Source organism: Cupriavidus basilensis (genome assembly GCF_000832305.1).
Lineage (GTDB): Bacteria > Pseudomonadota > Gammaproteobacteria > Burkholderiales > Burkholderiaceae > Cupriavidus > Cupriavidus basilensis_F.
In genome coordinates this window covers 4,206,441-4,261,668 of sequence record NZ_CP010536.1, presented here as the reverse complement: position 1 = coordinate 4,261,668, position 55,228 = coordinate 4,206,441, and the positions used below count along the sequence as shown (strand labels likewise).

The 55,228-nt window shown below is 66.9% G+C and carries 53 protein-coding genes, 1 tRNA gene and 1 pseudogene (1 of these 55 running past the window's edge); 34 read left to right on the top strand and 21 right to left on the bottom strand.

Features of this window, described 5'->3' with window-relative positions:
• The first annotated feature begins 6 nt into the window (after nt 1–6).
• The 20 genes and pseudogenes from RR42_RS19735 (at nt 7) to RR42_RS38680 (ending at nt 15,358) form a co-directional block, all read left to right on the top strand.
• Entirely contained in the window at nt 7–375 is a 369-nt protein-coding gene (locus tag RR42_RS19735; protein ID WP_043350517.1) for a YraN family protein, read from the top strand.
• 98 nt (nt 376–473) lie between these two features.
• Nucleotides 474–1,061: a phosphoheptose isomerase gene (locus tag RR42_RS19730; RefSeq protein WP_043350515.1), complete on the top strand. Its 588-nt coding sequence runs from the start codon at nt 474–476 to the stop codon at nt 1,059–1,061.
• Between the two features lie 87 nt (nt 1,062–1,148).
• A complete protein-coding gene (locus tag RR42_RS19725; RefSeq protein WP_052494712.1) occupies nt 1,149–1,979 on the top strand; it encodes a BON domain-containing protein in 831 nt (276 codons plus the stop codon).
• 187 nt (nt 1,980–2,166) lie between these two features.
• The gene (locus RR42_RS19720; RefSeq protein ID WP_043350512.1) at nt 2,167–2,505 is read left to right on the top strand and encodes a c-type cytochrome; all 339 of its coding nucleotides are present in this window, start codon (nt 2,167–2,169) and stop codon (nt 2,503–2,505) included.
• 28 nt (nt 2,506–2,533) lie between these two features.
• On the top strand, nt 2,534–3,796 hold the full coding sequence (locus RR42_RS19715; protein WP_043350508.1) for an NAD(P)/FAD-dependent oxidoreductase: 1,263 nt from the start codon (nt 2,534–2,536) through the stop codon (nt 3,794–3,796).
• Nucleotides 3,797–3,899: 103 nt separating this feature from the next.
• Complete coding sequence (locus RR42_RS19710; protein ID WP_043350505.1) at nt 3,900–4,307, top strand: ArsR/SmtB family transcription factor; 408 nt, start codon at nt 3,900–3,902, stop codon at nt 4,305–4,307.
• 143 nt (nt 4,308–4,450) lie between these two features.
• Nucleotides 4,451–5,815 (top strand): sulfite dehydrogenase, encoded by a 1,365-nt coding sequence (gene soxC, locus RR42_RS19705; RefSeq protein ID WP_043350502.1) that lies wholly within the window; start codon nt 4,451–4,453, stop codon nt 5,813–5,815.
• Complete coding sequence (locus RR42_RS19700) at nt 5,799–6,854, top strand: c-type cytochrome (RefSeq protein WP_082054949.1); 1,056 nt, start codon at nt 5,799–5,801, stop codon at nt 6,852–6,854. The genes soxC and RR42_RS19700 overlap by 17 nt, the downstream gene beginning before the upstream one ends.
• Nucleotides 6,855–6,974: 120 nt before the next feature.
• Nucleotides 6,975–7,304, top strand: a complete 330-nt coding sequence (locus RR42_RS19695; protein WP_043350499.1) for a c-type cytochrome — start codon at nt 6,975–6,977, stop codon at nt 7,302–7,304.
• Nucleotides 7,305–7,476: 172 nt separating this feature from the next.
• A complete protein-coding gene (gene soxY, locus RR42_RS19690; RefSeq protein WP_043350495.1) occupies nt 7,477–7,932 on the top strand; it encodes a thiosulfate oxidation carrier protein SoxY in 456 nt (151 codons plus the stop codon).
• 63 nt (nt 7,933–7,995) lie between these two features.
• Complete coding sequence (soxZ, locus tag RR42_RS19685) at nt 7,996–8,307, top strand: thiosulfate oxidation carrier complex protein SoxZ (protein WP_043350492.1); 312 nt, start codon at nt 7,996–7,998, stop codon at nt 8,305–8,307.
• Between the two features lie 130 nt (nt 8,308–8,437).
• Nucleotides 8,438–8,893, top strand: a complete 456-nt coding sequence (locus RR42_RS19680; protein WP_043350490.1) for a DsrE family protein — start codon at nt 8,438–8,440, stop codon at nt 8,891–8,893.
• A gap of 175 nt (nt 8,894–9,068) precedes the next feature.
• Entirely contained in the window at nt 9,069–9,899 is an 831-nt protein-coding gene (soxA, locus tag RR42_RS19675) for a sulfur oxidation c-type cytochrome SoxA (protein ID WP_043350486.1), read from the top strand.
• A 65-nt stretch (nt 9,900–9,964) separates the two neighbouring features.
• The gene (gene soxX / locus RR42_RS19670) at nt 9,965–10,609 is read left to right on the top strand and encodes a sulfur oxidation c-type cytochrome SoxX (RefSeq protein WP_144409908.1); all 645 of its coding nucleotides are present in this window, start codon (nt 9,965–9,967) and stop codon (nt 10,607–10,609) included.
• Between the two features lie 9 nt (nt 10,610–10,618).
• Nucleotides 10,619–11,143, top strand: coding sequence for a TlpA family protein disulfide reductase (locus RR42_RS19665; protein WP_082054948.1), 525 nt, complete (start codon nt 10,619–10,621; stop codon nt 11,141–11,143).
• A gap of 78 nt (nt 11,144–11,221) precedes the next feature.
• Nucleotides 11,222–12,943: a thiosulfohydrolase SoxB gene (gene soxB / locus RR42_RS19660; protein WP_043350483.1), complete on the top strand. Its 1,722-nt coding sequence runs from the start codon at nt 11,222–11,224 to the stop codon at nt 12,941–12,943.
• A 40-nt stretch (nt 12,944–12,983) separates the two neighbouring features.
• Nucleotides 12,984–13,059: transfer RNA gene (locus tag RR42_RS19655), tRNA-Ala, on the top strand.
• 773 nt (nt 13,060–13,832) lie between these two features.
• Nucleotides 13,833–14,270 (top strand): universal stress protein, encoded by a 438-nt coding sequence (locus RR42_RS19650; RefSeq protein ID WP_043350480.1) that lies wholly within the window; start codon nt 13,833–13,835, stop codon nt 14,268–14,270.
• A gap of 94 nt (nt 14,271–14,364) precedes the next feature.
• A pseudogene (locus RR42_RS19645) lies at nt 14,365–14,682 on the top strand (DNA topoisomerase); the annotation flags it as partial.
• A gap of 103 nt (nt 14,683–14,785) precedes the next feature.
• Complete coding sequence (locus tag RR42_RS38680) at nt 14,786–15,358, top strand: cold shock domain-containing protein (protein WP_082054947.1); 573 nt, start codon at nt 14,786–14,788, stop codon at nt 15,356–15,358.
• A gap of 188 nt (nt 15,359–15,546) precedes the next feature.
• Here RR42_RS38680 and RR42_RS19640 read toward each other — a convergent pair whose 3' ends face one another.
• From RR42_RS19640 to RR42_RS19630, 3 genes are all read right to left on the bottom strand, one after another.
• The gene (locus RR42_RS19640; RefSeq protein ID WP_043350477.1) at nt 15,547–16,536 is read right to left on the bottom strand and encodes a tyrosine-type recombinase/integrase; all 990 of its coding nucleotides are present in this window, start codon (nt 16,534–16,536) and stop codon (nt 15,547–15,549) included.
• Between the two features lie 333 nt (nt 16,537–16,869).
• Complete coding sequence (locus RR42_RS40845) at nt 16,870–17,247, bottom strand: hypothetical protein (RefSeq protein ID WP_063778421.1); 378 nt, start codon at nt 17,245–17,247, stop codon at nt 16,870–16,872.
• A gap of 652 nt (nt 17,248–17,899) precedes the next feature.
• The gene (locus RR42_RS19630) at nt 17,900–18,616 is read right to left on the bottom strand and encodes a DNA-3-methyladenine glycosylase I (protein WP_236701938.1); all 717 of its coding nucleotides are present in this window, start codon (nt 18,614–18,616) and stop codon (nt 17,900–17,902) included.
• A 123-nt stretch (nt 18,617–18,739) separates the two neighbouring features.
• Between RR42_RS19630 and RR42_RS19625 the strand changes: the two genes are divergently transcribed.
• From RR42_RS19625 to RR42_RS19615, 3 genes are all read left to right on the top strand, one after another.
• Nucleotides 18,740–19,093, top strand: coding sequence for a hypothetical protein (locus RR42_RS19625; protein ID WP_043350474.1), 354 nt, complete (start codon nt 18,740–18,742; stop codon nt 19,091–19,093).
• A 169-nt stretch (nt 19,094–19,262) separates the two neighbouring features.
• Entirely contained in the window at nt 19,263–22,112 is a 2,850-nt protein-coding gene (locus RR42_RS19620) for a DUF2339 domain-containing protein (RefSeq protein ID WP_043350472.1), read from the top strand.
• Nucleotides 22,112–23,476 carry a DUF3999 domain-containing protein gene (locus tag RR42_RS19615; protein ID WP_082054945.1) on the top strand — a complete coding sequence of 455 codons (1,365 nt, stop codon included), beginning with the start codon at nt 22,112–22,114 and terminating at the stop codon, nt 23,474–23,476. Before RR42_RS19620 ends, RR42_RS19615 begins: the two co-directional genes overlap by 1 nt.
• A gap of 61 nt (nt 23,477–23,537) precedes the next feature.
• Here the strand turns inward: RR42_RS19615 and RR42_RS19610 are convergent, their stop codons facing one another.
• Nucleotides 23,538–24,854, bottom strand: a complete 1,317-nt coding sequence (locus RR42_RS19610; RefSeq protein ID WP_144409859.1) for an MFS transporter — start codon at nt 24,852–24,854, stop codon at nt 23,538–23,540.
• 219 nt (nt 24,855–25,073) lie between these two features.
• The gene (locus tag RR42_RS19605) at nt 25,074–25,319 is read right to left on the bottom strand and encodes a hypothetical protein (protein WP_419188867.1); all 246 of its coding nucleotides are present in this window, start codon (nt 25,317–25,319) and stop codon (nt 25,074–25,076) included.
• A gap of 420 nt (nt 25,320–25,739) precedes the next feature.
• On the opposite strand from RR42_RS19605, the gene RR42_RS19600 reads away from it, so the two are divergent.
• Nucleotides 25,740–26,633, top strand: coding sequence for a DODA-type extradiol aromatic ring-opening family dioxygenase (locus RR42_RS19600; RefSeq protein ID WP_043352421.1), 894 nt, complete (start codon nt 25,740–25,742; stop codon nt 26,631–26,633).
• 23 nt (nt 26,634–26,656) lie between these two features.
• Here RR42_RS19600 and RR42_RS19595 read toward each other — a convergent pair whose 3' ends face one another.
• From RR42_RS19595 to RR42_RS19580, 4 genes are all read right to left on the bottom strand, one after another.
• Nucleotides 26,657–27,778 (bottom strand): MFS transporter, encoded by a 1,122-nt coding sequence (locus RR42_RS19595; RefSeq protein ID WP_043352420.1) that lies wholly within the window; start codon nt 27,776–27,778, stop codon nt 26,657–26,659.
• Nucleotides 27,779–28,030: 252 nt separating this feature from the next.
• Nucleotides 28,031–29,278, bottom strand: coding sequence for an MFS transporter (locus RR42_RS19590; protein WP_043350468.1), 1,248 nt, complete (start codon nt 29,276–29,278; stop codon nt 28,031–28,033).
• Between the two features lie 139 nt (nt 29,279–29,417).
• The gene (locus tag RR42_RS19585; protein WP_043350465.1) at nt 29,418–29,831 is read right to left on the bottom strand and encodes a VOC family protein; all 414 of its coding nucleotides are present in this window, start codon (nt 29,829–29,831) and stop codon (nt 29,418–29,420) included.
• Nucleotides 29,832–29,858: 27 nt separating this feature from the next.
• The gene (locus tag RR42_RS19580) at nt 29,859–30,278 is read right to left on the bottom strand and encodes a GNAT family acetyltransferase (protein WP_043350461.1); all 420 of its coding nucleotides are present in this window, start codon (nt 30,276–30,278) and stop codon (nt 29,859–29,861) included.
• Nucleotides 30,279–30,439: 161 nt separating this feature from the next.
• On the opposite strand from RR42_RS19580, the gene RR42_RS19575 reads away from it, so the two are divergent.
• From RR42_RS19575 to RR42_RS39775, 8 genes are all read left to right on the top strand, one after another.
• Complete coding sequence (locus tag RR42_RS19575) at nt 30,440–31,054, top strand: HD domain-containing protein (protein ID WP_043350459.1); 615 nt, start codon at nt 30,440–30,442, stop codon at nt 31,052–31,054.
• Between the two features lie 79 nt (nt 31,055–31,133).
• A complete protein-coding gene (locus tag RR42_RS19570; RefSeq protein ID WP_043350456.1) occupies nt 31,134–31,682 on the top strand; it encodes a GbsR/MarR family transcriptional regulator in 549 nt (182 codons plus the stop codon).
• A 103-nt stretch (nt 31,683–31,785) separates the two neighbouring features.
• The gene (locus tag RR42_RS19565; protein ID WP_043352419.1) at nt 31,786–33,297 is read left to right on the top strand and encodes a TIGR01777 family oxidoreductase; all 1,512 of its coding nucleotides are present in this window, start codon (nt 31,786–31,788) and stop codon (nt 33,295–33,297) included.
• Nucleotides 33,294–33,905 (top strand): DUF4166 domain-containing protein, encoded by a 612-nt coding sequence (locus RR42_RS19560; protein ID WP_043350453.1) that lies wholly within the window; start codon nt 33,294–33,296, stop codon nt 33,903–33,905. The genes RR42_RS19565 and RR42_RS19560 overlap by 4 nt, the downstream gene beginning before the upstream one ends.
• Nucleotides 33,902–34,336, top strand: coding sequence for a hypothetical protein (locus RR42_RS19555; RefSeq protein WP_082054943.1), 435 nt, complete (start codon nt 33,902–33,904; stop codon nt 34,334–34,336). Before RR42_RS19560 ends, RR42_RS19555 begins: the two co-directional genes overlap by 4 nt.
• A 138-nt stretch (nt 34,337–34,474) precedes the next feature.
• Complete coding sequence (locus RR42_RS19550; RefSeq protein WP_043350450.1) at nt 34,475–35,173, top strand: hypothetical protein; 699 nt, start codon at nt 34,475–34,477, stop codon at nt 35,171–35,173.
• Nucleotides 35,174–35,289: 116 nt separating this feature from the next.
• Entirely contained in the window at nt 35,290–36,249 is a 960-nt protein-coding gene (locus RR42_RS37805) for a hypothetical protein (protein WP_158408291.1), read from the top strand.
• Nucleotides 36,237–36,689: a hypothetical protein gene (locus tag RR42_RS39775; RefSeq protein ID WP_144409858.1), complete on the top strand. Its 453-nt coding sequence runs from the start codon at nt 36,237–36,239 to the stop codon at nt 36,687–36,689. The genes RR42_RS37805 and RR42_RS39775 overlap by 13 nt, the downstream gene beginning before the upstream one ends.
• 172 nt (nt 36,690–36,861) lie before the next feature.
• Here RR42_RS39775 and RR42_RS19540 read toward each other — a convergent pair whose 3' ends face one another.
• Complete coding sequence (locus RR42_RS19540; RefSeq protein ID WP_043350447.1) at nt 36,862–40,455, bottom strand: indolepyruvate ferredoxin oxidoreductase family protein; 3,594 nt, start codon at nt 40,453–40,455, stop codon at nt 36,862–36,864.
• A gap of 327 nt (nt 40,456–40,782) precedes the next feature.
• Between RR42_RS19540 and RR42_RS19535 the strand changes: the two genes are divergently transcribed.
• On the top strand, nt 40,783–42,684 hold the full coding sequence (locus RR42_RS19535) for an NYN domain-containing protein (protein ID WP_043350444.1): 1,902 nt from the start codon (nt 40,783–40,785) through the stop codon (nt 42,682–42,684).
• A gap of 78 nt (nt 42,685–42,762) precedes the next feature.
• Here the strand turns inward: RR42_RS19535 and gspF are convergent, their stop codons facing one another.
• The 11 genes from gspF to gspG form a co-directional block, all read right to left on the bottom strand.
• Entirely contained in the window at nt 42,763–43,980 is a 1,218-nt protein-coding gene (gene gspF, locus RR42_RS19530) for a type II secretion system inner membrane protein GspF (RefSeq protein ID WP_043350441.1), read from the bottom strand.
• A 16-nt stretch (nt 43,981–43,996) separates the two neighbouring features.
• Nucleotides 43,997–45,517, bottom strand: coding sequence for a type II secretion system ATPase GspE (gene gspE / locus RR42_RS19525; protein ID WP_419188889.1), 1,521 nt, complete (start codon nt 45,515–45,517; stop codon nt 43,997–43,999).
• Nucleotides 45,518–45,552: 35 nt separating this feature from the next.
• The gene (gene gspD, locus RR42_RS19520; protein ID WP_043350434.1) at nt 45,553–47,982 is read right to left on the bottom strand and encodes a type II secretion system secretin GspD; all 2,430 of its coding nucleotides are present in this window, start codon (nt 47,980–47,982) and stop codon (nt 45,553–45,555) included.
• Nucleotides 47,983–48,035: 53 nt separating this feature from the next.
• Nucleotides 48,036–48,875 carry a type II secretion system protein N gene (gspN, locus tag RR42_RS19515; RefSeq protein WP_043350430.1) on the bottom strand — a complete coding sequence of 280 codons (840 nt, stop codon included), beginning with the start codon at nt 48,873–48,875 and terminating at the stop codon, nt 48,036–48,038.
• Nucleotides 48,875–49,492 (bottom strand): type II secretion system protein M, encoded by a 618-nt coding sequence (locus RR42_RS19510; RefSeq protein WP_052494708.1) that lies wholly within the window; start codon nt 49,490–49,492, stop codon nt 48,875–48,877. The genes gspN and RR42_RS19510 overlap by 1 nt, the downstream gene beginning before the upstream one ends.
• Before the next feature lie 23 nt (nt 49,493–49,515).
• Nucleotides 49,516–50,925, bottom strand: coding sequence for a type II secretion system protein GspL (gspL, locus tag RR42_RS19505; protein ID WP_043350426.1), 1,410 nt, complete (start codon nt 50,923–50,925; stop codon nt 49,516–49,518).
• Between the two features lie 392 nt (nt 50,926–51,317).
• Nucleotides 51,318–52,337 carry a type II secretion system minor pseudopilin GspK gene (gene gspK, locus RR42_RS19500; protein WP_052494707.1) on the bottom strand — a complete coding sequence of 340 codons (1,020 nt, stop codon included), beginning with the start codon at nt 52,335–52,337 and terminating at the stop codon, nt 51,318–51,320.
• Nucleotides 52,334–53,005: a PulJ/GspJ family protein gene (locus RR42_RS19495; protein ID WP_043350423.1), complete on the bottom strand. Its 672-nt coding sequence runs from the start codon at nt 53,003–53,005 to the stop codon at nt 52,334–52,336. The genes gspK and RR42_RS19495 overlap by 4 nt, the downstream gene beginning before the upstream one ends.
• A gap of 58 nt (nt 53,006–53,063) precedes the next feature.
• On the bottom strand, nt 53,064–53,492 hold the full coding sequence (gspI, locus tag RR42_RS19490; RefSeq protein ID WP_052494706.1) for a type II secretion system minor pseudopilin GspI: 429 nt from the start codon (nt 53,490–53,492) through the stop codon (nt 53,064–53,066).
• Nucleotides 53,489–53,983 (bottom strand): GspH/FimT family pseudopilin, encoded by a 495-nt coding sequence (locus RR42_RS19485; RefSeq protein WP_043352408.1) that lies wholly within the window; start codon nt 53,981–53,983, stop codon nt 53,489–53,491. Before RR42_RS19485 ends, gspI begins: the two co-directional genes overlap by 4 nt.
• A 36-nt stretch (nt 53,984–54,019) precedes the next feature.
• Nucleotides 54,020–54,487 carry a type II secretion system major pseudopilin GspG gene (gene gspG / locus RR42_RS19480; RefSeq protein ID WP_043352406.1) on the bottom strand — a complete coding sequence of 156 codons (468 nt, stop codon included), beginning with the start codon at nt 54,485–54,487 and terminating at the stop codon, nt 54,020–54,022.
• 273 nt (nt 54,488–54,760) lie between these two features.
• Between gspG and RR42_RS19475 the strand changes: the two genes are divergently transcribed.
• On the top strand, nt 54,761–55,228 hold the 5' portion of the coding sequence (locus RR42_RS19475; RefSeq protein WP_236701937.1) for a type II secretion system protein N. Its footprint extends 144 nt past the window's final position; the window shows 468 of its 612 coding nt (coding positions 1–468); it begins with the start codon at nt 54,761–54,763; its stop codon lies off the right edge, out of view.

Genomic DNA, 55,228 nt, shown 5'->3' with positions numbered 1-55,228 from the left:
TCCACGATGTCGCCGACGCAGGCGCGGGGAGCCCGGGCCGAGTCGCGCGCGCTGGACTACCTGGAAAGGCAGGGCCTGGCGCTCGTGGTTCGCAATTATCGCTGCAAAGGCGGCGAGATCGACCTGATCATGCGCGAGGCCGACGGCACGCTGGTGTTTGTCGAGGTGCGCCAGCGCGCCAGCCGTGCCTATGGCGGTGCGGCGGCCAGCGTCACGCCCGCCAAGCAGCGGCGCATCCTGCTGGCGGCGGCGCATTACCTGGCGGCCCAGGCAGGGCAGGGCTTCGAGCCGCGCTGCCGGCTGGATGTGGTCGCGCTGGAGCCGGGCCGTCTCGAATGGATCCGCGATGCGTTCGATGCTGGCGCGGCGCCATGAAGCGGCGGGCAGCCCAGGCGCCTGCGTCATAATGCGCGGTATCTTGCGGCGCATGCCGTATTTGAAAAGCGTTTGAAAACAAGAAGGCCGATCGAGCCATGCATATCGATAGCATCCAGCAGCATTTCTTCGACAGCGCGGAGACCAAGCGCCAGGCCGCCACGGTGATGGCGCCGCACATTGCCGCGGCGATCGAGCGCCTGGTTGGCGCGCTCACCAGCGGCAACAAGATCCTGGCCTGCGGCAACGGTGGTTCCGCCGCCGATGCCCAGCATTTCGCAGCCGACCTGATCGGCCGCTTCGAGCGCGAGCGCCCGGGCCTGGCGGCGATTGCGCTGACCACCGACAGCTCCATCCTCACCGCCATCGGCAATGACTACGATTTCAGCGTGGTGTTCTCCAAGCAGGTGGAGGCGCTTGGCCAGCCGGGCGACGTGCTGCTTGCCATGTCCGCCTCCGGCAACGCCGCCAACGTGATCGCCGCGGTGCTGGCCGCCAAGCAGCGCGACATGAGCGTGGTGGCGCTGACCGGCCAGGGCGGGGGCGAGCTCGCCGGCCTGCTCGACGAATTCGACGTCCACCTGTGCGTGCCCAGCGAGCGCGCGGCGCGCATCCAGGAAGTGCACCTGTTGACCCTGCATTGCCTGTGCGACGGCATCGACGAAGCGTTGCTGGGCGAAGGGTAAGGCCTGCGCCCACCCAAGCCCGCCGCGCGGCGCTGCCGCCTTTTGCCAACACAGTTTTTTTGCCTCACCGCTTTCAGCAAGGACCGCATGACGACTCTGCCCAACCCGCGTGAATCCCGCGCCGCCCGGCTGACCGGGCACCTGCCACGCCTGGCCCGCACCGCCGCCATGATGGCGGCCCTGACCGTCACGGCCACGCAGCTCGCCGGCTGCTTTCCGGTCATCGCTGCCGGCATGGCCAGCGGCGTGACCATGGCCACCGACCGCCGGCCCACCGCTACCCAGACCATCGACCGCGGCCTGCAGCTCGAAGCCGAGAACACCTTGAACTCGCGCTACAACGGCCAGGCCCGCGTGAGCGTGACGGTCTTCAACCGCAAGGTGCTGCTGACCGGCGAAGCCAAGGACAACACGGTCAAGCAGCAGATCGAGCAATACGTAAAGGGCCTGTCCAATGCGCGCGAGGTGGTCAACGAGCTCGAGATCGTCTCGTCGCCGTCGTTTGTCACCCAAAGCCAGGACACCTTCATCACCAGCAAGGTCAAGACCATGCTGGTCACTGCCGATGGCGTGCCCTCGAACTCGATCAAGATCGTCACCGAGAAGGGCGTCGTCTACCTGCTCGGCGTGGTCACGCCGCCCGAGGGCGAGCGTGCCACCGATGTGGCGCGCAATGCCAGCGGCGTGGTCAAGGTGGTCAAGGCATTCGACTATGTGACCGAAGCCGAGGCGGCCAGGCTCGACGCTGCCGCCACCGGGCGGACCGCGCCGGCAGACGCAGCGCCGGGTACGCCAGCACCGGTGCAGTCGGCGCCCGCCCAAGCCGCGCCCGACGCGGCCACCGGCGCCACGACCAGCCCGGTGGCATCGCCCGTTGCCTCGCCGGTGGCATTGCCGCCCGGCCGTAACCTGCCCTGAACGGCCAGGCGCGAAAGGCGGCCCGCCAGGCTCCCGCCTTTCGCGCAACGCCCACCGACTCTGCCGGCCGCAGCCCGCTGCCTGACAGCAGCCGGCGCAGTTCGATCTGCGGATTTCGCATCACATGCGCGCGCTGCGCTGTGCTAGGGTTGGCACGCCCTCGCGGCGCGACCCCGGAGCGAACACCATGAACCAGACCCCCACGCCAGCTGCCCTGACAGCGGCGCTCATAGCGCTGACGCTGCTGGCCTTGCCTGCCTGCGCGCGCGCGCAGGCCCCCGACGCCACCGCGCTACAGGCGCGCAACTGGGCAGCCGCCTGCGCCGGCTGCCACGGCCCGGCCGGCCGCGCGCCTGCGGGCAGCGTGGTGCCGGCACTCGCCGGGCGCAGCCAGTCCGAGCTGGTCCGCCAGATGCAGGACTTCCAGCAAGGCAAGCGCGAAGCCACCGTGATGCAGCAGATCGCCAAGGGCTACAGCGACCAACAGATCGAGGCCATCGCGGGCTGGTTCGCCGCCGTGCGCTGACCCTGCAACCCGGCAAGGAGATTTCCAGATGCAACGACGTGAGTTTCTCGGCGCGCTGGCCGGCACGGCCATGTTCGGCACGCTCGGCGCGCAGGCCGCGACCCGCAAGGCAAAGGTGGTGGTGGTAGGCGGCGGCTACGGCGGCGCCACCGCCGCGCGCTACCTGCGCGAATGGAGCGCCCAGGGCATCGAGGTCACGCTGGTCGAGCCCAACGCCAGCTTTGTGTCCTGCCCGCTATCCAACCTGGTGCTCGCCGGCAGCAAGCGCATCGACGACATCACCTTGTCCTACGATGCGCTGGCAAAGCGCCACGGCGTCAAGGTCGTGCGCGACCACGTCAGCGCGATCGACGCCGCGCGCCGCGAGGTACGCCTGGCAGGTGGCGGCACGCTCGCCTACGACAAGCTGGTGCTCTCACCCGGCGTGGACGTGCTCCGCAGCGAGATCCCGGGCCTCGCCCAGCCCGGCGGCGACCAGATCCTGCACGCCTGGAAGGCCGGCCCGCAAACGGTGGGCCTGCGCCGCCAGCTGGAGGCCATGCGCGACGGCGGCACCTTCGCCATCAGCATTCCGCTGGCGCCGTATCGCTGCCCGCCTGGCCCCTATGAGCGCGCCTGCCTGGTCGCGGACTACTTCACCCGGGCCAAGCCGCGCAGCAAGGTGCTGATCCTTGACGCCAATCCCGACGTCACCTCCAAGGCCGCGCTGTTCAAGCAGGTCTGGGCCACGCGTTACCAGGGCATGGTCGAGTATCGGCCGCAGTACAACGCCGTCGATGTGGACCCTGTCACCCGCGCGCTCAAGTTCGAGGTGCAGGACGACGAGCGCGCCGACGTGCTCAACCTGCTGCCGCCGCAGCGGGCCGGGGCCATCGCCGTTGCAAGCGGGCTGGCCACCGCCAACGGCCGCTGGTGCGAGGTCGATTTCCTCACCTTCGAATCCAAGGCCGCGCCCAATATCCACGTGCTCGGCGATGCCATCCAGATTGCGCCGCTGATGCCCAAGTCGGGCCATATGGCCAACCAGCACGGCAAGGTGGCGGCCGCCGCCATCGTGTCGTTGCTGGCCGGCCACGCGCCCAACCCCGAGCCGCTGTACAACAACACCTGCTACAGCTTCACCTCGGAGCGCGAAGCCATCCATGTCGCCAGCGTGCATCGCTACGATGCGGCGCAGAAGACCATGGTCACGGTGCCCGGGTCAGGCGGGCTGTCGGCAGCGCCGAACGCGCTGGAAGGCACCTATGCGCAGGCGTGGGCGGATGCCATCTGGGCCGACATGCTGGGCTGAAGGCAGTCTCTCCCCCTGAGGGGAGAGGGAGAGATAGCCGTCGTCATGGCGCGCGGCTTTGGCCTGTTCGACGGCTTCGGCTATGCGAAGGGGTAAACACTATATGCGCAATTACGCATATACGAATATATTGAACGGCATGGATGAGATGGATCGCGTGTTCGAGAAAGTGTCGGGGTATTTCAGCCTGCTGGCAGAGCCCACCAGGCTGAAGATACTGCACGCCCTGTGCGATGGCGAGAAGCCGGTGGGCACCGTGGTGGAGACGGTGGGATCGTCGCAGACCAATGTGTCGCGCCATCTCACCGCGATGTACCGCGCGGGCGTGCTGTCGCGCCGCAAGGAGGCCAACCTCGTGTTCTACGCCATCGAGGACGAGAGCGTGATCGAGCTGTGCCGCACGGTCTGCGTGCAGGTCGCCAGCCGGCTGGAAGACAACGCTTTGCCAGCAAGCATGGTCGATCGCTTCATGCCGCAGGCCACCCCGGCACCGCGCCGGCGCAGCCGCTGAGCGATGCGCCGGGCGCCACGCGCCAGGGCCGCAACGCTCGCACCAAGGTTCGACGGCAGCCGTCCGCTTGCGCGGGCGCTGACCCACAACAGGTTCGCCGACGGCGCCTCTGGCGCCGCACGCGCGAGCCGGAGGAGACCGCAGTGCCGCAACAGAGCCGCCCCGGGCGCATCGTGCGTGCGCCGGAACATTTCGTCAGCGCCTCGCTGCAGCAGGACATCACGCAGCATGGCGTAGGTGCGTCCGACAGTCCTCGGCGCGACTTCCTGCGCAAGAGCTTCCTGGGCGCCGCAGCCGCGCTGGCCGCTGGCGTCGCCAGCCGGGCCCGCGCAGCGGATGGCGCTGCCGGCGACGACGCCATCCTCACCCCGCAACCCTGGGCCACCACGCTCGGCCAGCCGGTTGCCGCGCATCCCTACGGCCAGCCGTCACCGTTCGAGAAGAACCTGGTGCGCCGCGAGTCGCCAGGACTGACGCGGGTATCGGCGGCCTCGGTATCCTTTGCCCCGCTGCAAGGCTTCTTCGGCATCATCACGCCCAACGGCCTGCACTTCGAGCGGCATCATCAAGGCTGGCAAGACATCGATCCGGCCCGCCACCGCCTGATGATCAATGGCCTGGTGAAGGCGCCGCGCGTCTACACCATGGACGACCTGATGCGCCTGCCCGCGGTGTCGCGCATGCACTTCATCGAGTGCGGGGCCAATACTGGCATGGAGTGGGGCAACGTGGCGGTGCCCACGGTGCAGTACACCCACGGCATGCTGTCGTGCTGCGAGTTCACCGGCGTGCCGCTCAAGGTCCTGCTCGACGATGCCGGCGCGGACTTCAAGCGCGGGCGCTATCTGCTGGCCGAGGGCGGCGACGGTTCAGGCATGACCCGCACCATCGCGATGGCGCTGGCCGACGAGATCATCGTCGCCTGGGGCATGAACGGCGAGATGCTGCGCCCCGAAAACGGCTACCCGCTGCGGCTGGTGGTGCCCGGGGTGCAGGGCGTGTCGTGGGTCAAGTGGCTGCGCCGGCTGGAGCTCGGCGATCAGCCGTGGAACACCAAGGACGAAACCGTGCACTACGTGGACATGATGCCCGACGGCATGCTGCGCCAGTACACCTCGATCCAGGAGTGCAAGTCCGTTATCACCACGCCCTCCGGCGGGCAGCAGCTGGTGGGGCGTGGCTTCTACAACATCAGCGGGCTGGCGTGGTCCGGGCGCGGGCGCGTGAAGCGCGTCGATGTGTCCGTCGACGGCGGGCGCAACTGGCGCACAGCAAGGCTGGAAACGCCCGTGCTCTCCAAATGCCTGACGCGCTTCAACCTGGACTGGGTGTGGGATGGCTCCCCGGCGATCCTGCAGAGCCGCGCCATCGACGAGACCGGCTACGTGCAGCCCCGCCTGGCGCAGCTGCGCGCGGTGCGGGGCGCGCGCTCGATCTATCACAACAACGCCATCCAGAGCTGGCAGGTGGCGGATGGCGGCGAGGTCTCCAATGTCCACGTTGACTAACTTGCCCGGTGCCGGGCGTGCGGCAATGCTCGCCTGTGCCGCCGCGCTATGCGTGCAGGTGGCGATGGCCGCCGCCCCGGCTGACAGTGCGCGTGCCGCGCTCGGCCGCACTGCCACGCCGGCCGAGGTCAAGGCCTGGGATATCGATGTGCGCCCCGACTTCCAGGGCCTGCCCAAGGGCAGCGGCACTGTGTCGCAGGGACAAAAGATCTGGGACGGAAAATGCGCCTCGTGCCATGGCGACTTCGGTGAGTCCAACGAAGTGTTCTCGCCCATCGTCGGCGGCACCAGCGCCGAGGATATCCGGCGTGGCCGGGTGGCCTCGCTGACCGGCAACCAGCCGTACCGCACCACGCTGATGAAGGTCAGCACGGTCAGCACCCTGTGGGACTACATCCACCGTGCGATGCCGTGGAACGCGCCCCGGAGCCTGTCCGCCGACGACGTCTACGCAGTCACGGCCTACCTGCTCAACCTGGGCGATATCGTGCCGGCGGAATTCACGCTGTCGGATGGCAATATCGCCGAGGTGCAGCAAAAAATGCCGAACCGCAACGGCATGACCCTGCAACATGGCCTGTGGCCCGGGCGGGGCCGGGCGGATACGCGCAATGCGGCGTGCATGAAGGATTGCACGCCCACGGTCAGGATTGTGTCGACCATGCCGGCCTATGCCCGCGATGCCCACGGCGACCTGGCGGCGCAACAGCGCACCGTGGGGCCCACGCGCGGCTGGGCTGGCGGCGGCGCCAGCGCACCCGCGGCCGCCACCCCGGCCACACTCGGCGAGACGGCGGGTGCGAAGCTGGCCAGCCAGTACCAGTGCATGGCCTGCCACGCGACCGATCGCAAGCTGGTCGGCCCGAGCTTTGCCGAGGTCGCGCGCAAGTACCAGGGTCAGGATGCGCAGGACGCGCTCGCCCACAAGATCCGGGCGGGTGGGCAGGGCGCCTGGGGCAGCATGCCGATGCCGCCCCAGGCGCAGATTCCCGATTCCGACCTGCGCACCGTGGTGGGGTGGATTCTTGAGGCAAAATAGCGGACTGGCCGCCCCGTGGCGCGGCCAGCGCGCCGCCGCGCCGGCCGTGCCGACAGGCAATACTGGCAGCGAGCGGGCTTTTCGCCGTCCCCACGGCTCTTCAAAGTTCGGAGCATATCCATGAAGCAGTTTGTCATCGCAACGCTGATGCTGGCTTGCGCCGCCTCGGCCAACGCTGCGGTCGATGCCGCCAAGGCCCAGGAAATCGCCAACAAGAACGCCTGCATGGGCTGCCACCAGGTCGACAAGAAGCTGGTTGGCCCGGCCTACAAGGACGTGGCGGCCAAGTACAAGGGCGACAAGAACGCGCTGGCAACGCTGACCAAGAAGGTCAAGGGCGGCGGTTCTGGCGTCTGGGGCCCGGTGCCGATGCCCGCCAATGCCGCGTTGAGCGATGCCGACCTGAAGACGGTCGTGGAGTGGGTGCTGGCAGGCGCCCCGGCCAAGTAAGCACAGCCAGGGCAAGCCCTGCCCGGACCGGTTACGGCTTCGGGACCAAAGGGGCGCCGATGGCGCCCCTGTGCGAGGGCGGCAATGCACCGCCCGCTGCGGCGCGAAAAAAAGGCGCGGCAGGCCAACAGAAAACCAAGCCGGAACGGAAAACGCAGGAGAAGAGGAAACAATGCATTCAAAACGACGAGACGTATTGCGGGTCACCTCCGTGCTCGCACTGATGGCCGCCACCGGCCTGATCAGCAAGGCGCAGGCGGCGGAGTGGAACAAGACCGCCTTCGACGGCAAGAGCGTGGCCGACGTCATCAAGGCATTTGGCGGCAGCGGCACCGAGAAGAGCACCGCCATTGTCTTTACCGCCCCCGACATCGCCGAGAACGGCGCCGTGGTGCCGGTCGCCGTGACCAGCAACATCCCTGGCACCGAGCAGATCGCCATCCTGGTGGAAAAGAACCCCAACACGCTGGCAGCGGATTTCATCATCCCGGCCGGCACCGAGCCCTTCGTCTCCACGCGGGTGAAGATGGGCCAGACCTCGATGGTGTACGCCGCCGTCAAGGCCGGCGGCAAATGGTACGTGGCGTCCAAGGAAATCAAGGTGACGCTGGGTGGCTGCGGCGGCTGAGGCCACGCTCCCATCCACCCAAGCGGATTTCCCGCCCCACCATTACCTGAAAGAGGAAAGAACATGGCAGACCCGATGCGCGTACGTGCCGCCGAGAGCGGCGGTGTGGTCGACGTCAAGATCCTGATGAAGCATGACATGGAAACCGGCCAGCGCAAGGACGCGTCCGGCAAGATCATTCCCGCCTGGCATATCCAGAGCGTGACGGCACAGTGCAAAGGCAAGGAGGTATTCCAGGCCCAGTTCGGCCCGGCGGTATCCAAGGATCCCTTCCTGAACTTCAAGTTCAAGGGCGGCGCCAAGGGCGACAAGGTCACGGTGACCTGGGTCGACAACCGCGGCGACAAGCGGACCGACGAAGCCACCATTTCCTGATCGAACCGGCTACGGGCCGGTACCGGCCTGGCCGAGCGGGCAGCGGCATCCTCTGCTATGGTTCAGGTCGAATGTCGGGCCCGGGCCGGCGCATGGTGCGCGCGGGGGCGCGACCGGAAGGATAGCAATCATGCGGCGAGCATTTATTCGAGCAACGGCGGCGCTGGCGGCGATGGGCCTGGCCGCCAAGGCGGCGGCGCAAGCGGCGCCGGCGGCTGCGGGCAAGGGCGGGCGCGTCAAGGTGGTCTACCAGCTGTCCGAAGGCACGGACCAGGCAGTGCGCGCCATGGCCAACCTGCGCAACCACCTGAACGCCGCGCCGGATACCAAGATCGTGGTGGTGGCGTTTGGCTACGGCGTGGACTTCATCGTGCAAGGCGCGCGTGACGCGCGCGGCAACACCTTCGAGGCGGCGGTCGGCGCGCTGGCCAGTTCCGGCGTCGAGTTCCGCGTTTGCCGCAATACGCTCATGGCGCGCAAGATTCCGGAGTCCAGCCTGCTGATGGAAGCCAAGGTGGTACAGGCTGGCGTGGTGGAAGTGGCCAAACTGCAGTTCGATGAAGGCTATGCCTATATCAAGCCGTAAATACGCAAGCTGTAGATACGCAAGCCGTAAATAGAGGTTGTTAGAGGTTGCAAGCAGCACCCGCGCAAGAGCCGGCCCGCACCGGGCGCCGATAACGGGAAGACAAGCCATAAGATGGGCACGCACGGACTGACGCCACACGGCGGCAGGCTCCGAGGCCCCGAGGAGAAGCCCCATGAAAACGATCAGACGCCGCCACACCGGCGCCGCGCTGGCGCTGGCGCTGGCCGGCACCGTGGCGCTTGCCGCCGCGGCGGTGCACGCCCAGGGCAGCACCGCCGAGGAAATCGCCAAGTACCGGCAGATGCTCGCCGAGGGCAACCCCGCCGAACTGTGGGAAGCCGCCGGCGAGGAACTCTGGAAAAAGCCCGCCGGCCCCAAGAACGCCTCGCTTGAGCAATGCGACCTGGGCAAGGGCCCCGGCGTGACCAAGGGCGCCTACGCCGAGTTGCCGCGCCTGTTCAAGGACACCGGGCGCGTGATGGACCTGGAGCAACGCCTGGCCTACTGCCGCGTGACGCTGCAGGGCCTGACCCAGGAAGAGGCCATGAAGAATCCCTTCGCCTCCACCGGCAAGCCCTCCGACATCGAGCGCCTGGTGGCCTTCGTGGCCGGCGAATCGCGCGGCATCAAGATGAATGTGGAGCTGAACCATCCCGAAGAAAAGCGCGTGTACGCCCTTGGCCAGAAGATGTTCTTCTACCGTGGCGGCGCCTACGACTTCGCCTGCGCCACCTGCCACGCCGTGGACGGCCAGCGCATCCGCCTGCAAGAGCTGCCCAACCTGCTGACCAAGCAAGGCGCGCAAGCCGCGTACACCACGTGGCCCGCCTACCGCGTCTCGCAGGGCGAGGTACGCTCGATGCAGCACCGCCTCTACGACTGCCTGCGCCAGCAGCGCTTTCCCGAACCCGCCTATGGCTCCGACGTGATCACCGCGCTGAGCCTGTTCCTCGCCAGGAACGCAAACGGCGGCACATACGACGGTCCGGCCATGAAGCGCTGAGGCAAGGGAGAGCAGAGATGAAACAAGCGCACAAATACGCACAAGGCACGCTGGCCACGTTCGCCATGCTGGCCTGCATGGGTGGCGTGGCTCACGCGCAGGACAGCGCCAAGCCAGCCAAGGCCACAAAGCCTGCGAACATCACCGCCAAGGCCGCCGCCGTCAGCGACGCCGACATGAAGACGCTGATCGAAAGCTCCTTTACCTCCAAGGGCCCCGCCACGGTCGAAGGCGTGCTCGATCGCGACGCCATGCAGAAGGCTTGCAGCGACTACCCCGACCGCTCCAAGGTGCCAGCCGCGGTGGCCAGGAAGATCGAGGCCGCCGAGTTCAAGCAGATCAAGTACCCCGCCGACAAGCAATGGCTGGGCGACTGGAAGGAAGGCGAGAAGACCGCCCAGAACGGGCGCGGCATGCAGTTCTCCGATGCGGTCGGCAGCCCCAACGGCGCCAACTGCTATGCCTGCCACCAGATGACCAAGGCCGAGATCTCGTTTGGCAATATCGGCCCGTCGCTGTACCAGTACGGCAAGCTGCGCGGCGACTCCGAGGCGGTGCTCAAGTACACCTGGGGCAAGATCTGGGATTCCAGCGCGTTCGCGGCCTGCTCCAACATGCCACGCTTCGGGCACAAGGGCATCCTCACCGAGCAGCAGATCCGCGACGTGATGGCGCTGCTGCTGGACCCGGCCTCGCCGGTCAACCAGTAAGGCTGCGCGATGACACCCAGCCACATGGCAGGCTCGCTGCGGCGCGCGCGCGTGCTGCTCCTGCTTGCCGCACTGGCCTGGAGCGGCGCGGCCGCCGCGCTGGAGGTAGGCGACACCGTGCGCCTGCCGCCGGTGCAGCTGCTCGACGGCCGGGTCCTGACGCCCGCCGACCTGGCCGGCAGGCCGCTGGTGGTGGAAGTCTGGGCATCGTGGTGCCCCTTCTGCGCACTGCAGAACCCGCGCCTGCAAAAGCTCTTTGAGAGCACCGGCGGCGCGCGCGGCGGGCTGCAGGTGCTGGCGCTCAGCATCGACAAGGACCCTCGCGACGCCACCGCCTACATGGCGAAACACGGCTACACCTTCCCGGCCGCGATGGACACGCCCGCGCTGCGCGCCGCGCTCGGCAAGCGCCGCGGCCTGCCCGAGCTGTACGTGATCGACGCCCACGGCAAGGTCGTGCAGAAGGAGGTTGGCGAGATGCTGGAAGAGGAAGTCGCGGCGCTGGCCAGGTACGCCACGCCAACGCAGAAGTAGCCACATCGGCCACATCGGCCACAAGATGCCGGGTCGCAAGAGCCAGACACCGGCGCATGACATGCACAGGACGAGACAATGAACCGACGCGAGTTCCTGCAGGTGCTGGCTATCGCCGGCGCCGGCGGCATGACCTTTCCCGCCACCGACGCCCAAGCCGCGCAGGCCGCCGGCAAGCTCTACGACGTGCCACGCTTCGGCAATGTGCACCTGCTGCATTTCACCGATTGCCACGCGCAACTGCGCCCGCTGCATTTCCGCGAGCCCAACGTCAACCTCGGCGTGGGCGACTACGCGGGCAAGCCGCCGCACCTCGTCGGGCAGGCCTTCCTGCGCCACTACGGCATCGCCCCCGGCAGCGCGCAGGCCCACGCCTTCACCTATCTCGATTTCACCGAAGCTGCGCGCCGCTACGGCAAGGTTGGCGGCTTCGCCCACCTCGCCACGCTGGTCAAGCAGCTCAAGGCCGGGCGGCCCGGCGCGCTGCTGCTCGACGGCGGCGACACCTGGCAGGGCTCCGCCACCGCGCTGTGGACGCGCGGGCAAGACATGGTCGACGCCGCGCTGGCACTGGGCGTGGACGTGATGACCCCACACTGGGAGATGACGCTCGGCGCCGAGCGCGTCACCGAGATCGTCGAGCGCGACTTCAAGGGCAAGATCGCCTTCCTCGCGCAGAACATCAAGACCAACGACTTCGGCGATCCCGTCTTCGAACCCTACGTGATCCGCGAGATGAACGGCGTGCCGGTGGCCATCATCGGCCAGGCTTTCCCCTACACACCGATCGCCAACCCGCGCTACTTCACGCCCGACTGGACCTTTGGCATCCAGGAAGAAAACCTGCAGCAGGTCATCGACCAGGCGCGCGGCAAGGGCGCGCAGGTGGTCGTGCTGCTGTCGCACAACGGCATGGACGTGGACCTCAAGCTCGCCTCGCGCGTGCGCGGGCTCGACGCCATCCTCGGCGGCCACACGCACGACGGCATGCCCGCGCCGGTGCCAGTCAGCAACGCCGGGGGCACCACACTGGTCACCAACGCCGGGTCCAACGGCAAGTTCCTCGGCGTGCTCGACTTCGACGTCAAGGGCGGCAAGGTCAGCGGCGTGCGCTACCGCCTGCTGCCGGTCTTCGCCAACTACCTCGCCGCCGATCCCGCCATGGACGCGCTCATCGCCAAGGTGCGCGCGCCGTACGAGAAGCAACTCGGCGAAGTGCTGGCGCGCAACAGCGGCCTGCTATATCGCCGCGGCAATTTCAACGGCACGTTCGACCAGTTGATCCTGGACGGCCTGATAGACGTGCAGGGCGCCGAGATCGCCTTCTCGCCCGGCTTTCGCTGGGGCACCACGCTGCTGCCCGGGCAGGCCATCACCATGGAACACCTGATGGACCAGACCGCCATCACGTATCCCCACACCACCGTCACAGCGATGAGCGGCGAGACCATCAAGACCATCCTCGAAGACGTGGCCGACAACCTGTTCAACCCCGATCCCTACTACCAGCAAGGCGGCGACATGGTGCGCGTGGGTGGCCTGCAATACACCATCGACCCCACCGCATCGATGGGAAAACGCATCACCGAGATGCGCCTCAAGGGCCGGCCCATCGACGCCGACAAGACCTACAAGGTAGCCGGCTGGGCACCCGTCTCGGAAGACGCCCGCCAGAGCGGCAGCCCGCCGATCTGGGACCTGATGGCCCAGTGGCTGCGCGCCTCCGGCGAGGTCACCGCCCGCCCGTTGAACCTGCCCACGGTGCGCGGCATGACCGGCAACGCAGGCATGGCAACGTGATTGAACAGCCGCGAAAAACTGAGCTACAATCGTTCGTCACGGGCCGATAGCTCAGCTGGGAGAGCGCTGCGTTCGCAATGCAGAGGTCGGGAGTTCGATCCTCCTTCGGTCCACCAGGATAAAATTAATGAAATCAAGGGCTTGGCATCTCGCCAAGCCCTTTTTCTATTCTGGCTTCCTCAGATTTCTGTCTGGCTTTTCTCCCCGCAGGGTGACATGAGGGTGCCAGGATTGTTGTGCCTGTCGGCCCGAAGAATGCCACACGGCCTGGCATAGGATCAACGGTTTCGTTCAGTTGTGCCGACCATTGACAATCGGTCACAGTCATCGTTGCCACAGTCGAAGACTGTTGCTGCACCATTGCCCCCGCCTATGGGCAATGGTCCTGACCAATGCAGTCCCGTTCAACATTCACAGTGCTGGCTGTAGCCGTTGGGGGCGTGGACCGTGGACCGTTGTGTATGTCCCCAATGGTTGTCACAGTCGCATGACCGCTGGCACCACCATTGTTCCGACGACCATTGGTAGGCACTGGTCCGGTGGAGCAGTGTCACCGTTGGTGCAGATGGCCGCTTCCATTGGCGGACAACAGTTTCCAATACGGCGGTCGCATCTGGCACAAGCAATAGCCTTGGGGACGCTGACTTGATGTTCCGTGGTCATTTGCTGATCGACGGTTCCTCGGATTTCAGCACCTTGGGCGGACCCGCTTTGGACACCGTGTGTATGCCGACCCGGTCACTTATGTCAGCCGCCCTTGGCCTTCATTAACTGGTGCAAGGCGCATGGACGCGACCTATACTGGGTCGAATCTGTTACGCCGGTCATTTGAGAGCCGGCGATGTTGATTCTCAGAATTCCGGGGGCGCATACAAGTGAGGAATCCACTATGTTCCAACATATGTTGCTTGCCGTTGACGGCTCGGATTTGCCAGTGGCGGCTTTGCACAAGGCCATCTCCTTTGCCCACGACTCCCTCGCCCGCGTAACGGCAATCCACGTCATCCCGGACCTCCGCCTTCACGGTTATCAGGTTGTTATGCTGGCCGGTTTGCGAGAGCGGTACGAACAAGAGGCGCGTAAAGCGATTGCTGGCCATCTGAGGACCGTATCCACCGAAGCAGAGGCAGCGAATGTCCGGTGCGATACCGTCTCAGTCATCCACGCGCATCCTTATGAGGCCATTATTCATGTCGCGCAAGAGCGTGCGTGTGACTTGATCGTTATGGCGATGCATGGGCGGCGAGGGATTCAGGGCATCTTGCATGGCAGGGAAACCCAAAAGCTTCTCGCGCACAGCGATATTCCGGTGCTGGTGTACCAGTGATGGCACTGCGTTTGGACGGGGCCGCAGTGATAAGTGTCGGTTCGGTTATGTAGACCAGTCCAACGAAGCGGGGTAACCTCATCGGGCACTTGGTGGGGTCATGCACTCGAAGCAGGTGAAGCGGGGCGTTTTCTGGTCGCTTGCCGGATTTATCGGGAAGCCCGTGCAGGACTACGCTGCCGAAGCCGGTATCCAGTTGCTTGATGGTGCGGGAATTGTCGAGCGCATCCGTGCCTTGGATGCCGAGAAGCAAGCGAGGCTGCTGACACGTGCGTTTGAAGGTGATTACCAGACCCCGACTTGTGCGGCCTGCGGCATCAAGATGGTGGAACGACAAGGGAAGGGCGGTTCCTTCTGGGGTTGTCGCAACTACTCGAAGGGGTGCCGGGTCAGGCTTCCACGTGCCGCCTGATCTCATCGGGGACGGGGCAAGCCATGAGGTCAGCGGGTTGTCAATTCATTAACCACGGCCACGTGATAATCACGTTGCAATAATTGTTGACTCGCCACCATCCATGAATACACGTATCAACGGGACGCTCAAAACTTGGAACGGCGACAAAGGGTTCGGGTTTATCGCCTCGTCAGGTGGTGGTCGGGACATCTTCGTTCATATATCAGCCTACCCCAAGCAGGGTGGTCAGCCGAAGGTTGGTGAGTCGCTGACGTTCCTTGTAATGCTCGATAAAGATGGCAAGAAAAAGGCCATCCTTGTCCAACGGACCGGGGCTAGTCCGTCAGTATCGCGTCGAAGTCGTGCGCAAGCGCCAGTCCGCCAAGGAAGATCAATCGGCCCCCGTCTGGCTGGATTGATCGCTGTTGCCGTTTTCTTTGGTGTCGGATACAAGTACATCGCCCCGAAGTTCGGCGGGCCCGAATCGTTGGCTTCTGACTCGACTCAGGTGCCAGTATCAGTATCGATGGCGTCTAGCCCATTTCAGTGCGATGGACGGAAATATTGTTCTCAGATGACCTCTTGCAAAGAGGCCAAATATTTCCTGAAAAACTGTCCCAACACTGAGATGGACGGTGACCGTGACGGGATTCCTTGTGAGTCCCAGTGGTGTACGAGCATTTTTTCCGAATAGGATGCTTCGAGTTTGATGATCCCGGCAATCCGCTTCGGCGGGATTCTTGTTTGCGCTTCCGAAGGTTGCGGGAGCCAGAATACAGACGTGTGCCGCTTGTCAGTAATTGCCGTATGGTGCAGATCGTGCCGATGGGTGAAGTGGCCCAAGAGAAAGGCGACCTCGCCACCTTGCGACCGGGTCTGAGTCTAGCCGTTGACGGCCAACTTCCTAGCCAGTTCTCTGGCGTCAATTGATACATACCGCTGAAGCATATTCGCGGTGGCGTGCCCCGATATGGCACGCAGTTCAAGCACTGAGAAGCCCTGTCCAGCTAGTCGGGTGAGGGCGTCGTGTCGCAGGTCATGGAACGTGAAGTCATGAATGCCTGCCCTTCCGACTGCTCGTTCATATGCCTGCTTCAGGGCTTCGACTGAGACAGGGAAGACTGGACCGCTGACGCTTCTGGGCAAGGACGCCAACATCGAAGCGCAAGGCGGAGACAGGGGAACGATCCGTGGCTGGCCGGTCCTGGTGATCTTCAGTCCAGCTGTGTTGTGGTTCAAGTCAACATCCTTCCAGTTCAGGGCAAGGATTTCGCCCCGTCGTGCCGCCGTTTCCAAGGCGAAGACCACGACCGGCTTGATCCACGGATTCTGGCACTGTCCGCAACTGCCGACCAGCGCCTCACGTTGTGTCGGCGTCAGCACCCGATCACGCGGCTTACCGGCGCTTGGCTTGCTGACAAGACTTACCGGGTTTGCCGGAAGCGCAATCGCCCATTCTCGGATGGCGACGCTGAAGACATGCCCAAGAAGTTGAAGCTCACGCAGCACCGTGCCGGGCGAAACTTCCTTCAGTCGGGCGTCCCGCCATGATGCGATCATCTGCGGTGTGATGGCCAACAGGGAATACTTGACAAGGTCTTGCTGCTTGAAGCGCCCGATTCTGTAGGCTTCTGACCGACTTCCGCGCTTGGCCGTGCTGATTTCCTCGCCATAGCGGTCCAGAAGCTGCGCGAGTGTGGTTTGCTTGATCTCAGACTTGTCGGTCCAGTCGCCGGTGTCGATCAGTCGATCTTGCTGCTGTGCCCACTTCTCGGCGTCCTTTTTCAGGTCGAAAGTCTTCGTCTGAAGGGGATACCCCTTCCGCTTGATGATTGCCTGCCAGCGGTCATTGCGTTGTCGGATGGTTGCCATCACTGCCCCAAGGGTGACAGCAGGGTGACAAGCCAAACAAATAATCTTGAAGCGAACCCGGAAAGCCGCTCCACAATTGACCAAACGGTCGCCCGACTCTATCCGGGGAGCTGCGTTCGCAATGCAGAGGTCGGGAGTTCGATCCTCCTTCGGTCCACCAGGATTCGCAGTACAAGACAACGCACTACGTTTAACGACGTAGTGCGTTTTTTGTTTTTGGGGTGCGGCATTCCCTGAAGCGCAAGCCGACGCTGCGGCGGACATGACGGTATTACGGCGTGATTGCACGATGCGCCCCCCGGGGGCGCACGTCGTTCTCACGGCTCACCGCGGTTATTCGCGGCGCGTCTTTTGCGAAACCGGGACTACCGACGGATTTGCGGCCGTGGGTGCCGGTACGGACGGCGCCGGGGACGGCCTGAACTGCGGGGCGGGCGAATGCGGCAGCCGCACGGGTGCCATGCCCTCGGATCCCAGCAGCGCCTGGCCGTTGTCATAGCCGGTGGAGACGGCTTCGAGGTAACCCTGCGCAAACGTCTGCTCTGGCGTGACCAATGACTGGGCCGGTGCGGGGGGCTGGGCATAGGCGATGCTGTTCGCGCATAGCGCGAGCACACGCACCAACAGGACACCTCGGCGCAGCGTTCGCATCGCTGCCTGCATGCGCGAGCAGGGCAGGCTCTCTCGTGGTTCATGGCAGTTGATCTTCATGAGGGTTCTCCAAAGGAGCGATGGCTCCAGGCGGAAAGGTGGCAACGTGGAAGGAAACGAGCATCGGCGCCGCGCTCTGAACCCTTAACCGCATGGACCATGCCATCCGCCTGGCAGCGCCAATAGCGAATGCGTCGCCACTTTTCCGGGTAATCCTGTTGGAGAACGACAGACACGCATGCTGCCCGTGGTTGGGCAGGACACGACATGCGATCGATGAAAGCGAGAGGCGACTGCCCCGTCCCGGCTGTGGATAACCAGGCAAAAACCTGGGGACAAGCAGGCAGGAAAGCTGTGCCCCGGTTGGGGGTGGGTTGTGAAGCGTATACGAACAACTTCGAGGCGGTTTTTTTTCGCCACGTATACGTCCAGTAGATATCCCGCGAGATCAGGGTATTCCCTAGAGCTTATCCTGTTCGCAAGTCATTGAGCGGAAAGGGAAAAACCGGCTTATCCACGGGAAAACGGGCCGTTTACCTACTACTACTATATTGGTATACGTAAACAATAAAGAAAGACACAAGGCAACCATTGCGCCGGACGTATACGTTGCCCGCATTTGTCGCAGCGCTTAGTACGTATACCTGAGCGGACATCCTCGCCAGTGGGGTCAGTGGGTATACGTGCCGCCGTCGCCCGCCCGACGTTTACCTCACCTTCGCGGCACCTTGAACGCTTGCCTTGCGAGCAAGGCCTCCTGTCGCGTCTCGCAGCCTTCCCGGTGATCGTTGACCAGGCCCATCGCCTGCATCAGCGCGTACATCGTGGTGGGGCCGACAAAGCGCCAGCCGCGTTTCTTCAGGTCCTTGGACAGCGCGGTGGATTCCGGCGAGATGGCCATGGTGCGAAGCACTTCTGGCGTCAGCCGCTTGGGGCGGCTGGCCGGATCGGGCTCGAAGCGCCAGAAGTACGCGGCCAGCGACGGCTCCGTCTCCAGCAGTTCCAGGGCGCGCTGCGCGTTGTTGATCGCCGCCTCGATCTTGCCGCGGTGCCGCACGATGCCGGCGTCGCCCAGCAGCCGCTGGATATCGCGTTCGCCGAAGCGGGCCACCTTTTCAATCTCGAAGTTGGCGAAGGCGCGGCGAAACGCCTCGCGCTTGCGCAGGATGGTGAGCCAGCTCAGGCCGGCCTGGAAACCTTCCAGGCATAGCTTCTCGAACAGGCGCCGGTCGTCGTCAACGGGAAAGCCCCATTCGTTGTCGTGATAGTGGCAGTAGTCTTCCAGCGTGCCACACCAGCCGCAGCGCTGGCGCTCCGTGTCCGCCACGATGTTTGTCGCCGGTAGCGCCGCTTTCTTCGACACCTTTGTCGGCACCGTCTTCGGCCCCTTCGTCGCCACTTTTTTTGTCACGTCGCTATCTGCTGCCATGGGTGCGTTCTCCTTCGATCTGCCATCTTAAAGCGACTCGCGCGGCATGTCCCGCCCGCGCGGCCTCGGGGCGCATTTGCTACGATGCCGCCAGTAAAGGACGAATTCATCAAGAGGACTGACATGGAAAAACGACTGGCGACCATCGAAGAAGACGGCTGGCAGCTCGACGACGGCGAGGTCATCGGCGAGGCGCACCCCGAGACGTTCTGGGTGCCGGCACTGGCAGAGCGCCAGGCCTTGCAGGCCGGCCAGCTGGTGAAGCTGATCTTTCGCATCGTCACCGCCGACGAGCAGGACCGCGAGGAGCAGCACGTGGAACGCATGTGGGTGGTCGTGACCGGGCGCGAAGGCGATCTCTACAGTGGCGAGCTGGACAACCAGCCCTATTGCACGGAGGAAATGGCGCCCGGCATGCCGCTCTGGTTCGAGGCGCGGCATGTGATCAATATCCATAAAGAGGGCGAAGAAGAATAACCCCCCGGTTAAGCGCCCAGCCGGTGCGTATCGCCTGGAATCGCCTGGAAATGTCGGCCTGGCGTTACACTGGGCACGCATGATGCGGGCGGTTGCGCGCGCCGGCAAACGCTATGTCCGCGCCAACGGCCACCGCCTTCCCCAACCTTCTTAGGCGAAACCTCATCTGATGCGCTGGATATTCGGGGTGATTGGCTTGGTGCTCGGCATGGTGGCGGCCGGGTATGGCGGTGCGCTGACGGGCGCGGTCCTGGGCTTCGGTTTTGGCTGGATGGTCAGCGACCGGCCCACCCGGCCTGCTGGTGAGGGCGAAGCGCAGGGCGTGGCGGCGGCTCCGCTCGAAGCCCGCGTGCTGCGGCTCGAGCAGGAGCTGTCCACGCTCAAGCGCGAGCTGGCGAGCCTGCGCGGCGAGAGCGCGGGCACCCCATCGGCCCTTGGCGCAGCGCCGGGTACGGTTGTAGCCAGCGAATTCCCGTCCTTCGAGCCGGCCGCCAGCGTCGCCGTGCCAGCGCCGCTCCCTCCGGCGGCGATCCCGATCCCGATCCCGATCCCGATCGCGGCGGCACCCGCGCCGATCTCCACGCCAGCTCCGGCACCGGCACCGGCTCCCGCAGCTGCAAGCGCGCGCCACATTGAACCACCGCTTTCGTCCACGCTCGGTCCGGGTGAGCCCGATTTCGTCGAGCGCGCGATATCCGCCGCGCGCGGCTGGCTGCTTGGCGGCAACAGCGTGGTGCGGGTGGGCATCCTGATCCTGTTCTTCGGCGTGGCGTTCCTGCTCAAATACGCCGCCGACAATGCCATGCTGCCGGCCGAGTTCCGGCTGGCGGGCGTGGCAGCCGGCGCGGTGGTCCTGCTGCTGGCGGGCTGGCGCCTGCGCGAGCGGCGCGCCGCCTATGCGCTGGTGTTGCAGGGCGGTGGCGTGGGTGTGCTGTATCTCACCGTCTTCGCTGCCACCAAGCTCTATGGCCTGCTGCCGGCGGCGGCCGCGTTCCCGCTGATGGTGGCCATCTGCGCGCTCGCCGGTGGCCTCGCGGTGCTGCAGAACGCCCCGGCGCTGGCCTTCACCGGCAGCGCCGGCGGCTTCCTGGCCCCGGTGCTGATTTCGACGGGCGGCGGCAGCCATGTGATGCTGTTCAGCTACTACGCGTTGCTCAATGCCGGCATCTTTGCCATTGCCTGGTTCCGGGCCTGGCGCCAGCTCAACCTGCTCGGCTTTGCGTTTACCTTCGGCATCGGCACGGCCTGGGGCGCGCTGAACTACCGGCCCGAGCTGCTCGCCACCACGGAGCCGTTCCTGATTCTGTTTTTCCTGATGTATACGGGCATCGCGCTGCGCTATGCGCTGCGCCGGCAGGTCAGCCTGAAGGACTATGTGGACGGCACGCTGGTGTTCGGCACGCCGCTGCTGGCCATGGGGCTGCAGGCCGCACTGGTGCGCAATATTCCTTTTGCCATGGCATGGAGCGCGGTGGCGCTCGCGGCCTTCTATCTCGGCCTGGCGGCCTGGCTGGCGGCGCGCCGCGATCGCCTGGGGCTGCTGTTTGAAGCCGTGCTGGCGCTGGGCGTCATCTTTGCGTCGCTGGCGGTGCCGCTGGCGTTCGACGGGCGCACCACAAGCGCCGTATGGGCCGTGGAAGGCGCTGCCGTGGTGTGGGTGGGGGTGCGCCAGCAGCGGCGCCTTGCGCTGGCCAGCGGGCTGCTGCTGCAGCTGGCGGCCGGCGCGGCGTTTGCCGCGGGCAGCTTGTTCGATGCCACGCAACTGGCGTGGCCGGTGCTGAACAGCCGCTACGTGGGCACGCTGCTGCTGGCGGTGGCCGGTGTCTTCAGCGGCTGGCGCCTGCACGGGCGGCCCGAGGCGCGCGCCTGGTCCGCGCCATGCGCGCCGCTCGGCCTGGCGGCGGCGTTGTGGGGGCTGCTGTGGTGGCTGGGCGGCGGCGTGATCGAAATCCAGCACTGGCACGGCGTGCGGGGCTGGCAGGTGCGCACGCTGCTCGACATGCTGGCGATGTTCATGGTGCTGAGCGCGTGGCTGGCACACCTGGCGCGGCGCATCCTGGCGTGGCCGCTGGCCGGCGTGCCGGCGCGGGGCATGGCGCCGCTGCTGGCGGTCCTGGCCGTGCTTAGCTGCATCGTGCCGTCGGCGTCGCCCTTGCTCGGCTTTGGCGCGCTCGCCTGGCTGATCGTGTTTGGCGCGGCCTGGCTGCTGCTGTGGCGGCAGCAGGACGATGAACGCGATGCCTTGCTGGCGCCCATGCATGCCCTGTTGTTCTGGACCGTGTGCGTGCTGCTGTCCACCGAGGCTTACTGGCGGCTGCGCGCCTATGTGCCGGAGGGCGCCTGGAGCTGGAGCGCCTGGGCCTATGGCTACGGCGGGCTGCTGGCGCTGCTCTCGGCCTGGGGCTGGCGCCTGCCTTGGCCGGTGGGGCGTTTCCAGCGCGCTTACCTGCTCTATGGCGCGCTGCCGCTGGTGGCGCTGCTGTGGCTGTGGAGCCTTGCCAGCGTGTCCAGCGACGGCGACGCCGCGCCGCTCTTCTATCTGCCACTGCTCAACCCGCTCGATGTTGCCCAGCTGCTTGCCATGCTGGCGGTGGCGCTGTGGCAGCACCGGCTTGCCGCCGCGGGCCTGGCCACGCGGCCGCGCGTGCTCGGGTACGCCGCGATCGCCACGGTGCTGCTGTGGCTGAACGCTGTGCTCCTGCGTGCCCTGCACCACTGGGCCGGCGTGCCCTACACGCTGGAGGGCCTGGCCGGCTCAACGCTGGTACAGGCGTCGCTGTCGATGTTCTGGACCGTGCTGGCGCTAATCGCCATGGTGGCAGCCACCCGCCGCGGCTCGCGCGCGCTGTGGTTTGTCGGGGGCGCGCTGCTGGGGGTGACGGTGGTCAAGCTGTTCCTGTTCGACCTGTCCTTCGTCAAGGGCATCGAGCGGATCATCTCGTTTATCGGTGTGGGCGTGCTGCTGCTGTTGATCGGCTACTTCTCGCCCCTGCCGCCGAAGCCAGAGGAGGCGACGTGATGGCGGCTTTCCGAACCGCGGCCGGGCGGGCGCTGCCGATGCTGATGGCCGCGCTGTTGCCATCGCTGCTGTCATCGCTGCTGCTGCCTCTGCCCGCGCGGGCTGAGCGGTTCGCGCTGGCGACCGACCGCGACGCGGCGTACTACGCGGTGACCCTGGATGCAGATGTCTACGCCCATAGCACGCGCCCCGGGCTGGCTGACCTGCGCGTGCGCAACGGCACGGGCGAATTGCTGCCCTACGCGCTGGATCTGCCGCCCGAGCCGGCGGCCGAGGTACGCACGCTGCGCGATGTGCCGTGGTTCGCGCTGCCGGCCGCGCAGTCGCGGCAGTCCGCGCCCATGGGCGTGGTGATCGGGGCCGACGGCGCGCTGCGCGCCGCCACCGCCCCGCCCGCAGCCGGCACTGCCGGGGCATGGCTGCTGGACCTGAGCCAGTTGCGCGACGACGCCGGCGCGGTGGTGATCGGCCTGCCGGATGGCGATTACCAGGGCAGGGTGGACGTTGCCAGCAGCGACGACCTGCAGCACTGGCAAGCCGCGGGCGGCGCGCAACTGCTGCGGCTGAGCCGCGAGGGCAGCACGCTGAGCCAGGACCGCATTGCGCTGGGGCGCCTGCGGGTGCGCTACCTGCGGCTGCAGTGGCAGGGCGCGCCGCCCGTGCCGGCGCGCGTGCAGGTGGAGACCGTGGCGGCCAGCCTGCCCTCACCGCTGGCGCTGCAATGGCGCGACGGCATCGTCGCCTCGCAGGCCCAGCCTGGGGGCGATTACCTGTTCGACAGCGGCGGACGCTTTCCGGCCGAGCGCGTGCGCATTCGGCTGCCGCAGGCCAACACGGTGGTGCAAGCCACGCTGTGGTCGCGGCCCGATGCGCAGGCAGCCTGGCGCATGGTCAGCAGCGCACAGCTCTACCGTCTTTCCGGCACGGCGGGCACCGAGCAGGAAAGCGCGCAGCTGGCGATCGGACGCAACACGGATCGCCTGTGGCGCCTGAGCGTGGATGCCCGCGCTGGTGGGCTTGGCGCTGGCATGCCGGTGCTGGCGCTTGGCTGGCGCCCCGCCGTGGTGACCTTTGTCGCGCGCGGCGCGCGGCCCTTCTCGCTGGCGGTGGGGGAGCCGGCGGGCGCGGTGCAAGAACCCGGGGCGGTCGCGCGGGCCGAGTTGCTGGCCGGGCCGGCACCGGCGATCGCCGACGCCCGGATTGCAGGCATGACGGCATCGCCGCCGGCGTCCGTGCCTTCGGATACTCAGCGCAACCGGCGCTTGATCCTGTGGGGTGCGCTGCTGCTGGCGGTCGGCGTGCTGGGCTTGATGGCCTGGCGGCTGCTGCGGGTGCTGGGCGCGCCGCAGGCGCCGCCGGACTGAGCAAAGAAAAAGGCCAACCTTGCGGTTGGCCTTTTCCATTCCAAAGCGACGTAGGGCGGAATTACTGCAAGGGCTTGCCGGTACGGTCGTGCATGAACAGCAGTGCGACAAAGCTGATCGCGGCCGCGGCAATCACGTAATAGGCCGGCGCCAGCTTGCTGCCGCTCGATGCGATCAGCCAGGTCACGATCAGCGGGGCAAAGCCGCCGAAGATGGTCACGGCGAAGTTGTAGGCCAGCGACAGGCCGGTGGAGCGGACCTCGGTGGGGAACTGCTCGGCCAGCACGGCCGGCGCCGGGCCGGTGAAGGCCGCCAGCAGGATGCCCAGGATCACCTGGACCATCAGCAGGGTCTGGGTGGTTGGCGAGACGTTGAGCCAGTGGAACAGCGGATAGGCCAGCACGCCGATGATCAGCGCCACGGTGCCCAGCATGCGCTTGCGGCCCACGCGGTCGGACAGCATGCCCATCAGCGGGCACAGCACCAGGATGATGGCCCCGCACAGTGCGGTCGACTGGAAGGTGGCGCCCAGCGGCAGGCCGAGCTGCTGCTTGGCGTACGACGGCATGTAGAACACCAGCACATAGGTGCAGACCGTCCACAGGATGGTCACGCCCAGGCCGGCCAGCACTTCGCGCGGATGGTCGCGCAGTACCTGCGTGAGCGGCGAGAACTTGACCTTGCTGGCAGCGCGTTCGGCACGGCGGGCCTCAAAGGCGGGCGGCTCTTCCAGGTGCGAGCGGATATACATCCCGACCGGGCCGATCAGCAGGCCGAACAGGAACGGGATACGCCAGCCCCAGGCATCGATCTGCTCCGGCTCCAGGCCGTTGATCACCAGTGCGCCCATGGCAGCGCCCAGCATGAAGGAAATGCCCTGGCTGGCCTGCTGCCAGCTCGCATAGGCGCCGCGCTCCTCGTCGGGAGCGTGCTCGATCAGGAAGGCGGTGGCGCCGCCAACCTCGCCGCCGGCCGAGAAGCCCTGGATCAGCCGGGCCAGCACGATCAGCGCCGGTGCCCACAGGCCGATCGACGAATAGGTGGGCGCCAGGCCGATGATGGCGGTGCCGAGTGCCATCATCAGGATGGTCAGGGTCAGCGCTGCCTTGCGGCCGACGCGGTCGGCGTAGACGCCGAGCACGATGGCGCCGACCGGGCGCATGAAAAAGCCCACGCCGAAGGTGGCGACGGTCAGCAGGAAAGACGTGAGGTCATTGCCGGTGGGGAAGAACAGCTTGGCAATGATCAGCGCAAAGAAGCTGTAGACAGTGAAGTCGAACCACTCCAGGCCGTTGCCGATGGTGGCGGCGAGGATGGCCTTTCGTCGTTGGGCTTTGGATATTTCGTGGACTTGAGGTATTGCAGCGTTGGCTTGCATGTGGCGTTTGATGCGGTGAGAAATCGACGGGAGGCCTGCCCCGAAAACGGGCATGCGCTCCGAAAGGCAGAATAGTAAGCGATTCTTTAATTACCCAGCAGGATGGCAGCGTGTGGAGTCAGATCCGCATGGCCGGCTGTGCGGCCAGCGCCCGGTGGAATGTTCCACGTGAAGCACGCATGTCCGTGCCCGCCGTCCAGGGCGCGCGACGGCCGGGATTCAGGGCTGGCTGGCGTGATGCTGGCGCGCGCCGCGGGCGTCGGGCGCCTCGCCCGGGCCGGCTTCTTGTTGCGGCTCCGGTGTATCCGGCCGCTGGCGCGTGAGCCACAGCCACAGGGCGCTGCCGACCCACCCGGCCACGAAGACGGAATCGCCCACGTGGTTGAGCAGCGCCGGGGCGCCAGGCGCATTGAATACATCGACCAGCAAGGGGGCAGGAAGGCGGGCGGCAATCCATAGGAGCACAGCCGGTCCGCTTGCATACACGCCTGGCTGCCACCAGTTTGCATGGGGCAGCAAGGGCCTGTGGGCTGTGCGCTTGACCACGGTGTTCTCCAACCTGACACGCTTTCGGGGCGCGTCGTATCCAGTCATGCGGGGTTTGCCAGGGTCCGCGCGGACGACGCATTGCGCCGCGCGAAGCTGGGCCGGACCCCGTGCTGGAATCATAAGCCGATTGCCCGCTGCGTGTCCGAATCTTTAAAGCGTTGTGTGGTGCACCCCACGCTCGCAGGGTGGGCTGGGCGCGCATATGGTGGTGGGAAGTGCGGTGGCGCCGCGTGAATTCAAGTTTTTTGATGGAGGTGTCCGCAAATAGGTGGCGCTGGGGCTGGGCAGTTTTGTCAAACTGAACACCGCTATCAAAAGGACTTGAAGGCCGCCATCATGCTTCCCGCCATCTACATCTCCCACGGTTCGCCCATGCTTGCCCTTGAGCCGGGCTCGAGCGGCGCCGCCTTCGACGCCCTTGGCCAAGTGCTGAGGGCGCGCAAGCCGCGCGCCGTACTGGTCGTCTCGGCGCACTGGATCTACAGCACCCTGGTGGTCGGCACCCGCGAGCGGCAGGAGGCTTGGCACGACTTCGGCGGCTTTCCGCGCGCGCTGTACGAACTGCGCTACGACGCCCCGGGCTCGCCGGCGCTGGCCGCTCGCGTCAAGGCGCTGGTCGAGGCCGCGCAAGTCCCCGGCGCCGCGGTAGTGCTGCAGGACGATGAGCGCCCGCTGGACCACGGCGCCTGGATGCCGATGCGGCATTTCTTCCCGGATGCGGACGTCCCGGTGGTGCAGCTGGCCTTGAACCCCTATCTCCCCCCCGCAGCCCAGATCGAGATCGGCCGGGCGCTGGCACCGCTGCGCGACGAGGGCGTGCTGGTGCTGGGTTCGGGCAGCTTTACCCACAACCTGCAGGAAGTCTTCGGTGCCGGAGGCCGGCGCGAGCAGCACGGCTCGCCCGTCGAGCCCTATGTGGAGGCATTCCGCGGCTGGATGATCCAGGCGCTGGACGATGCGCTCGCCACCGGCGACACCACGCGCATCGCGGACTATCGCGCGCAGGCGCCGTATGCGCGCCGCGCCCATCCCGCCGACGAGCATTTGCTGCCGTTCTTCGTGGCGCTGGGCGCGGCGCTAGGCCCGCACGAAGGCGTGCCCGCCGGGCAGGCGCCGGCCGGCGTGGCACGCGTGGCCGATGAGGTCACTTATGGCGTGCTGGCGATGGATACCTTCGTGTTCGAAGGGGCTGGCACGCACCATGCCCCGGCATGGAGCGAGGCTGCCTGAGCCTGTCTGAGCCTGCCCGGGCATCATGCCTTGCGGGCCAGGAGGTAAGGGCGCGCCAGGCGCGCGCCCGCCACCGCGATCCAGCCCATGGTGAGGGCAACCACCCCCAGGCCGTATCGCAGGCTGGTGACATGGGCCACGCCGCCAATCATCACCGGTCCCATCAGCAAGCCGATATAGGCAAAGCGCGCCACGCGCGAGATGGCTTCGGCCGGCGTCACACCGGGCAGGCGCGAAGCCGCCACGAAGAAGATCGGCACCATGTTCGCCGCGCCCAGGCCCATCAGCGCGAAACCGACCAGGCTCGCCGCCGGCGCGGGCCACAACAGCGCCAGCAGGATTCCCGCGAACGCCACCCAGGCGCTGGCGCCGAGCGTGCGCGCGTCCGACCAGCGCGCGCGCAGGCGGTCGCCGCTAAAACGGCCGCAGGCCATGCCACCGGAGAACGCGGCATAGCCGGCGCTGATCCAGGCGTGCGGCGCCAGCGCCACCTCGCGCATGTAGACGCTGGACCAGTCATACATCGCACCCTCGCCAACCAGGCCGAGGAACGCCATCAGGCTTAGCAGCCAGAGCGCGCGCACCGCATGCGCGCGGTGATGCGCGGAAGGTGGCAGCACGGGATGGTCGTCCAGCAGCCAGGGCGCCACGCCCGCCGTGACCGCCGCGGTCAGCACCGCCATGCCGAGGGCGTGCGCCAGCGGCGGCACGCCCAGGCCCAGCAGCACACCGCCAACCGCCGCACCCGCCATGCCGCCCAGGCTGAACATGCCGTGCAGCGCGGACATGATAGGCCGCGTGCGGCTGGCCTCCACCGTGGCGGCCTGCGCGTTCATGCCCACGTCGAAGGCTGCGTTGGCCGTGCCGAAGGCGATCAGCGCCAGGATCAGCAAGGCAAACTCCGGCATGGCCAGGATGGCCACGGTAGCCAGGGCGTAGACCAGGCCGCTGCGCCGACAAGCGGCCGCGCTGCCCACGCGCCCCACCCAGCGTCCCACCGGCCCCATCGCCGCGATGGCGCCCCCGGCCACGGCCAGCATGGCCAGCGACAGCACCGCATCCGACAAGCCGAAGCGCGCCTTGATAGTCGGGATGTGCACGCCCCAGGTGGCAAAGGTGGCGCCGTTGACAAAAAACAGCGCCATGGTGGCGCGCGCGGCATGCTCCACGCGCCGCGCGCTGACTGGCGCGGCGGCAGGCGTTGCGCAGGAGGGGGCGGGCGGCTGGGTCAGGTTGGGGGAAGCGGAATCGGGCATACGGGCGGCAGGCACAGCCGGCCCCGCCGGATGGCGCGGAAGGAGTGGCCTGGCGGGCGCGGCAGGGTAATCGAGCCCAGCATCGTCGCACATTGGTGCGTCGGGCGCATGACCGGCGGCGTAGCCGGCCAGCGTGGCCGGCTACGCCGCCGCCGTGTGGCTGGCCGTGCGCAGCAGCCCGCGCCGGTGCAGGGCAAAGCTGAAAGCCGCCAGCGCCGTCAGCGCCAGCGCCACCATCACCCACAGCATCAGCCAGTAGCCGCCCGCGGCGCGCCACAGCAATGCGCCCAGCCAGGGCGCGGCGGCCTGCATCAGCAGCACAGGCGTCATCATCAGGCCGTTGAGGGTGGCGTAATGGTGGCGCGAGATCAGTTCCGGCATGGCCATGGCGCGCAGCATGGTGTTGATGCCGTTGGCGCAGCCGTACAGCACCGCCGCCAGCATCAGCCATTTGCCATAGCCGAGCGCAAAGCACAGCAGGCCCAGACACATCACCAGATAGACCGGCAGCGACAGCCGCAGCGGGTGACGCACGGGAAAACGCATCATCACCAGGCGGCCGACCACCTGCGCCGGGCCGATCAGCGCCGCCACCACCAGTTGCTCGCCCAGCGGCAAGCCCTTTTCGGTCAGCATCGGGATCAGGTGGGCACCCAGCAACGAGGCAATCACCGCCAGCGCGGTGAAGGCCAGCACCACGGCCCAGAACACCGGCTGGCGCAGTGCGATGCCGGCGATGCCCGGTTGCGCGGCATCCGCCAGCGGGGCCGGCGCCGGCGCGGCCGCGTAAGTGGCATGCGCCGCATAGCGCAGGCGGGCGTGCAAGGGCGCGCAAACGAAGAGGTTGAGCCCGGCGAAGCACAGCAGCGTCTCGCGCCAGCCCAGGTGCAGCACCAGCCATTGCGCCAGCGGCACGAAGATGGTGCTGGCAAAGCCCGCCATCAGCGTCACGGTGACGATGGACTTCTGGTAGCCATCGCCAAAGGCCTGGCGCAGCACGACGAAGGCGGGCTCGTACAGCGTGGTCGCCATGGCCAGCCCCATCGGTATCCACATCAGCAAGAAGGCCGTCTGGTTCGGGCTCCACGCCCACAGCAGCAGGCCGGTGCCGGCGAGCACGGAACCCGTGCACATCACGGCGCGCGCCGGCACGCGGTCGAGCAGGCGGCCCACCGCGAACGAGCACATCGCCCAGACCAGCAGCCCGAGCGAATAGCCGCCGGCAAGGAAGGGCTTGGAGTAGCCCAGCGCCGCGCTCATCGGCCCGATGAACACGGTGAAGGCGAAATACAGCGTGCCCCAGGAGATCGTTTCGGTGATGCCGAGGGTCCAGACCAGCTGGCGTGGCGAGATGGCGCGTGGGCCGGGTGGGGCGTCTTGTCGTGTCATGGCGCGCCTGGACGCGGTATGTACCGCCGCGCGGTGGCCGCCGTGAGGAGGCGGATGGCGCGCTGGGCGGCGAGGGGGGAGCGGGAATTGTAGCGGGCATCCAGGCGCAATGCCCGCCTTGCGTCACATGGCCCGGCGGCTATTGCTTGCCCGTGGGCGGCCCTTTGAGCTCCACCATGTTGCCGTCCGGGTCGTGCACGTAGATCGACGGGCCTTTGCCTTCGGCGCCGAAGCGCATCTCCACCGGACCCGGTTCCACGCCGTGCGCGCGCAAGTGGGCGCCGATCGCATCGGCATCGAACGGATCGAGGCGCAGGCAGAAGTGGTCGAGGTTGCGGCCTTGCCTGCCCGGCCCGGCGCCGCCGGCACGGCCCAGCGGGCCGTCCAACGCTACCAGGTCGATCAGCCCGCCGCCCGCGCGTAACTGGATCAGGCCGAATTCCGCCTGCACACGTTCGACGCTGCAGCCAAGCACATCCACATAGAAGCGCATGAGCGCCGTCACGTCGCCGGTACGCAGGACAAGGTGATCGATGCCGAGGATGCGGAACATGGCCAAAACTCCCTGCGTGCCCAGCGCTCAGATATCCGGAATCAGCCGCTTGCCCAGGCTGACCGCCTCGTCCTGCGCGTACCCGAGACTGCGGTAGAAGTCGATGACCTTGCTGTTGCCAGTGCGCACCAGCAGGTTGATCTTGGGGCAGCCGCGCTCGATCAGCAACTGCTCGGCGTGCGCCATCAGGCGGCGGCCGTAGTCGCGGCGCTGGTGATCCGGGTGTACCGCCAGGTAGTAGACCCAGCCGCGATGGCCGTCAAAGCCGACCATGGCCGATGCCACCGGATGGCCCTCCACTTCGCCCACCAGGAACAGCTCGGGCTGCTCGGTCAGCTTGCGGGCAATGTCTTTCTTCGGCTCGTTCCACGGCCGGGTCAGGCCGCAGGCTTGCCAGAGATCGATGATGGCGGCTTCGTCGGCGGTCAGGTAAGGGCGGATCTGCATGCGGATTGATGCGCCGCGGCATGCGGCGGCAATGTTAAGTCCTTGACAGTGTAGCCGCCAAACCTGTGCCAGAATCGTTGCTCAATGTTTGTTCAATCGTTGTTCAATCGTTGTTCATCACAAACAAAACAAGCAGGATCAGCCTGCACGGAGACCCCACAATGAGCGAAACGACCACGCACGCCCGCGCCACCTTCAGCCACATGGAACAAGGCACGCGCGAGGACTGGGCGGCGATATCCGCCGAGTTCATGCCCTTTGCGCAGGCGCTGGCCGACCGCGTGCTCGATCACCTGCGACTGCTCGACGGCGACTGCGGCGGCTTTCCCATCGACCGCCTGACCCACTGTCTGCAGACCGCCACCCTGGCTCACCGCGACGGGCGCGACGAGGAGTACGTGGTATGCGCGCTGCTGCACGATATCGGCGACACGCTCGGCAGCTTCAACCATCCCGACATCGCCGCCGCCATCCTCAAGCCCTTCGTCAGCCCGGAGAACCTGTGGATGGTGGAGAAGCACGGTGTGTTCCAGGGCTACTACTTCTTCCATCACCTGGGTCTGGACCGCAACCTGCGCGAGCAATTCCGCGACCAGCCCGCGCTGTTCGAGCGCACCGCGGAGTTCTGCGCCAAGTACGACGGCGCGGCCTTCATGCAGGACTACGACACGCTGCCGCTGTCCTTCTTCGAGCCCATGGTGCGGCGCGTGTTCGCGCGTCCGCGCAACTCGATGTACGTGAAGGAGAACGAGAGTACGCTGGCGCAGCCGGCCTGAACCTGGCCGCCATAGGTTGACTGCAAGGAAGTTGAATTTCTGTCTTGACGGAAATTTCCGAACAGATAAACTGTGAGGCATGGAACTTCAACCAGTCGCACAACGCTTCGTCCTGCACTGGGGCGAAATGGGCTCCAGGTGGGGCGTCAATCGCACTGTCGCGCAGATTCACGCCCTGCTGTTCCTTGCCGAGCATCCGCTGCCGGCCGAGGAAATCGCCGACACGCTCAACGTCGCACGCTCCAACGTCAGCAACAGCCTGAAGGAGTTGCAGAACTGGAAGCTGATCCGCACCGTGCACATGATGGGCGACCGGCGCGATCACTTCGAGACCATCACCGATGTGTGGGACCTGTTCCGCACCGTGGTACGCGAGCGCAAGCAGCGCGAGTTCGATCCCACCATCGATGCCTTGCACGAATGCGTGAACAATCCCGCGTTCGCCAGGGAGAGCAAGGAAGTGCAAAAGCGCATCATCGCCACCTTGCAGCTGATGGAAACGCTGGGCAGCTGGGGCGACGAAATGCTGCGCCTGTCGCCCGATACCCTGGTCAAGGTGATGAAGCTCGGCGCGCGTATCCAGAAACTGGTACGTGGCGACCAGCGCGCCCGCGAAGCCGGCAAGTAACACAGGCATGCACAGGCATGAAAAGCAGGCCGCCGCAGTGGCCGCTTTTTTTGACCGGATATTTCTCTTAAGACAGAAATTAATGTAAATAAGGATGCTTGAGATGGACCCCACCAGCGGCACGCTCTACACCGTCATCCTCAACCTGCTGATCGTGCAGGGATTGATGGGTGCCTTCGATACCGTCTGGCATCACGAACTGCGCTGCGCCTTGCCCCAGCAGCACAACGCCGCGCCGGAGCTGCGCCTGCACGCGATCCGGGCGGTGCTGTACGGCGTGCTGTTTGGCGGCCTGGCCTGGTTTGCCTGGGGTGGCGCCTGGCTGGTGCCGCTATGGGCCATCGTTGCCATCGAGATCCTGCTCACGCTGCGTGACTTCGTGGTGGAAGACCAGACCCGCAGCCTGCCGCCGAGCGAGCGGGTGACGCATACCGTGCTGGCCATCAACGGTGGTGTGATCTTCGGCCTGCTGGCCTGGCATTCGCAAGCCTGGTGGAAACTGCCCTCGGGCCTGCACTTCCATCCGCAAGGCTGGCAAAGCTGGGTGCTGAGCGTGTTCGCGCTCGGCGTGGCCGCCTCTGGCGTGCGCGATGCGTTCGCAAGCCGCTCGCTGGCGGCCCGCGCTGGTGCTACGCCGTCGTTCGATTTCGCCGGCGCTGATCCCTCGCGGCGCGCGCAGTCGTTCCTGCTGACCGGCGGCACCGGCTTTATCGGGCAGGCGCTGGTGCGCTCGCTGCTGGCCGATGGCCATCGGGTGACGATCTGGGCGCGCAACCCGCGCGTGGCTGCCCAGTTGTTCGACGGCCGCGCCGCATGCGTCGGCTCGCTGGCGCAGATCGATCCGGCCGTGCGCTTCGACGTGGTGATCAACCTTGCCGGCGCGCCCATCCTTGGCCCGCGCTGGTCCGCCGCACGCAAGCGCAGCCTGGTGAAAAGCCGCGTGGGCACCACGCGCGCGCTGGCAGCGTGGCTGGCCGCCGCAGCGTACCGGCCGCGCCTGATGATCAATGGCTCGGCGGTGGGCTTCTACGGCATCCAGGGTGACGACGACCTGAGCCAGCGGACGGAGGCCAGCGCGCCGCAAGACATCTTTGCCTCGCAGTTGTGCCAGCAGTGGGAGGACGCGGCCCGCGCGGTGACGCCGCTCGGCATCCCGCTAGCCATCCTGCGCCTCGGCGTGGTCTATGGCCATCAAGGCGCGCTGCCCGCCATGCTGATGCCGGTGTGGCTCGGCGTTGGCGGTCCGATGGGCAGCGGCCGGCAAGCGCAGAGCTGGGTACACATCCACGACGTGCTCGGCGTGATCGCCTGGCTCTGCCGGGGCGACGCCGCGCAAGCCGCCCCGGCGGCTGTCGCCACCTATAACCTGGTCGCGCCAGATAACCCGAGCCAGGCCGGGTTTGTGCGCGCGGCTGCTGCGCTGCTGCGCCGGCCCGCCTTCATGCCCACGCCCGCATGGCCGATGCGGCTGGCGCTGGGCGAGCAGGCCACGCTGCTGCTCGACGGGCTGCGCGTGGCGCCGGCGCGCCTGCAGCACGAGGGCTATGCCTTTCGCTTCCCGACCCTGCAACTGGCGCTGGAGGACCTGCTCGGCAACGGGCGGGCACGTCGATGAACACGTTAGCCGCGCAGGGCACGCACGCCGGCCCGCAAAGCCTGTACGGGACCATGCTGGGTGCCGCCCTTGCCAGCCTGCCGCCGGTGCTGCAGCGCGTGCATCGTGCCGAGGGCGTGCACCTGCGCGGCACGCTGAGAGTGCGCTGGTGCGCGCGGCGCTGGCTGCGCGCGCTGATGCGGCTGTCGGCGTTGCCCCGGCCCACGGTGGCGGCGGCGACCCTTGTGACCATCTCACCGGAGCCCGCCGGCGAGCGCTGGCACCGCAGCATCGGCGGGCACACCGTGGCGAGCCGCATGCGGCTCGCGCGGGCCGGGCAGGTGACGGAACGCATGGGGCCGCTGGCAATCGTGCTGGCAACGCGTGTCGATGGCACCGGCCGGCTGTGGCAGGCCAGCCGTGGCGTCAGCCTGTTCGGCCTGACCGTGCCGTGGCTGCACGTGCTGGCCAGCGAACGCGCACGGGATGCGCACAGCTATCGCTGCGATGTGCGCATTTGGGCGCCGCGCCTGGGCTACCTGCTGCGCTACGACGGCGTGCTGACCATCCGCGAACCTGAATCCGAACCTGAATCTGAACCCGAGACTTACCTGGAGAATGCGGCATGAGGTCCAACCCTACCATCGGGCACAGCGCGTGCGCCAGCCTGCCCCGCGTACCGGCGTGGATGCCTGCCGTACTGCGGCTGGCAGCTGTCTATAACCTGCTCTATGCGATTGCGCTGAGCCTGTGGCCGTCGCAGATCTTCGACTGGCTGGGCATGCCGGCCACGCCCGATGCCATGATCCGCTGCATTGGCATGATGGTGGGCGTCTACGCGCTGGGCTACTGGATCGCGGCGCAGGACATGCTGCGCTACTGGCCTCTGGTGGTGGTGGGACTCGTCGGCAAGACGCTGGGGCCGCTGGGTTTCCTGCATGGCGCACTGACCGGCGTGTTCGCATGGCGCAGCGGCTTGTTCGTGCTGTGCAGCGACCTGATCTGGTGGGTGCCGTTCTGGGGGATGACGCTGTTCGCGTTGAAGCATCGGGACCGCTGATATCGCTGCGTCAGCAGTGTCTTTACCCCTGCCTTCGCGCAATCCCCAAGCAAAAGCAGAAATTTCCTACTCTTTTATCGCTCCATGTTGGGTATAGATTGAGGCACCCCGAATGTAACCTATAGGAGGTGCACTGATATGGCGCTGCCCAACACGCCCTTTCGCCCATGCGGGCACGTTCTGCACACCCGGCCAGCGCTGTTCGTGCTGATCAACTACGCGCCAGGCGAAGGCCAGCCGGACTGGTGCAACGCCTCATGCGAGTTCGTGGAGGAGGGCAATGCCGATGCCGGCTCGGCACTGGCCGTCCATATCTCGCCCTTTGACGCACTGCTGAACGCGGCGTTCGTGTCTAGCCCGGGCAAGCCATATCACGTCGTGCATGCGGCGGTATTCGATCCCCGGACCTTGATCCGGGACAGCGGCGGAAAGCTCCATATCAACCTGCACTGCGGCTGGGCTGCAAGCGACGGCCGGATCGTGGTCCGGCGCAAAGGGGCGCTCGCCAGCGTTTGCATGGTGCAGACCGACGAGATCCCGCCAGCGCAGCACGATGCCATCGAACTCGAGATCGACCAGCAAGGCATTGCCAGGTACGAACGCCTGCGCGAACACGCCGGGCTGTTCGCGCACGCGGATTCGCATAGCCTGATCGAAACGTGGACGGAACAGCAACGGCATCAGGCGGTGGCGCTGGCCATACAGCGCATGCCGGAAACGGTCTGCGTGGGCGCGCAGATCAACCAGGTCGCCCTCTACGACCCCGAAGCCGCGCAATGGCACTTCGTGCCCATCGAGGTTTTCTTCGACAAGCCGGATCGCAAGGCGGTTGCCTGAAAGGTTGGCTTCAGGCCGGTTATCGAGTTTCAGCAAGAACACGCCATCAGAGAGGTCTTCTTATGATGCATTTGCGATGTGCGCTTCGCGATGGGGATCGCACCAGTAACAACGGCATGCTGATGGGCACCGGGGAGATGACGCACGACGGCGCGCGGGTTGGCGTCGAAGGGGACTTTGCCACCTGCCCGGTGTGCAAGAGCGGTGGCACCGTCACCAATGACTGCTACCCCGCGTTCAGCCTGACGGACAAGCAGATCCTGGTGGAAGGCGCCCGCGTCAACTGCAAATGTGCCGTCAAGCCGATTGTCATTGCCTCGCAGAACACCTTCACCATTGAGGTGACCCGTGGCGGTCACACGCATTTGCCGGCGGATAGCGCTGCCGCCGCGCCGGTGGAGGCATCGAACAAACTGGTGGCGGGGGTGCCCAGGGAAACGTCTGAAAACGATCCCACGCTGATCTGCCAGAACATGAGCAACGCGGAGTTCCACGCCACGATGAACCGGCTGCGCGACAAGGCTGTGCGGCTGCTGGCTGACCGTCTGGTCGAACTGGACCGGTGGAATCGGGCGGATCAGGACAAGGTCAGGCTTTGGTTTGGCAATGCAAGGGACGATACGCGCGAGACATTGCGTGATGGGTTGACCCGGATGCGGGAGATCATGCGCGGGCTGACCGGTGGGAACTATGAGCGCTGTACGATGGAAGGGCTTGCGCGGGTTGGGTGCGTGCCGCGGGCGAAGGATGGGGAGATTCCGAACGCCGCATCAGTCTGTAAGCCGGACGGTAGTTATACTATTTTCATTAACATGCCATTCTGCTATCTAGAGGCTGAGATCAATACCTTGGACGGGATACCAATAAACAAGGATTCGATGCTTCTGGTGCTCGTTCACGAAATATCCCATTTCCCAGGTGCGATGGATGCAAGAGATGACTGGAGTTCTGTTTTTAATTCTCAGAATAGGGCAAAAGAGGGAAATGAGTTGTGCATTGCAATGGCCAATAACATAGCGAGCTACGTTCTTGACATCCCAAATTGGAGGGGAGATTTCCCTGTATGGAAACCTTGAGAAGGGCGTTGTTTTTCATAATTTGGTTTGTCTGGTCTGTCCCCGCCGTCGCTTGTAGTCTGGGCTTTCTCGGGTATTCACCGGTCTTCGATGACGAGAAGCCTACACTCTCCGCGAATGAAGTCTTGCGACTGGCGGACTGGCGGGCGCGCTTAAGAATCTGGCTGCCAAATGGCGGCAAGTATCACATCACAGTCAACCGCAATGAGAAGGCGGGAGTCTCCGCAGGGCTCGCCGAGCAACGTCGGCAGAGCCTCACTTCGCTGCTGCTGGCACTCGGCATCGAACCAACGGACATAGAAGAGTCTGTTGTAAAAGGCTACCGTTTAGACATTGCGGGGCCATGGATACGGCCGGATCTTAACCGGGCATCCATTGAAATTACAGAACCGCGCTGCCCACATGGCTGCTGCCCAGGGCCGCAGCCAATGGTGAGGTAAAACGGAACACAAGTCCTCTGCCGCCATTTGGTTGGACTCAACTGCCAGCCTGGGCGAAATCGTGACGCCAGCAGCCACGCCGGAAACAAAAAAACCCCACATTTCAGAGAAATGTGGGGTCCGTCCGCAACCGGAGCGCCCCTTCGCGGCGGCGCTCCGTTCAAGCTAAAACTCAAGCCACCCGCTGCGCCGTCTCCGGATGCCGGAACTGCTCAAGCAGCGCCGTCCAGCGCGTACGCACCTTCGCCAGGTTGTCGTCCTTGACGTGCCCGAAGCCGCGAATGTCGTCGGGCAGGCTGGCCAGGGTGATCGCGGTCGCGTGATTGGCTGCGCTCAAACCACGCGTCAGCTCCTCCAGCAACGCACGATACTCGCCGATCAGGGCGCGCTCGGTGCGGCGCTCGGCGGTCTTGCCGAACACATCGAACACGCCGCCGCGCAGGCCTTTGAGCTTGGCCAGCACGCCGAAGAGCTTCATGGTGGAGGGACCGAAGCGGCGCTTCACAAGATGCCCCTTCTCGTCGCGCTTGGCCATCAGCGGTGGCGCCAGCCAGAAATTGAGCTGGTAGTCGCGCCCGGGCTCGCCTTCGAACTGGTTGCGCAGCTTGTCGAGGAAGATCGGATCGGTATAAAGGCGCGCGACTTCATACTCGTCCTTGTAGGCCATCAGCTTGGACAGGTTGCGTGCCGCCGCTTCGGTCAGCGGCAGCGGCTTGCCATTGCCAACCAGTGCGCTTTCCGCCGCGCGCACACGGCTCACCGTGTCGCGGAAGGTTTGCGCGTAAGCGGCATCCTGATAAGCAGTCAGGTGCTCGGCGCGGTGCGCGATCAGCTTTTCCAGCAGGGCGCCGGAGGAGGTGGGCAGCTTGACCACTTCCGCGCCTTCGGCGGTGTTGCGCAGCTTGCCGGTGAGCGACAGCACATGCTCCGGGTCGTGCGCCATGTGGCGGCCCCAGTCGAAGGCGGCCTTGTTTTTTTCCACCGCCGTGCCGTTGAGCTCGATGGCGCGCACCAGCGCGTCCAGCGATAGCGGCAGCCAGCCCTTTTGCCAGGCGTAGCCCAGCACCAGCGGGTTGGTGAAGATGGCGTCGCCGATCAGCGCCACGGCCAGGCCGCTGGCGTTGATGAAGTCGCATGCCTCGCCCACGGCATTGCGCACATCCTGTTCCGCCGACAGGCCGGGGAACTGCCACTTGGGATTCTTGATGAACTCGGCGGTGGGCGTCTGTGCCGTGTTGACGATGGCGCGCGTGCGTCCTACCTGGGTCTTGGAGATGACATCGTCGATGGCGCTGACGATGGCGTCGCAGCCAATCACCAGGTCCGCTTCGCCCATGGCGATGCGGGTGGCGTGGAGCTGGTCCGGGTGCGCGGCAATCTGCACGTGCGAGAGCACCGCGCCGCCCTTTTGCGCCAGGCCGGCCATGTCGAGCACGGTTACGCCCTTGTTTTCCAGGTGCGCGGCCATGCCGAGCAGGCCGCCGATGGTGACCACGCCGGTGCCGCCCACGCCCGTGACCAGCACGCCGTAGGGATGCTCAAGGCCGGGCAGCGCCGGTTGCGGCAAGGCGGGCAGGTTGTCCATCGACACGCCGTGGCGCTCGGGCTTCTTCACCTGCGCGCCTTCGGCCGTGACGAAGCTCGGGCAGAAGCCGTTGACGCACGAGAAGTCCTTGTTGCAGGACGACTGGTTGATCTGCCGCTTGGTGCCAAGCTCCGTTTCCAGTGGCTCCACCGACAGGCAGTTCGACTTCACCGAGCAGTCGCCGCAGCCTTCGCAGACCGCGTCGTTGATGAAGGCGCGCTTGGCCGGATCGGGGTAGGTGCCGCGCTTGCGGCGCCGGCGCTTTTCGGTGGCGCAGGTCTGGTCGTAGATCAGGATGGTGGCGCCGGGCACCTCGCGCAGCTCGCGCTGGATCCTGTCGAGCTCGTCGCGGTGGTGCACTTCCACGCCTTGCGGCAGCTTGATGGCGGCGCTGTATTTCTCCGGCTCGTCGGTGACGACGACGATTTTCCTGGCGCCCTCGGCCGCAACCTGGTTGGCCACGTCCTGCACCGACAGCTTGCCGTCGATCGGCTGGCCGCCGGTCATGGCGACTGCGTCGTTGTAGAGGATCTTGTAGGTGATGTTGACGCCTGCCGCGATCGATGCGCGAATCGCCAGCAGGCCGGAGTGGAAATAGGTGCCGTCGCCCAGGTTGGCGAACACATGCTTGTCGCCGGCGAAGGGCGCCTGCCCGATCCATGCCACGCCTTCGCCGCCCATCTGGCTGAAGGTGCTGGTGCTGCGGTCCATCCACACCGTCATGTAGTGGCAGCCGATGCCGGCCAGCGCGCGCGAGCCTTCGGGCACGTTGGTGGAGGTGTTGTGCGGGCAGCCCGAACAGAACCAGGGCTTGCGCTCGGCCGCCACGCGCGGCACGGCCATGGCTTTTTCCTTGGCCTCGATCACCGCGATGCGCGCGGCGATGCGCGCGCGCACGTCGGCGGGCAACTCGAACTTGTCGAGCCGCGTGGCGATGGCGCGGGCAATGATGGCGGGCGACAGTTCATAGTGCGCCGGCAGCAGCCAGTTGCTCTGCGGGATCGACCATTCGCCGCCTGCGTTGTCTTTTTCGTCGAACTTGCCGTAGACCTTGGGGCGCACGTCGTCGCGCCAGTTGTAGAGCTCTTCCTTGAGCGCGTACTCCATGATCTGGCGCTTTTCTTCGACCACCAGGATTTCCTGCAGGCCTTCGGCAAAGGCGCGCGCGCCGTGCGCTTCCAGCGGCCACACGCAGCCCACCTTGTACAGGCGGATGCCGATGCGTGCGCAGGTCTCATCGTCCAGGCCCAGGTTGGCCAGCGCCTGGCGCGTGTCGAGATAAGCCTTGCCGCCGGTCATGATGCCGAAGCGCGCATGCGGCGAATCGATCTCGATGCGGTCGATCTTGTTGGCGCGCACATAGGCCAGGCCGGCGTACCACTTGTAGTCGAGCAGGCGCGCTTCCTGTTCCAGCGGCGGATCGGGCCAGCGGATGTTCAGGCCGCCCGGCGGCAGGATGAAATCCTGCGGCAGCACGATCTCCACGCGATGCGGATCCAGCTCCACCGATGCCGATGACTCCACCACATCGGTCACGCATTTCATCGACACCCACAGGCCGGAGTAGCGGCTCATGGCCCAGGCATGCAAGCCGTAGTCGAGATACTCCTGCACGTTCGAGGGATAGAGCACCGGCAGGCCGCAGGCCTTGAAGATGTGCTCGGACTGGTGCGCCAGCGTGGACGATTTGGCGGCGTGGTCGTCGCCCGCCAGCACCAGCACGCCGCCGTGCCTGGAGGAGCCGGCCGAGTTGGCGTGCTTGAAGACGTCGCTCGTGCGGTCCACGCCCGGGCCCTTGCCGTACCACATGCCGAACACGCCTTCGAACCTGGCGTCCGGATACATGTTCACCTGCTGCGAGCCCCATACCGAGGTGGCAGCCAGGTCTTCATTCAATCCCGCCTGGAACACGATGTCGTGCGCGGCCAGATGCTGCTTGGCCTTCCATAGCGACTGGTCCAGCGCGCCTAGCGGCGAGCCGCGGTAGCCAGAGATAAAGCCGGCCGTGTTCAGGCCGGCGGCGCGGTCGCGCTCGCGCTGCAGCATCGGCAGGCGTACCAGCGCCTGCGTGCCGCTGATATAAACGCGGCCACGCTCCAGCGTGTATTTGTCTTCCAGGGAAACGTTTGCGAGCGCGCGGCGGATGGCGTCGCTGACCGGAGGGGTCAGGGGGGCATTCATAGGTGCTCCTCTATGGGACATGCAGTCGGGATCACCGACTCACTTCAGTTGTGGGTGACCGCGCGCCGCCTCTTGTGAAGGCGGAGAACGGCCGTGTCTCGTTGCCGCATGGTAGCACCGCCCCCAAGGGGGCGGCACCTTGCGACGCAGCAAAAAGCGCGCCCGCCACAGGCGTGCTTTCCCGAATGGACACGCTTCGCGTGTACACTGCGTTGCAAACAGGTTTACGCAACAAACGGGCAGATGCGGACCGTGCGCCATATCTTCAGGGATTGTGCCCCGGTGCAACCCGCCCCATCCGAGGCCGACCGGCCTCCAGGACCCAACATGACTATTTCCTCCCGCCAGGGCACCGCGACCCTGGCTGTGCTGATCGACGCCGACAATGCGGCGCCCGCCATCGTCGAAGGCCTGCTGGCCGAAGTCGCCAAGTACGGCGTAGCCGCCGTCAAGCGCATCTACGGCGACTGGACCAAGCCCAACCTGGCTGGCTGGAAGGAGCGCCTGCTGTCGCACTCCATCCAGCCGATCCAGCAGTTCCGCTACACGGTCGGCAAGAACGCCACCGACAGCGCGATGATCATCGACGCGATGGACCTGCTGTACACGGGCCGCTTCGACGGCTTCTGCATCGTCTCCAGCGACAGCGATTTCACCCGCCTGGCCTCGCGCATCCGCGAGCAGGGCCTGACCGTGTACGGCTTTGGCGAACGCAAGACGCCCAAGCCCTTCGTCACGGCCTGCGACAAGTTCATCTTTGCCGACGTGCTGCGCAGCGACGCCGACACCGACACCGATACGGAAGCCGACGGCGCCGCCGCGCCCGCGCGCAAGCGCAACAGCGGCGAGCTGCGACAGGATTCGCGCCTGGTGCGCCTGCTGCAAAGCGCCTCGCAAGCGGTCTCCGACGAAGACGGCTGGGCCACGCTCGGCGGCATGGGCAACCACATCGCCAAGCAGGCACCCGAGTTCGACTCGCGCAACTACGGCTACGGCAAGCTCTCCGAGCTGGTAGCTGCGACGGGCCTGTTCGAAGTCGAGACCCGCAACGGCAACAACAACAAGACGCTGTGGGTGCGCCTGAAGCGCCGTTCGAAGTCTGGCGAAGGCGAGCCCCGCCAAGGCGACGAGCGCCAGCCCGAGAACCGCCAGGGCGAGAATCGCCAGCCCGAGAACCGCCAGCCCGAGAACCGCCAGCCCGAGAACCGCCAGGGCGAAAATCGCCAGCCCGAGAACCGCCAGGGCGAGAGCCGCCAGGGCGAGAGCCGCCAGGGCGAGAATCGTCAGCCCGAGAACCGTCAGGGCGAGAACCGTCAGGGCGAGAACCGCCAGGGCGAGAACCGCCAGGGCGAGAACCGCCAGGGCGAGAACGCCCAGGCAGAAAGCCCTCAGGCTGAGAACCGCGAGAACCGTGACAACCGCGAGCGGCGCGAGAATCGCCGCAACAAGCGGCGTGGTGGCGATCGCCAGCCTTTCCCGCAGCAACAAGGCTCGCGGCCGGAGCGTGCGCAGCAGGCCGCACTGCCTGTGCAGCCCGCGCCGGTGCCCGAATTTGCAGCTCCCGCCCCCGCTCCCGTCAGCGAAACCGCCCCGTCGTTCGTGGTCGATCCGATGGACGTGCTGGAGCGCGTGGAGCAGGCTTACAACGGCGCCGAGTCCGAGGACGAGCGGGACGACGCCGATGCTGGCGAAAACGGCGAATCGAACGGTGGCCGCCGCCGCAAGCCGCCCAAGCCCGAGGTCACGCTGAGCGAGATTCCGTGGCCGATCGACAGCTCGATCTTTGTGGCACCGTCGTCCACCGTGGTGGCGGCGGTCGTCGAAGCCGTCGAAGTCATCGAGATTGTCGAGGTGGCGCCGGTCGTGGAAGCGGTCGAGGTTGCCGAGGTCGTCGAAGCCGCTCCGGTTGTGGAAATCGCCGAGGTGGTCGAGGTTGCCGAGCCGGTCGAGCCCGTGGTTGAGGTCAAGGCGAAAGCCAAGGCCCCGGCCCGTGCGAAAAAGACGGCTGCACCCGCCAAGAAGGCTGCCGCACCTGCCAAAAAGGCAGACGCACCCGCCAAGAAAGCGGAAGCACCAGCCAAAAAGACCGCTGTAGCCGCCAAGAAGGCTGCTGCGCCGGCCAAGAAGGCCGCCGCTCCCGCCAAAAAGGCTGCGCCTGCAGCCAAGAAGGCAGCCGCCGCCGCGCCGGCCAAGCGCGCACCGAAGAAGACGGCGAAGGCTGCTGAATAAGCCACACTCGCCAGAACGTAAAACGGCGCCGCAAGGCGCCGTTTTGCATTTCAGCAGCTTGTGCCGCCAGCCGCATGATTAGCGTACCAGCTGGTTGATCTCGATGATCGGCATCAGCACCGCCAGCACGATCAGCAGCACCACCACGCCCATGCTGAGGATCAGCAGCGGCTCGAGCAGGCTGGTGAGGAACAGCGTGCGGCGCTCCAGCTCCGCGCCTTCGCCCTGCGCCGCGCGCTCCAGCATGATCGGCAGGTTGCCGGTGGCTTCGCCGGAGCGTATCAAATGCACCAGCACGGAAGGAAACTGGTTCTGCGCGGCCAGTGCGCGCGCCAGCGAGGCGCCTTCGCGCACCCGCGTGGTGGCGTCATCCACATTGGCCTTGAGCGCTTCGTTGGTCAGTGTTTCCCCGGCTGCCTGCAGGCTGCGCAGGATGGGCACGCCAGCGGAAACCAGGATGGCGAGCGTGCTGGCGAAGCGTGCGGTGTTATAGCCCCGGATCAGCTTGCCGACCAGCGGCGCGGTCAGCAGCCAGCGGTGCCATTCCAGGCGCACACCGGGCTGGCGCAGCAGGCTGCGTATGCCCAGGCTCACCGCCACGATGAACGCCAGCGCGGCCCACCACCAGTTGCGCACGAAATCCGACAGCGCCAGCATGATGATGGTCAGCGTCGGCAGCTTCTGCTTGGTGTTGGCGAAGACGCTCACCACCTGCGGCACCACATAGGACAGCAGGAAGATCACGATGGCGAACGCCACCACGGTGACGATGGCGGGGTAGGTAAAGGCCAGCCGGATCTTGGCGGTGAGCGAATTGCGCGTCTCGATATAGTCCGCCAGCTTTTCCAGCACCAGGCCGAGGTGGCCCGAGTGCTCGCCGGCTGAAACCAGCGCGCGGTAGATATCCGGAAAATCGCGCGGATGGTGCAACAGCGCCACCGATAGCGAGCTGCCGCCGACGACATCCGCACGGATGCCGGCCAGCAGCTCGTGCACATAGCTGCGCTCGGCCTGGTCGGCCAGCGCCGCCAGTGCTTCGTCCAGTGGCAGGCCAGCCACGATCAGGCTGGCGAGCTGGCGCGTGAACAGCGCCTGCTCTTGCGTGGAGAGCCGGCGCACGAAGGCAGCGGTGCTGCTTTTCTGCACGCCGCCGACGCCTGCCAGCGGATCCACATTGAGCGGTGTCAGGCCGCGCGCGCGTAACTGGCCGCGGGCCTGCTTGGGGCTGTCGGCTTCGATGACGCCGCGATCGGTCTTGCCGGCGGCGTCGACGGCCTCGTAACGATAGGCTGGCATGTCTGCGGGCTCGCCCTTAGTCGCGCGTGACGCGCAAGACTTCTTCCAGCGCGGTCGCGCCCGAGTCGATCCAGCGCTGCGCATCGCGGCGCATGGTGTGCATGCCGCGCTCCAGGGCCACCTTCTTGATCTCGGATTCGGCCGACTGGCGGTGGATCATCGTGCGGATTTCGTCATCCACGCTGAGCAGCTCGTATACGCCCATGCGCCCCTGGTAGCCCGAGTGGCCGCATTTGTCGCAGCCCACCGCATGCCACACGCGTTGCAGCGGTTTGCCTTGCGCCAGCAGCACGTCGGCTTCGTCGGGTGTGACTTCGATCACTTCCTCGCGCTTGCAGTGCTGGCACAGCCGGCGTACCAGCCGCTGCGCCAGCACGCCGAGCAGCGACGAGGACAGCAGGAAGGGCTCGATGCCCATGTCGACCAGCCGCGTCACCGCCGAAGCCGAGTCATTGGTGTGCAGCGTGGCCAGCACCAGGTGGCCCGTCAGCGAGGCTTGCACCGCGATCTGCGCGGTTTCCAGGTCGCGGATTTCGCCGATCATCACCACGTCCGGATCCTGGCGCAGGATGGCCCGCAGCGCCTTGCCGAAAGTCATGTCGATGCGCGGGTTGACCTGGGTCTGGCCAATGCCGTCGAGGTCGTACTCGATCGGGTCTTCCACCGTCATGATGTTGGTGGTGCGCGCATCGAGCCGCGACAGCGCGGCGTACAGCGTGGTGGTTTTGCCCGAGCCGGTCGGCCCGGTCACCAGCACGATGCCGTGCGGCTGGCGGATCAGGTGATCGAAGCCGCCCAGCGTGCCCGGCGCCATGCCGAGCTTGGCGAGATCGAGGCGGCCGGCCTCCTTGTCGAGCAGGCGCAGCACCGCGCGCTCGCCGTGGCCGGTGGGCAGCGTGGAGACGCGCACGTCCACGGGACGCCCGCCCACGCGCAGCGTGATGCGGCCGTCCTGCGGCAGGCGTTTTTCCGCGATGTCGAGCTGCGCCATGATCTTGATGCGCGAGATCAGCGCGCCGTGCAGCGCCTTCTTCGGGCGCACCACGTCGCGCAGCGTGCCGTCCACGCGAAAGCGCACTACCGAGGATGACTCGAACGGCTCGATGTGGATATCGGAGGCGCCTTCGCGCGCGGCCTGGGTGAGCAGCGCGTTGATCATGCGGATGATGGGGGCGTCGTCCTCGGACTCCAGCAGGTCTTCCACGGCGGGAATGTCCTGCATCAGCCGCGACAGGTCGACTTCGCCCTCGACCTCGCCAACCACCTGCGCGGCGCTGCCGCTGTCCTGGCGGTTGTAGGCCTCGGACATGGCGAGCTCCAGCGCCTCGGGCTCCAGCACGCGCAGGCGCAGCGGCCCGTGCACGCGCGCCACTTCGGCCAGCGCTGCGGGCGAGGTGGCGCGGCTGACCCACACCTCCAGGCCGTCGGCGTGCTGGTGCGCGATCAGCAGGCGGGCCTCGCGCGCGAAGCCGTAGGTGACGAGGCGCGCGGCGATGGTCGACGGCGGGTCCAGTGGCTCGAGCGGCTCGTCGGGCATGGCGGCGGGGGCGATGCTTGTGGCCATGGCGAGTCTCAGTTCACCGGGCGCACGGCGTCCACCGTGGCGTTGCCGAGATTGACGCCCGGCGGCAGCGGCGTGCCGTTGGCCGCGGGCGCCTGGGCTTGCGGCTGCCTTTGCTGCTGCTGCTGCTGCTGCTGCTGCTGCGATTGCGGCAGCGTCTGCTCCAGCGGCAGCGGACCCGGCACCGGCCCGCGCGAGCGCGGGTCGACGAACGGTGCCATGGGCGCGTCCGCCGGCGGCAGGATCGGCGTATTGCCGTCGCGCACCATGATATTGGGCGAGGCGAAGCCCTGCTGCAGGCCGCGCATATAGTCGTAGCGGTCCTGCGTCAGGCGATCGGTGGCGCCGGCGGTGCGCATCACGTACGGGCGCAGGAACACCAGCAGGTTGGTCTTGCCGCGGTTCTTGTTTTCGTAGCGGAACAGCCCGCCGATCCATGGCAGGTCGCCCAGCCCCGGCACCTTCTGCACGCCGTCGCCGTAAGTGTCCTCGATCAGGCCGCCCAGCACGATGATCTGGCCGTCGTCCACCAGCACGTTGGTCTCGATCGAGCGCACATTGGTGGTCGGGCCCTGGGTCAGGGCAGCAGTGCCCTGCACCACGGATGACGATTCCTGGTAGATCTGCATCTTCACCAGGCCGCCATCGGTGATCTGCGGCTTGACCCGCAGCGTGATGCCGACGTCCTTGCGGTCGAAGGTCTGGAATGGCGTGACCGACGCTGAACTGCCGGTCTGCGCGTAGGAGCCGGTGGTGACCGGGATATTCTGCCCGATCAGGATCTTGGCTTCCTCGTTCTCCAGCGTGATCAGGTTGGGCGTGGACAGCAGGTTGACGCTGCCGTCGGCGCCCAGCGCGTGCAGCAGCGCGCCCAGGCCCATCGCCCGGTTGACGATGCCCAGGTTCAGGCCGGCCAGGTCGGGCACCAGGCCCGAGACGGACGGAATGGCGGCGGAGCCGTTCGCGTTGATCGCGGCGGCAGCGCCCGTCAGGTTGATGATGTTCTGTCCGCCCGTACCGAAGTTGGTACCGGCAAAGACGTTGGTGTTGCTGTTGCGCGAGTTGAGCAGGCCCTGCCACTGGATGCCCAGCTGGCCGGTCTGGGTGGAAGAGACTTCCACGATCATCGACTCGATATAGACCTGCGCGCGGCGGGCGTCCAGATCTTCGATCACCGCGCGCAGGTTGCGGTAGACCGGCTCGCTGGCCGTGATGATCAGCGAGTTGGTGGCCGGGTCGGCCTGGATGATGCCGCCGGTGGTCGGCAACGTGTTGGTGGCGAACGAGTTCGCGAAGGCCGAGCTGCCGCCACCGGATCCCGAGCCGCTGCGCGAGCTGCCGGTGCTGCCACCCGTGTATTGGCCGGTATTGGGCGTCGAGGTGTTGAGCAGGCCTGTGCCGCCGGCCACGCCTGCCGCACCGGTTGCGCCTTGCGTGCCGGACTGGCTGGTGTTGAAGGAGCTGTCGGCCGCGACGATGGCGCGCAGCGTCTGCGCCAGCTTGGTGGCTTCCGCGTTCTTCAGGGGCACCACCCAGATATTGCCGGGGCGCGCATAGGGCTGGTCGAGCTTCTCGATCAACTGGCGCGCTTGCTGCAGCCGTGCCCGGCTGGAGGCACGGATCATCAGCGAATTGCTGCGCGGCTCCGCCACCACCGAGGTGCGCAGGCTGGCGTCGGCGCCTGCCACCGCCCCGCCAGCAGCGCCGGCGGAACCCGGGTCCAGCAGTTTTTGCAGCACCAGCGCGGTATCGCTGGCGATGGCATTCTTGAGCGGCACGAGCTCGACCTCGCCCGAGGCCGGCGCGTCGATGGCAGCGATGATGCGGCCCAGGCGCTGCAGATTCTCGGCATAGTCGGTAATGACCAGCGTGTTGTTGGCCGGGTAGGCGGTGATGGTGTTGTTCGGCGCGATCATCGGGCGCAGCACCGGCACCAGGTTGTTGGCCGACTCATAGTTGAGGCGGAACACCTGGGTCACCACCTGGTCGCCGCGAGACCTGCCGCCGCCGACCACGATAGGCGAGCCCTGCAGCTTGGCGTCGGCTTCCGGCACTACCTTGGTGAAGCCGTTGCTCTCGACCATCGCATAGCCTTGCATGCGCAGCACCGAGCCCAGCGTTTCCAGCGCCTGCGAGCGCGACACCGGCTGCTCGGTCACCAGGTTCACCGAGCCTTTCACGCGCGGGTCGATGACGAAGTTCTTGCCGGTCGCCTGCCCCACCGCCTTCACCACCGATTCCAGGTCGGCATTGACGAAGTTGAGCACGACCTGGTCGCGGTTGCGCGGGGTCAGATCGGGCGGCTGGCCTGGCTGGGCCGCCGGCTGGCTCGGTTGCTGGGCCCACAGCGGCGCGGGTGCCAGCAGGGAGAGGCCGCATAGCAGCGCGGTGGCGCGGGCGCAGCGGGTCTTGAGCGAAGGTCGAAGGGCTTGGGTTTTCATATTCGGTTCCGGGCTGCGGGCATCGGCGCGAAGGTTTCGCGCCGATGCCGGGGTCAGAAGCGCAGCCGTGTCACATTGTCCTCACGTCGTCCCAGCAGGCTTAACAGGCCCACCAATTGCGTGGCGGCGTCGGGGTCGGCATCGGCCGTGCCCTCGAAGCGCGCCTGGCGGCCCAGGGTGCCGCTGCCCTGCAGGTGCAGTGGCCCGGCGAGGGTAGTCAGTTGCAGCTTGCCGTCGGCGCCCGACCAGTCGATCTCGGCGCGGTAGCTGCCAAGCGGGCGCACCCGGCTGACGGCCGATGATACTTGGTCAAGGCGTACGGTCAGGTGGCCGGCCATGCCACCCGCGCCACCTGCGCTGCCCGGCTCGCCGGCACGGGCAAAGAACCGGCCTTGCAGGCCGGACCAGTCAATGCGCATCAGCCCGTCGGGGCGCAGGGTATTGAATGGGGCGCCGATGCCTTCGAGCAGCGCCGCCGGCATGCGAATGGCGCCAGCCTGGGCGGTCCAGCCCAGCGGGGTCACCGCCACGGCGACCGGGCCGCTCATGGCCTCGGTATGGCTGACCACCATGCGCAGCGTGCCGGTCAGCAACGGCCAGAAGGCCACTGACCATTGCAGCCGCCCGGGCAGCACCGTGGCGGTCTCGCTGCCAGCGCCGGCCGACAGGGCCAGGGTGGCGCTGCCGTTCCACAGCGAGCCATCGGCATCGGCCAGCAGCACGCGGCGCTGGCTCTGGCTGGCGACGGCCTCGGCGATCCATGCCGCGGGAAATGCCGCCAGCACGGTCAGCGCGACGGTGACGCAGCCAAGCGCCAGCCAGCCCGCGCGTTGCCAGCCACGGGGGCTGGCAACGCGGCGGCGGGCGAGCCTCAGGGCCTCCAGGCGCGCCATCAGCCGCGCCCGCCCGGATTTGCCGCGGGGCCTTGCAGGGTGGCGGTGACGTTCACCAAGGCGGTGGCGCCCACGTAGACGATGCGGGTATCGATCACCTTGAGGCGCTGTTGCTGGCGCACGTCCTGCAGCCAGCTCGCCACGGAGCCGAAGGGCACCTTGTCGAGCTGCACCTGCACGCTGTTGTCGCCGGTGCCATTGAGGCGGGTGGCCTTGAGGCCGTGCTGGGCAAGGCTCTCCTGCAAGGCCTGGTTGAGCGCCTCGCCGCGCAGCGACGGGGCCGGGCTGGCTGCCAGGCCGCGCGCTTCCTGCGCCAGCGTTTCCATCTCCGCCGAGTCGCTGCGCAGTTGCGGCAGGCTGCGCAGCAGCTTGTCGCGGCCATCGGCGGCAGGTTCCCAGAGGACGGTGTAGCCGATCACCAGCGCCAGCACGGCGCTGCCGCCGGCCAGGATGGCTTGCTCACGCGGGTTGCGCGCCGACCAGAAGGTGTCGAATTGTTCCTGCCAGCGCTGCGGCACGCGCGGGCGCAGGCGCGCCAGCCGGTCCGCGGCGCGCGCGCGGCCAGCCGGGCTGCGCTGGGTGGCGCGGGGGCCGGGCTTGGATGCGGTGTCTTTCATCGGGTTCACTTGGCGCTCCGCGCTCACAGGCTGGGCTTGATCGACCAGCGCGTGCCGGCCGGTGCGTTGGCGCGCGCGGCGTCGGGCGGGCTATTGTCGGCTTCCATGGCCAGCCCGGACTGGCGCGCCGCGCTGCGCAGCGCATTGGTGTCGGTGCCAGGCTTGAGCGTGGCGAACAAGGTGTGCCCGCGGTATTCGAGCGCCAGCAGCGCGTCCGGCGCAAGCTGGCGTGCTGCCTGGCCGAAGCGGTCGGCCAGCGGCAGGAAATCGTCGGGCGTGCTGCGCCCGCTCGCCAGGCGCAGTTGCTCCACCTGGCGGCGCATCTGCAGCGGCGGATCGATGACCACGGGGATCTGCGCAAAGGCGCTGCGCAATGTCTGTTCCTGGCCGGCCGCGAGGCGCTGCGCCTCCTGGCGCAGCAGCAGCCAATGCACGTTCATGCCGATCAACTGGACCAGCACCAGGCCGGCAGCCAGCGCCAGCGGCAGGCGCCAGGCCTTGAGGTTCCAGCGGTCGGCACGGCCCTGGGCGAATTCGAACTGGGCCAGGTCGAGCGCGGGCTCGCGCAGGCTGGCCTGCGCCCCTTCGATCCATACCCGCCAGTCCAGCGGCTGCGCGCCCGGCGGCGCCACCTGCGCCAAGGCGTCCTTTGACGCGTACCAGTCACCAGCGGGGGCGAGTCCCTGCCAGGCGGCGAGCGCTTCGGAGCCCAGCAGCAGGCCATAGCCGGCGTACTCACTGCTGCGCACGGTCAGTTGCCAGTAGCGCAAAAGCTCGGCTGGCGCGGGCACGCCCTGCGTTTCAAACAACGGCGACGCGCTGGTCAGCGAGGCGGCTTCGAGCGCCAGCGTGGCGGGGGTCGCGCTGGCCGTGCTGGGGTGCCCGACGGAATCCGCGCCGGGCTCGGCGGGCTGCGCCACGGGCTGCCGGGGCAGGCACAACTGCGCCGGCAACACGTGGCGGCGGCGGTGGCGATGGTCGGCAAAGGCGTCCAGCACGGCGCGCAGCCAGGCGCGGTCCGTCACCATCAGCAAGCGCCGGCGCGAGCCGCTGGCCGCCTTGCTCTTGCCCTGCAGCGCATCGAGGGCCGGGCCCACGGCGATATGGCAAGGCTGGGCGTCGGTGGCCAGCACCTCCTCGACCAGGTTCGGCAGCGCCAGCTTGAGCCGCGCCGGCGCGAGCGGCGGCACCGTGGCTTCGGTAAGCAGCACATCGCTGGCCGCCATGATCAGGACCAGGCGTTCGGCGGGGGGTAGTTCGGCGACGGCGGCGTGGCCTTCGCGCAACAGCTGCCCTGCCGCCTGGGGGCCTTGCCGGTGGCTACGGTCGGCGATGGCCGTGCGGACCAGGGCAAACGGCAAGGCACCGAAGTGCCAGGGTTGCGGCTGGTCGTGCGGCCGATGCGGCAGGCGGACGTACAGGGTGGTGCTCAAGATATCCTTGCTACAGCGCCGGTCGTGGCGTCAATGAACGATAGCGGGGGCATGCGGCCCATGCAGCGCACGGCGCTGCTTGCATGGCTGATGCCGGCTGCGATACTGCCGGCGGCACAGGACACAGCGGGCGCCAGGAGCCGTGGACTACCGCTTCCGCCGGGCCGGAGCATACCTTGCCTGTGTGACGAATTGGCGTCAATACGTATCTGTCTGATGCTGCTGGCCAAGTGCCCGGGAAGGGCACCGGCAGGCGTTTCGCGGGGCGCCTGGGAGGCCCGGGCCTGCCCCTTGTGGCCACCTACGGTAACCCTTTTCGCCCCGCGCGATCCGACAGCATGATCCCAAAATCCGCCAGCCACGACGGCCACACGGACGAGGGGTTGCGCGCATCAGCGCTGCTCCGGCATCCGGTCGATATCGCGCACCCACACCACCCGGGTGGTGTTGGCATTGCCCAGCACTTCGCCGCGGTAGACCAGCGAGACCTGCATGCGGCTGGCGCGCTCGTGGCGGATCAGCCCGTAGATCAGGAAATAGTGGGTGCGTACGTCGAGCGTGCCGGTGGCGGTGTTGGGGTCGGCCTGCGGCGCCAGTGTGCGCAATTGCGTTTGCAGGTCGCTAACGTTGTTGAAATAGGCGCGGTCGCGCTGGCGCACCACTTCGCGGGCGCGGTCGAGTGGCAGCTTGTCGATCACGGCGGCCAGCACTTCGGCCTCGGCGGTATTGGCATTGACGAGCGTGCGCTCGGGCAGCACGTCGACGAAGGGCGCCAGCGCGGCCACGATCTCCGGCGTGTAGCCCGCAATGGCGAGCAGGTCGTTGACGTCGTCGGGCGCGCGCAGCCCGCGCTGGCTGTCGCTGCTGCCGCCGGCGGCGCTTACCAGGTAGCGGGCGGTCGGCTCGGCCAGCGAGGCGTTCAGGCCCAGCGTCTGCAGCAGGCGGCGATAGATCGCCAGGCTGGGGGCGTCGATGGTGGCGATCCGGCCTTGGGACTCGCTGGCGGTCCACAGCACGAGGTTGGAGAGGTTGAAGCGGGCCTGGGCGTCGAGGATGCGGCCCGACAGGAAGGAGGTTTCGCCTTCCTGGTCGGTGCGCAGGCCGGCTCCGAGGAAGTCCGACAGGCGGGTCTCGGCGATCGGCACCGCCCAGGGCTCGCCGAGCTGGTCCACGCTGGTGCGGCGCTGGTCGTCACGCAGGATCAGGCGGGCCCAGTCGACAGCCGCGCGCTCGATCCAGCTGGCCTGGGCCAACAGGCGCTGGTTCTCGATGGAGCGGATCTGTACCTGCTGGCGCCAGAGCATGCCGGATACCACCACGACCGCCAGCGTGACCACCAGCAGGGCCGTGACCACGGCGGCGCCGCGCTGGCGGCGGCCGGCCGGCACAAGGGGAGCGATGCGCTTGCTCATAGGCCGGTCATGCAGATTTTCTGGAAGCGCCGCGGCGTGTCGCCGTCGCCCATGCGCGCCGTGAGGTTGAGCTCGATCGCACGCACCGCCGTGGTGGCTACCCCCAGGCTGGCGCTCACGCCCGAGGCGGCCACCGCGCTGGCGCTGGCGTTGCCGCTGAGCAGCGCGGCGGCGATACGGCCGTTCTCGGCCTGCCAGCCACCGGGTTCGACCCAGACGCGCGCCGACAGGCTGTCGGCATCGCCGACCAGCGGCCGCGCCAGGTTGCCGCCGCCGCCCGCCTGGCGCAGCGTGATCATCGCGGCCTGCACGGCGCTGCGGTTGTCCGCCGGCGGGCTGGCCGCGCGCACCACGGTGTTGCCGTTGAGGCGATAGGCGACGACCTGCCACTGGCCGGGGCGACCCTCGTCGCGGCGGTCTCGCACCATCAACAACTGACCGTTGCCGAGCTCTACGGGGCTGCCCTGCAGCAGGGTCGGGCTGCTCAGGTGCTCGCAGTCGGACTGGAACTGTCCGTATAGCAGCTTGAGCGAATTGAGGCGGTTGTCGTGGTCGGTCAGGCGCTCGCGGCCGCGCGTCATCGCGTCCAGGCCGCGCCAGGCGATCACGGCGATCACTGCCAGCAAGGTGATCGCCACCAGCATTTCCAGCAGCGTGAAGCCGCGCATGGCCAAGGCCGGGCGTGGCCGCCCAAGGCACTTAAGGCACTTAAAGCGCTTAACGCGTTTAGAGCAGGTTGCGCGTTTCATTGGGAACGATGGTGACCAGCCAGGCCAGGCGCACGGATTTGTCGGCGCCGGACGGGTAGACCGCGATCTCGACGCGGCGGAAAGAGGGGTTGGGCGTGCCCGAGATGGTTTCTTCGCAGTACAGCTCCACGCCGCCTTGCGGGCAGGCGTACCCGCGCGTGCCGGGCTCGGGCCAGGTCTTGGACAGGCGCAGGGTGGCGAGGTGGTTCTCGGCACTCCACTCGGCCAGCATGCGGGTCTGCAAGGCGGCGCCCGCCTCGATCATCGATCCCATCGCGCGCATGGCGGCGGTCAGCGCCACGGCCAGGATGGTCAGGGCGACCAGCACTTCGATCAGGGTGAAGCCGCGCGCCGGCAAGCGCCGGGAGGTACGCGCGCAGGCGAGGGATTTCGGGCGGCGCGTCATGGCGTGCTGGCAAAGTAGCGGCCGGCGCCGTCGCTGGCCACGTCGACGCGGATGCCGCCGCGCACCAGCACCACATGCTGGGGATCTTCGATCAGCTCGCGCCCGAACACCAGGCGCGCGCCGCCGTTGCCGCGCCCGCCCTCGGTGACGGCCACGCCGTCGAGCTGCAGGCGCCATTTGGTCGGCGCGAACACGTCCCCGGCGAGCGGGGCCCATCCGGCCGGCGTGGCTTGCAGGAAACGCCAGCCGACCGTATCGGCCTCCCAGGCAATCGGCCGGGCGCGCAACTGGGCTTCTTCCTGGGCGAGCTCGAACAACCGCGCAATGCGCTGTCCGTCGTCGAGCACGCGGCCGCGCTCATTGGGCGCGGCATTGACGGCTACCAGCGAGATCACGATGCCGGCGATGACCATCACCACCAGCAGTTCCAGCAAGGTGAAGCCGCGGCTGCGATGGCCGCGAAGTCGCCCTGCCTGTGGCCAGGTGCTCATGGCTGCGCGCCTGGCCCGGATCATGGCAGTGGTTCCTTATTCCCAGTTGCCGATATCGGCGTCGTTGCCGCTGCCGCCAGCCTGGCCGTCGGCGCCGAAGCTGAACACGTCGATCTCGCCGCGCACGCCCGGGTTCAGGTACTGGTACGGATGGCCCCAGGGATCCTTGGGCAGCTTTTCCAGGTAGCCGCCACCCTTCCAGTTATTGGGCACGGGCTCGGTGGTGGGCTTGGCCACCAGTGCCGCGAGGCCTTGCTCGGTGGTGGGATAGCGGCTGTTGTCCAGGCGGTACAGCTTGAGTGCTTGCATGATCGAGGAAATGTCTTGGCGCGCGGCGACGATACGGGCTTCGTCGGGGCGGCTCATGATCTTCGGGACCACCAGCGCGGCCAGCACGCCGAGGATCACGATCACGACCATGATTTCGATCAGGGTAAAGCCGCGGGCACGGCGGCGGCCCAGGCGGGGCGAAGAGTCGGGAAGGGTGGCAACGTTCCTGCGCATCATGGTTAGCCTTATGGAATATCTGGCGGAGCGCCTGCTTATATCCGCGTTGCATCCGCGTGGCGGCGATCCAGTGGTCGAACAGTATAACCGCCACTTCATGACGATTTTGCGAGCGAGTGCTTGCATGTTCACCCGCGGCGCAACGGCGCGGGATGCGCGGAATGCACCGTCTTGCCTTGGCGCGCCGATGCGTTGCGGGCCTGACGGAGGCAGACAGCAGTCATGCGGCTCTGGTAGGCTTGGCGTTTTGATGCCTACCAGCCCACTTCCGTGCAACTCTCCTTGCGGCCCGCCCTTCGCTTCAACCCCTCCAGCCTCTGGCTGCCGAGACTGGCCGCGCTCGTGCTGTTCGTCGCGCTATGCGCCCTGGCTACCCGCTGGGCGCTGACCTTCAGCGCGATGCAGACCATTGCCGTGCCGAACGCGGCCCGCGTGGCGCAGACCGAGGCGGTGGAGACCGGCGCGGCCGGCACGCTGTTTGGCGGCAACGCGCAGTCCGGCGTGCGCGATGTGCAGTTGATCGGGGTGGTAGCCGACATTGGCAGCGGCGCCGGGGCAGCCATTGTCTCGCTGGATGGTGGCCCGGCCAAGGCGGTGCGCGCGGGCACCGCGCTGTCGCCGCAGATCCGGCTGACGGAAGTCCGTGATCGCGGGGTTGTGATCGAGCGCAATGGCGTGCGCCAGGAGATCGCGCTGCCGGTCCCGGCCATCGTCACGCGCGGCCCCGCGGCGGCCACG

What these genes read in the sequence shown, in the direction of transcription:
- RR42_RS19735 (WP_043350517.1), top strand. Translation starts at nt 7, where the DNA reads ATGTCGCCGACGCAGGCGCGGGGAGCCCGGGCCGAGTCGCGCGCGCTG.
- RR42_RS19730 (WP_043350515.1), top strand. Translation starts at nt 474, where the DNA reads ATGCATATCGATAGCATCCAGCAGCATTTCTTCGACAGCGCGGAGACC.
- RR42_RS19725 (WP_052494712.1), top strand. Translation starts at nt 1,149, where the DNA reads ATGACGACTCTGCCCAACCCGCGTGAATCCCGCGCCGCCCGGCTGACC.
- RR42_RS19720 (WP_043350512.1), top strand. Translation starts at nt 2,167, where the DNA reads ATGAACCAGACCCCCACGCCAGCTGCCCTGACAGCGGCGCTCATAGCG.
- RR42_RS19715 (WP_043350508.1), top strand. Translation starts at nt 2,534, where the DNA reads ATGCAACGACGTGAGTTTCTCGGCGCGCTGGCCGGCACGGCCATGTTC.
- RR42_RS19710 (WP_043350505.1), top strand. Translation starts at nt 3,900, where the DNA reads ATGCGCAATTACGCATATACGAATATATTGAACGGCATGGATGAGATG.
- RR42_RS19700 (WP_082054949.1), top strand. Translation starts at nt 5,799, where the DNA reads ATGTCCACGTTGACTAACTTGCCCGGTGCCGGGCGTGCGGCAATGCTC.
- RR42_RS19695 (WP_043350499.1), top strand. Translation starts at nt 6,975, where the DNA reads ATGAAGCAGTTTGTCATCGCAACGCTGATGCTGGCTTGCGCCGCCTCG.
- soxY (WP_043350495.1), top strand. Translation starts at nt 7,477, where the DNA reads ATGCATTCAAAACGACGAGACGTATTGCGGGTCACCTCCGTGCTCGCA.
- soxZ (WP_043350492.1), top strand. Translation starts at nt 7,996, where the DNA reads ATGGCAGACCCGATGCGCGTACGTGCCGCCGAGAGCGGCGGTGTGGTC.
- RR42_RS19680 (WP_043350490.1), top strand. Translation starts at nt 8,438, where the DNA reads ATGCGGCGAGCATTTATTCGAGCAACGGCGGCGCTGGCGGCGATGGGC.
- soxA (WP_043350486.1), top strand. Translation starts at nt 9,069, where the DNA reads ATGAAAACGATCAGACGCCGCCACACCGGCGCCGCGCTGGCGCTGGCG.
- soxX (WP_144409908.1), top strand. Translation starts at nt 9,965, where the DNA reads ATGCTGGCCTGCATGGGTGGCGTGGCTCACGCGCAGGACAGCGCCAAG.
- RR42_RS19665 (WP_082054948.1), top strand. Translation starts at nt 10,619, where the DNA reads ATGACACCCAGCCACATGGCAGGCTCGCTGCGGCGCGCGCGCGTGCTG.
- soxB (WP_043350483.1), top strand. Translation starts at nt 11,222, where the DNA reads ATGAACCGACGCGAGTTCCTGCAGGTGCTGGCTATCGCCGGCGCCGGC.
- RR42_RS19650 (WP_043350480.1), top strand. Translation starts at nt 13,833, where the DNA reads ATGTTCCAACATATGTTGCTTGCCGTTGACGGCTCGGATTTGCCAGTG.
- RR42_RS38680 (WP_082054947.1), top strand. Translation starts at nt 14,786, where the DNA reads ATGAATACACGTATCAACGGGACGCTCAAAACTTGGAACGGCGACAAA.
- RR42_RS19640 (WP_043350477.1), bottom strand. Translation starts at nt 16,536, where the DNA reads ATGGCAACCATCCGACAACGCAATGACCGCTGGCAGGCAATCATCAAG.
- RR42_RS40845 (WP_063778421.1), bottom strand. Translation starts at nt 17,247, where the DNA reads ATGAAGATCAACTGCCATGAACCACGAGAGAGCCTGCCCTGCTCGCGC.
- RR42_RS19630 (WP_236701938.1), bottom strand. Translation starts at nt 18,616, where the DNA reads ATGGCAGCAGATAGCGACGTGACAAAAAAAGTGGCGACGAAGGGGCCG.
- RR42_RS19625 (WP_043350474.1), top strand. Translation starts at nt 18,740, where the DNA reads ATGGAAAAACGACTGGCGACCATCGAAGAAGACGGCTGGCAGCTCGAC.
- RR42_RS19620 (WP_043350472.1), top strand. Translation starts at nt 19,263, where the DNA reads ATGCGCTGGATATTCGGGGTGATTGGCTTGGTGCTCGGCATGGTGGCG.
- RR42_RS19615 (WP_082054945.1), top strand. Translation starts at nt 22,112, where the DNA reads ATGGCGGCTTTCCGAACCGCGGCCGGGCGGGCGCTGCCGATGCTGATG.
- RR42_RS19610 (WP_144409859.1), bottom strand. Translation starts at nt 24,854, where the DNA reads ATGCAAGCCAACGCTGCAATACCTCAAGTCCACGAAATATCCAAAGCC.
- RR42_RS19600 (WP_043352421.1), top strand. Translation starts at nt 25,740, where the DNA reads ATGCTTCCCGCCATCTACATCTCCCACGGTTCGCCCATGCTTGCCCTT.
- RR42_RS19595 (WP_043352420.1), bottom strand. Translation starts at nt 27,778, where the DNA reads ATGGCGCTGTTTTTTGTCAACGGCGCCACCTTTGCCACCTGGGGCGTG.
- RR42_RS19590 (WP_043350468.1), bottom strand. Translation starts at nt 29,278, where the DNA reads ATGACACGACAAGACGCCCCACCCGGCCCACGCGCCATCTCGCCACGC.
- RR42_RS19585 (WP_043350465.1), bottom strand. Translation starts at nt 29,831, where the DNA reads ATGTTCCGCATCCTCGGCATCGATCACCTTGTCCTGCGTACCGGCGAC.
- RR42_RS19580 (WP_043350461.1), bottom strand. Translation starts at nt 30,278, where the DNA reads ATGCAGATCCGCCCTTACCTGACCGCCGACGAAGCCGCCATCATCGAT.
- RR42_RS19575 (WP_043350459.1), top strand. Translation starts at nt 30,440, where the DNA reads ATGAGCGAAACGACCACGCACGCCCGCGCCACCTTCAGCCACATGGAA.
- RR42_RS19570 (WP_043350456.1), top strand. Translation starts at nt 31,134, where the DNA reads ATGGAACTTCAACCAGTCGCACAACGCTTCGTCCTGCACTGGGGCGAA.
- RR42_RS19565 (WP_043352419.1), top strand. Translation starts at nt 31,786, where the DNA reads ATGGACCCCACCAGCGGCACGCTCTACACCGTCATCCTCAACCTGCTG.
- RR42_RS19560 (WP_043350453.1), top strand. Translation starts at nt 33,294, where the DNA reads ATGAACACGTTAGCCGCGCAGGGCACGCACGCCGGCCCGCAAAGCCTG.
- RR42_RS19555 (WP_082054943.1), top strand. Translation starts at nt 33,902, where the DNA reads ATGAGGTCCAACCCTACCATCGGGCACAGCGCGTGCGCCAGCCTGCCC.
- RR42_RS19550 (WP_043350450.1), top strand. Translation starts at nt 34,475, where the DNA reads ATGGCGCTGCCCAACACGCCCTTTCGCCCATGCGGGCACGTTCTGCAC.
- RR42_RS37805 (WP_158408291.1), top strand. Translation starts at nt 35,290, where the DNA reads ATGCTGATGGGCACCGGGGAGATGACGCACGACGGCGCGCGGGTTGGC.
- RR42_RS39775 (WP_144409858.1), top strand. Translation starts at nt 36,237, where the DNA reads ATGGAAACCTTGAGAAGGGCGTTGTTTTTCATAATTTGGTTTGTCTGG.
- RR42_RS19540 (WP_043350447.1), bottom strand. Translation starts at nt 40,455, where the DNA reads ATGAATGCCCCCCTGACCCCTCCGGTCAGCGACGCCATCCGCCGCGCG.
- RR42_RS19535 (WP_043350444.1), top strand. Translation starts at nt 40,783, where the DNA reads ATGACTATTTCCTCCCGCCAGGGCACCGCGACCCTGGCTGTGCTGATC.
- gspF (WP_043350441.1), bottom strand. Translation starts at nt 43,980, where the DNA reads ATGCCAGCCTATCGTTACGAGGCCGTCGACGCCGCCGGCAAGACCGAT.
- gspE (WP_419188889.1), bottom strand. Translation starts at nt 45,517, where the DNA reads ATGCCCGACGAGCCGCTCGAGCCACTGGACCCGCCGTCGACCATCGCC.
- gspD (WP_043350434.1), bottom strand. Translation starts at nt 47,982, where the DNA reads ATGAAAACCCAAGCCCTTCGACCTTCGCTCAAGACCCGCTGCGCCCGC.
- gspN (WP_043350430.1), bottom strand. Translation starts at nt 48,875, where the DNA reads ATGGCGCGCCTGGAGGCCCTGAGGCTCGCCCGCCGCCGCGTTGCCAGC.
- RR42_RS19510 (WP_052494708.1), bottom strand. Translation starts at nt 49,492, where the DNA reads ATGAAAGACACCGCATCCAAGCCCGGCCCCCGCGCCACCCAGCGCAGC.
- gspK (WP_052494707.1), bottom strand. Translation starts at nt 52,337, where the DNA reads ATGAGCAAGCGCATCGCTCCCCTTGTGCCGGCCGGCCGCCGCCAGCGC.
- RR42_RS19495 (WP_043350423.1), bottom strand. Translation starts at nt 53,005, where the DNA reads ATGCGCGGCTTCACGCTGCTGGAAATGCTGGTGGCGATCACCTTGCTG.
- gspI (WP_052494706.1), bottom strand. Translation starts at nt 53,492, where the DNA reads ATGACGCGCCGCCCGAAATCCCTCGCCTGCGCGCGTACCTCCCGGCGC.
- RR42_RS19485 (WP_043352408.1), bottom strand. Translation starts at nt 53,983, where the DNA reads ATGAGCACCTGGCCACAGGCAGGGCGACTTCGCGGCCATCGCAGCCGC.
- gspG (WP_043352406.1), bottom strand. Translation starts at nt 54,487, where the DNA reads ATGCGCAGGAACGTTGCCACCCTTCCCGACTCTTCGCCCCGCCTGGGC.